78 protein-coding genes are annotated in these 51728 nt (G+C 47.1%); 5 read left to right on the forward strand and 73 right to left on the reverse strand.

What is annotated here, in order from left to right:
- Window positions 1–221: hypothetical protein (locus ACKI4H_RS09795; RefSeq protein WP_407305363.1), on the reverse strand; the 221-nt coding region annotated here is incomplete at its 3' end.
- Window positions 222–325: 104 nt separating this feature from the next.
- Here ACKI4H_RS09795 and ACKI4H_RS09800 point away from each other — a divergent pair.
- A complete protein-coding gene (locus tag ACKI4H_RS09800; RefSeq protein WP_407305364.1) occupies window positions 326–1219 on the forward strand; it encodes a hypothetical protein in 894 nt (297 codons plus the stop codon).
- Here ACKI4H_RS09800 and ACKI4H_RS09805 read toward each other — a convergent pair.
- Complete coding sequence (locus ACKI4H_RS09805; protein WP_407305365.1) at window positions 1197–1772, reverse strand: hypothetical protein; 576 nt, start codon at window positions 1770–1772, stop codon at window positions 1197–1199. The genes ACKI4H_RS09800 and ACKI4H_RS09805 overlap by 23 nt on opposite strands.
- A 46-nt stretch (window positions 1773–1818) precedes the next feature.
- On the opposite strand from ACKI4H_RS09805, the gene ACKI4H_RS09810 reads away from it, so the two are divergent.
- Window positions 1819–2277, forward strand: a complete 459-nt coding sequence (locus tag ACKI4H_RS09810) for a hypothetical protein (protein ID WP_407305366.1) — start codon at window positions 1819–1821, stop codon at window positions 2275–2277.
- Here the strand turns inward: ACKI4H_RS09810 and ACKI4H_RS09815 are convergent.
- Genes ACKI4H_RS09815 through ACKI4H_RS09850 form a run of 8 tightly spaced genes read right to left on the reverse strand, consistent with a single transcriptional unit; the run spans window position 2274 to window position 5800 of the window.
- Entirely contained in the window at window positions 2274–2489 is a 216-nt protein-coding gene (locus ACKI4H_RS09815) for a hypothetical protein (protein ID WP_407305367.1), read from the reverse strand. The two genes, ACKI4H_RS09810 and ACKI4H_RS09815, sit on opposite strands and share 4 nt — an antisense overlap.
- On the reverse strand, window positions 2486–3244 hold the full coding sequence (locus tag ACKI4H_RS09820; protein WP_407305368.1) for a hypothetical protein: 759 nt from the start codon (window positions 3242–3244) through the stop codon (window positions 2486–2488). The genes ACKI4H_RS09815 and ACKI4H_RS09820 overlap by 4 nt, the downstream gene beginning before the upstream one ends.
- Entirely contained in the window at window positions 3192–3692 is a 501-nt protein-coding gene (locus ACKI4H_RS09825) for a hypothetical protein (protein ID WP_407305369.1), read from the reverse strand. Before ACKI4H_RS09825 ends, ACKI4H_RS09820 begins: the two co-directional genes overlap by 53 nt.
- Complete coding sequence (locus ACKI4H_RS09830; RefSeq protein WP_407305370.1) at window positions 3689–3868, reverse strand: hypothetical protein; 180 nt, start codon at window positions 3866–3868, stop codon at window positions 3689–3691. Before ACKI4H_RS09830 ends, ACKI4H_RS09825 begins: the two co-directional genes overlap by 4 nt.
- Entirely contained in the window at window positions 3865–4092 is a 228-nt protein-coding gene (locus ACKI4H_RS09835; RefSeq protein ID WP_407305371.1) for a hypothetical protein, read from the reverse strand. Before ACKI4H_RS09835 ends, ACKI4H_RS09830 begins: the two co-directional genes overlap by 4 nt.
- Complete coding sequence (locus ACKI4H_RS09840; RefSeq protein WP_407305372.1) at window positions 4092–4337, reverse strand: hypothetical protein; 246 nt, start codon at window positions 4335–4337, stop codon at window positions 4092–4094. The genes ACKI4H_RS09835 and ACKI4H_RS09840 overlap by 1 nt, the downstream gene beginning before the upstream one ends.
- Window positions 4334–4870, reverse strand: coding sequence for an NUMOD3 domain-containing DNA-binding protein (locus tag ACKI4H_RS09845; RefSeq protein ID WP_407305373.1), 537 nt, complete (start codon window positions 4868–4870; stop codon window positions 4334–4336). The genes ACKI4H_RS09840 and ACKI4H_RS09845 overlap by 4 nt, the downstream gene beginning before the upstream one ends.
- A 21-nt stretch (window positions 4871–4891) precedes the next feature.
- Window positions 4892–5800, reverse strand: coding sequence for an AAA family ATPase (locus ACKI4H_RS09850; RefSeq protein ID WP_407305374.1), 909 nt, complete (start codon window positions 5798–5800; stop codon window positions 4892–4894).
- 33 nt (window positions 5801–5833) lie between these two features.
- Here ACKI4H_RS09850 and ACKI4H_RS09855 point away from each other — a divergent pair, with 33 nt between their 5' ends.
- Complete coding sequence (locus ACKI4H_RS09855; protein ID WP_407305375.1) at window positions 5834–6358, forward strand: LEM-3-like GIY-YIG domain-containing protein; 525 nt, start codon at window positions 5834–5836, stop codon at window positions 6356–6358.
- Window positions 6359–6434: 76 nt separating this feature from the next.
- Here ACKI4H_RS09855 and ACKI4H_RS09860 read toward each other — a convergent pair whose 3' ends face one another.
- From ACKI4H_RS09860 to ACKI4H_RS10160, 61 genes are all read right to left on the reverse strand, one after another.
- Window positions 6435–6671, reverse strand: a complete 237-nt coding sequence (locus ACKI4H_RS09860) for a hypothetical protein (protein ID WP_407305376.1) — start codon at window positions 6669–6671, stop codon at window positions 6435–6437.
- 10 nt (window positions 6672–6681) lie between these two features.
- The gene (locus tag ACKI4H_RS09865) at window positions 6682–7887 is read right to left on the reverse strand and encodes a hypothetical protein (RefSeq protein WP_407305377.1); all 1206 of its coding nucleotides are present in this window, start codon (window positions 7885–7887) and stop codon (window positions 6682–6684) included.
- A gap of 100 nt (window positions 7888–7987) precedes the next feature.
- A complete protein-coding gene (locus tag ACKI4H_RS09870; protein ID WP_407305378.1) occupies window positions 7988–8503 on the reverse strand; it encodes a hypothetical protein in 516 nt (171 codons plus the stop codon).
- Window positions 8500–8832: a hypothetical protein gene (locus ACKI4H_RS09875; protein WP_407305379.1), complete on the reverse strand. Its 333-nt coding sequence runs from the start codon at window positions 8830–8832 to the stop codon at window positions 8500–8502. Before ACKI4H_RS09875 ends, ACKI4H_RS09870 begins: the two co-directional genes overlap by 4 nt.
- A gap of 30 nt (window positions 8833–8862) precedes the next feature.
- Window positions 8863–9102 carry a hypothetical protein gene (locus tag ACKI4H_RS09880; RefSeq protein WP_407305380.1) on the reverse strand — a complete coding sequence of 80 codons (240 nt, stop codon included), beginning with the start codon at window positions 9100–9102 and terminating at the stop codon, window positions 8863–8865.
- A gap of 220 nt (window positions 9103–9322) precedes the next feature.
- Entirely contained in the window at window positions 9323–9874 is a 552-nt protein-coding gene (locus ACKI4H_RS09885) for a hypothetical protein (RefSeq protein WP_407305381.1), read from the reverse strand.
- Entirely contained in the window at window positions 9861–10166 is a 306-nt protein-coding gene (locus ACKI4H_RS09890) for a hypothetical protein (RefSeq protein ID WP_407305382.1), read from the reverse strand. The genes ACKI4H_RS09885 and ACKI4H_RS09890 overlap by 14 nt, the downstream gene beginning before the upstream one ends.
- 138 nt (window positions 10167–10304) lie before the next feature.
- The gene (locus ACKI4H_RS09895) at window positions 10305–10841 is read right to left on the reverse strand and encodes a deoxycytidylate deaminase (protein ID WP_407305383.1); all 537 of its coding nucleotides are present in this window, start codon (window positions 10839–10841) and stop codon (window positions 10305–10307) included.
- 36 nt (window positions 10842–10877) lie between these two features.
- Window positions 10878–11228: a GNAT family N-acetyltransferase gene (locus ACKI4H_RS09900; protein WP_407305384.1), complete on the reverse strand. Its 351-nt coding sequence runs from the start codon at window positions 11226–11228 to the stop codon at window positions 10878–10880.
- A complete protein-coding gene (locus tag ACKI4H_RS09905) occupies window positions 11203–11487 on the reverse strand; it encodes a hypothetical protein (protein ID WP_407305385.1) in 285 nt (94 codons plus the stop codon). The genes ACKI4H_RS09900 and ACKI4H_RS09905 overlap by 26 nt, the downstream gene beginning before the upstream one ends.
- Window positions 11484–11810, reverse strand: coding sequence for a hypothetical protein (locus ACKI4H_RS09910; protein ID WP_407305386.1), 327 nt, complete (start codon window positions 11808–11810; stop codon window positions 11484–11486). The genes ACKI4H_RS09905 and ACKI4H_RS09910 overlap by 4 nt, the downstream gene beginning before the upstream one ends.
- Window positions 11811–11936: 126 nt before the next feature.
- The gene (locus ACKI4H_RS09915) at window positions 11937–12275 is read right to left on the reverse strand and encodes a hypothetical protein (RefSeq protein ID WP_407305387.1); all 339 of its coding nucleotides are present in this window, start codon (window positions 12273–12275) and stop codon (window positions 11937–11939) included.
- Window positions 12276–12342: 67 nt separating this feature from the next.
- A complete protein-coding gene (locus tag ACKI4H_RS09920; protein ID WP_407305388.1) occupies window positions 12343–12633 on the reverse strand; it encodes a hypothetical protein in 291 nt (96 codons plus the stop codon).
- 9 nt (window positions 12634–12642) lie between these two features.
- Window positions 12643–13260: a hypothetical protein gene (locus ACKI4H_RS09925; RefSeq protein ID WP_407305389.1), complete on the reverse strand. Its 618-nt coding sequence runs from the start codon at window positions 13258–13260 to the stop codon at window positions 12643–12645.
- Window positions 13261–13352: 92 nt separating this feature from the next.
- On the reverse strand, window positions 13353–13571 hold the full coding sequence (locus ACKI4H_RS09930) for a hypothetical protein (RefSeq protein WP_407305390.1): 219 nt from the start codon (window positions 13569–13571) through the stop codon (window positions 13353–13355).
- Between the two features lie 61 nt (window positions 13572–13632).
- Window positions 13633–13959 (reverse strand): hypothetical protein, encoded by a 327-nt coding sequence (locus tag ACKI4H_RS09935; protein WP_407305391.1) that lies wholly within the window; start codon window positions 13957–13959, stop codon window positions 13633–13635.
- A gap of 39 nt (window positions 13960–13998) precedes the next feature.
- On the reverse strand, window positions 13999–14760 hold the full coding sequence (locus ACKI4H_RS09940; RefSeq protein ID WP_407305392.1) for a hypothetical protein: 762 nt from the start codon (window positions 14758–14760) through the stop codon (window positions 13999–14001).
- A gap of 182 nt (window positions 14761–14942) precedes the next feature.
- Window positions 14943–15218, reverse strand: a complete 276-nt coding sequence (locus ACKI4H_RS09945; protein WP_407305393.1) for a hypothetical protein — start codon at window positions 15216–15218, stop codon at window positions 14943–14945.
- Window positions 15215–15844 (reverse strand): hypothetical protein, encoded by a 630-nt coding sequence (locus ACKI4H_RS09950; protein WP_407305394.1) that lies wholly within the window; start codon window positions 15842–15844, stop codon window positions 15215–15217. Before ACKI4H_RS09950 ends, ACKI4H_RS09945 begins: the two co-directional genes overlap by 4 nt.
- A gap of 48 nt (window positions 15845–15892) precedes the next feature.
- Window positions 15893–16636 (reverse strand): hypothetical protein, encoded by a 744-nt coding sequence (locus tag ACKI4H_RS09955; protein ID WP_407305395.1) that lies wholly within the window; start codon window positions 16634–16636, stop codon window positions 15893–15895.
- 222 nt (window positions 16637–16858) lie between these two features.
- Window positions 16859–17077, reverse strand: a complete 219-nt coding sequence (locus tag ACKI4H_RS09960; RefSeq protein WP_407305396.1) for a glutaredoxin domain-containing protein — start codon at window positions 17075–17077, stop codon at window positions 16859–16861.
- Window positions 17078–17085: 8 nt separating this feature from the next.
- A complete protein-coding gene (locus ACKI4H_RS09965; RefSeq protein ID WP_407305397.1) occupies window positions 17086–18672 on the reverse strand; it encodes a hypothetical protein in 1587 nt (528 codons plus the stop codon).
- Window positions 18653–19774 (reverse strand): ribonucleotide-diphosphate reductase subunit beta, encoded by a 1122-nt coding sequence (locus ACKI4H_RS09970; protein WP_407305398.1) that lies wholly within the window; start codon window positions 19772–19774, stop codon window positions 18653–18655. Before ACKI4H_RS09970 ends, ACKI4H_RS09965 begins: the two co-directional genes overlap by 20 nt.
- Window positions 19762–20682: an NUMOD1 domain-containing DNA-binding protein gene (locus ACKI4H_RS09975; RefSeq protein WP_407305399.1), complete on the reverse strand. Its 921-nt coding sequence runs from the start codon at window positions 20680–20682 to the stop codon at window positions 19762–19764. The genes ACKI4H_RS09970 and ACKI4H_RS09975 overlap by 13 nt, the downstream gene beginning before the upstream one ends.
- Window positions 20651–23023: a ribonucleoside-diphosphate reductase subunit alpha gene (locus ACKI4H_RS09980; RefSeq protein ID WP_407305400.1), complete on the reverse strand. Its 2373-nt coding sequence runs from the start codon at window positions 23021–23023 to the stop codon at window positions 20651–20653. The genes ACKI4H_RS09975 and ACKI4H_RS09980 overlap by 32 nt, the downstream gene beginning before the upstream one ends.
- Window positions 23024–23131: 108 nt before the next feature.
- The gene (locus ACKI4H_RS09985; RefSeq protein ID WP_407305401.1) at window positions 23132–23725 is read right to left on the reverse strand and encodes a glycoside hydrolase family 108 protein; all 594 of its coding nucleotides are present in this window, start codon (window positions 23723–23725) and stop codon (window positions 23132–23134) included.
- A 52-nt stretch (window positions 23726–23777) separates the two neighbouring features.
- Window positions 23778–24254, reverse strand: a complete 477-nt coding sequence (locus tag ACKI4H_RS09990) for a hypothetical protein (protein ID WP_407305402.1) — start codon at window positions 24252–24254, stop codon at window positions 23778–23780.
- Between the two features lie 88 nt (window positions 24255–24342).
- The gene (locus tag ACKI4H_RS09995) at window positions 24343–25755 is read right to left on the reverse strand and encodes a DEAD/DEAH box helicase family protein (RefSeq protein WP_407305403.1); all 1413 of its coding nucleotides are present in this window, start codon (window positions 25753–25755) and stop codon (window positions 24343–24345) included.
- A 193-nt stretch (window positions 25756–25948) separates the two neighbouring features.
- On the reverse strand, window positions 25949–26248 hold the full coding sequence (locus ACKI4H_RS10000; protein WP_407305404.1) for a hypothetical protein: 300 nt from the start codon (window positions 26246–26248) through the stop codon (window positions 25949–25951).
- Window positions 26249–26280: 32 nt separating this feature from the next.
- A complete protein-coding gene (locus tag ACKI4H_RS10005) occupies window positions 26281–26742 on the reverse strand; it encodes a hypothetical protein (protein ID WP_407305406.1) in 462 nt (153 codons plus the stop codon).
- On the reverse strand, window positions 26739–26930 hold the full coding sequence (locus tag ACKI4H_RS10010; protein WP_407305408.1) for a hypothetical protein: 192 nt from the start codon (window positions 26928–26930) through the stop codon (window positions 26739–26741). The genes ACKI4H_RS10005 and ACKI4H_RS10010 overlap by 4 nt, the downstream gene beginning before the upstream one ends.
- Before the next feature lie 371 nt (window positions 26931–27301).
- Entirely contained in the window at window positions 27302–27535 is a 234-nt protein-coding gene (locus tag ACKI4H_RS10015) for a hypothetical protein (RefSeq protein WP_407305409.1), read from the reverse strand.
- Window positions 27536–28645: a hypothetical protein gene (locus ACKI4H_RS10020; protein WP_407305411.1), complete on the reverse strand. Its 1110-nt coding sequence runs from the start codon at window positions 28643–28645 to the stop codon at window positions 27536–27538.
- 225 nt (window positions 28646–28870) lie between these two features.
- Window positions 28871–29776, reverse strand: coding sequence for a hypothetical protein (locus ACKI4H_RS10025; protein WP_407305413.1), 906 nt, complete (start codon window positions 29774–29776; stop codon window positions 28871–28873).
- A gap of 189 nt (window positions 29777–29965) precedes the next feature.
- The gene (locus ACKI4H_RS10030; protein WP_407305415.1) at window positions 29966–30625 is read right to left on the reverse strand and encodes a glycosyltransferase family 2 protein; all 660 of its coding nucleotides are present in this window, start codon (window positions 30623–30625) and stop codon (window positions 29966–29968) included.
- On the reverse strand, window positions 30622–31377 hold the full coding sequence (locus ACKI4H_RS10035; protein WP_407305416.1) for a hypothetical protein: 756 nt from the start codon (window positions 31375–31377) through the stop codon (window positions 30622–30624). Before ACKI4H_RS10035 ends, ACKI4H_RS10030 begins: the two co-directional genes overlap by 4 nt.
- Window positions 31378–31557: 180 nt before the next feature.
- Window positions 31558–31800 carry a hypothetical protein gene (locus tag ACKI4H_RS10040; RefSeq protein WP_407305417.1) on the reverse strand — a complete coding sequence of 81 codons (243 nt, stop codon included), beginning with the start codon at window positions 31798–31800 and terminating at the stop codon, window positions 31558–31560.
- 101 nt (window positions 31801–31901) lie between these two features.
- The gene (locus ACKI4H_RS10045; RefSeq protein ID WP_407305418.1) at window positions 31902–32198 is read right to left on the reverse strand and encodes a hypothetical protein; all 297 of its coding nucleotides are present in this window, start codon (window positions 32196–32198) and stop codon (window positions 31902–31904) included.
- 117 nt (window positions 32199–32315) lie between these two features.
- Window positions 32316–32708: a hypothetical protein gene (locus ACKI4H_RS10050; RefSeq protein ID WP_407305419.1), complete on the reverse strand. Its 393-nt coding sequence runs from the start codon at window positions 32706–32708 to the stop codon at window positions 32316–32318.
- Window positions 32705–32950, reverse strand: a complete 246-nt coding sequence (locus ACKI4H_RS10055; RefSeq protein ID WP_407305421.1) for a hypothetical protein — start codon at window positions 32948–32950, stop codon at window positions 32705–32707. The genes ACKI4H_RS10050 and ACKI4H_RS10055 overlap by 4 nt, the downstream gene beginning before the upstream one ends.
- A gap of 86 nt (window positions 32951–33036) precedes the next feature.
- Window positions 33037–33345 carry a hypothetical protein gene (locus ACKI4H_RS10060; protein WP_407305422.1) on the reverse strand — a complete coding sequence of 103 codons (309 nt, stop codon included), beginning with the start codon at window positions 33343–33345 and terminating at the stop codon, window positions 33037–33039.
- On the reverse strand, window positions 33342–33602 hold the full coding sequence (locus ACKI4H_RS10065) for a hypothetical protein (RefSeq protein ID WP_407305423.1): 261 nt from the start codon (window positions 33600–33602) through the stop codon (window positions 33342–33344). Before ACKI4H_RS10065 ends, ACKI4H_RS10060 begins: the two co-directional genes overlap by 4 nt.
- Before the next feature lies 1 nt (window position 33603).
- Complete coding sequence (locus ACKI4H_RS10070; RefSeq protein WP_407305424.1) at window positions 33604–33894, reverse strand: hypothetical protein; 291 nt, start codon at window positions 33892–33894, stop codon at window positions 33604–33606.
- A 47-nt stretch (window positions 33895–33941) separates the two neighbouring features.
- A complete protein-coding gene (locus tag ACKI4H_RS10075) occupies window positions 33942–34136 on the reverse strand; it encodes a hypothetical protein (protein WP_407305425.1) in 195 nt (64 codons plus the stop codon).
- Between the two features lie 122 nt (window positions 34137–34258).
- Window positions 34259–34510 (reverse strand): hypothetical protein, encoded by a 252-nt coding sequence (locus ACKI4H_RS10080; RefSeq protein ID WP_407305426.1) that lies wholly within the window; start codon window positions 34508–34510, stop codon window positions 34259–34261.
- A 76-nt stretch (window positions 34511–34586) separates the two neighbouring features.
- Window positions 34587–36119: a terminase large subunit domain-containing protein gene (locus ACKI4H_RS10085; protein ID WP_407305428.1), complete on the reverse strand. Its 1533-nt coding sequence runs from the start codon at window positions 36117–36119 to the stop codon at window positions 34587–34589.
- Window positions 36116–36880, reverse strand: a complete 765-nt coding sequence (locus ACKI4H_RS10090; protein WP_407305429.1) for a hypothetical protein — start codon at window positions 36878–36880, stop codon at window positions 36116–36118. Before ACKI4H_RS10090 ends, ACKI4H_RS10085 begins: the two co-directional genes overlap by 4 nt.
- On the reverse strand, window positions 36877–37665 hold the full coding sequence (locus tag ACKI4H_RS10095; RefSeq protein WP_407305430.1) for a terminase large subunit domain-containing protein: 789 nt from the start codon (window positions 37663–37665) through the stop codon (window positions 36877–36879). The genes ACKI4H_RS10090 and ACKI4H_RS10095 overlap by 4 nt, the downstream gene beginning before the upstream one ends.
- Complete coding sequence (locus ACKI4H_RS10100) at window positions 37658–38284, reverse strand: hypothetical protein (RefSeq protein WP_407305431.1); 627 nt, start codon at window positions 38282–38284, stop codon at window positions 37658–37660. Before ACKI4H_RS10100 ends, ACKI4H_RS10095 begins: the two co-directional genes overlap by 8 nt.
- A 1-nt stretch (window position 38285) precedes the next feature.
- The gene (locus ACKI4H_RS10105) at window positions 38286–38828 is read right to left on the reverse strand and encodes a hypothetical protein (protein ID WP_407305432.1); all 543 of its coding nucleotides are present in this window, start codon (window positions 38826–38828) and stop codon (window positions 38286–38288) included.
- A 24-nt stretch (window positions 38829–38852) separates the two neighbouring features.
- Window positions 38853–39587 carry a zeta toxin family protein gene (locus ACKI4H_RS10110; protein WP_407305434.1) on the reverse strand — a complete coding sequence of 245 codons (735 nt, stop codon included), beginning with the start codon at window positions 39585–39587 and terminating at the stop codon, window positions 38853–38855.
- Window positions 39584–40420: a hypothetical protein gene (locus ACKI4H_RS10115; protein ID WP_407305436.1), complete on the reverse strand. Its 837-nt coding sequence runs from the start codon at window positions 40418–40420 to the stop codon at window positions 39584–39586. Before ACKI4H_RS10115 ends, ACKI4H_RS10110 begins: the two co-directional genes overlap by 4 nt.
- Complete coding sequence (locus ACKI4H_RS10120; RefSeq protein WP_407305438.1) at window positions 40417–41283, reverse strand: hypothetical protein; 867 nt, start codon at window positions 41281–41283, stop codon at window positions 40417–40419. The genes ACKI4H_RS10115 and ACKI4H_RS10120 overlap by 4 nt, the downstream gene beginning before the upstream one ends.
- Entirely contained in the window at window positions 41280–41747 is a 468-nt protein-coding gene (locus ACKI4H_RS10125) for a hypothetical protein (protein ID WP_407305439.1), read from the reverse strand. The genes ACKI4H_RS10120 and ACKI4H_RS10125 overlap by 4 nt, the downstream gene beginning before the upstream one ends.
- A 350-nt stretch (window positions 41748–42097) precedes the next feature.
- On the reverse strand, window positions 42098–42853 hold the full coding sequence (locus tag ACKI4H_RS10130) for a hypothetical protein (protein ID WP_407305440.1): 756 nt from the start codon (window positions 42851–42853) through the stop codon (window positions 42098–42100).
- Window positions 42853–43629: a hypothetical protein gene (locus ACKI4H_RS10135; protein ID WP_407305441.1), complete on the reverse strand. Its 777-nt coding sequence runs from the start codon at window positions 43627–43629 to the stop codon at window positions 42853–42855. The genes ACKI4H_RS10130 and ACKI4H_RS10135 overlap by 1 nt, the downstream gene beginning before the upstream one ends.
- 66 nt (window positions 43630–43695) lie before the next feature.
- On the reverse strand, window positions 43696–44160 hold the full coding sequence (locus ACKI4H_RS10140) for a hypothetical protein (RefSeq protein WP_407305443.1): 465 nt from the start codon (window positions 44158–44160) through the stop codon (window positions 43696–43698).
- Between the two features lies 1 nt (window position 44161).
- Complete coding sequence (locus ACKI4H_RS10145) at window positions 44162–44962, reverse strand: hypothetical protein (protein WP_407305444.1); 801 nt, start codon at window positions 44960–44962, stop codon at window positions 44162–44164.
- A gap of 10 nt (window positions 44963–44972) precedes the next feature.
- The gene (locus tag ACKI4H_RS10150; RefSeq protein ID WP_407305446.1) at window positions 44973–45326 is read right to left on the reverse strand and encodes a TnsA endonuclease N-terminal domain-containing protein; all 354 of its coding nucleotides are present in this window, start codon (window positions 45324–45326) and stop codon (window positions 44973–44975) included.
- 98 nt (window positions 45327–45424) lie between these two features.
- Entirely contained in the window at window positions 45425–46735 is a 1311-nt protein-coding gene (locus tag ACKI4H_RS10155; RefSeq protein ID WP_407305447.1) for a hypothetical protein, read from the reverse strand.
- Window positions 46728–47648 carry a hypothetical protein gene (locus ACKI4H_RS10160; RefSeq protein WP_407305449.1) on the reverse strand — a complete coding sequence of 307 codons (921 nt, stop codon included), beginning with the start codon at window positions 47646–47648 and terminating at the stop codon, window positions 46728–46730. The genes ACKI4H_RS10155 and ACKI4H_RS10160 overlap by 8 nt, the downstream gene beginning before the upstream one ends.
- Before the next feature lie 104 nt (window positions 47649–47752).
- Between ACKI4H_RS10160 and ACKI4H_RS10165 the strand changes: the two genes are divergently transcribed.
- Both ACKI4H_RS10165 and ACKI4H_RS10170 read left to right on the forward strand, forming a co-directional pair.
- Entirely contained in the window at window positions 47753–47992 is a 240-nt protein-coding gene (locus tag ACKI4H_RS10165) for a hypothetical protein (RefSeq protein ID WP_407305450.1), read from the forward strand.
- A 42-nt stretch (window positions 47993–48034) separates the two neighbouring features.
- The gene (locus ACKI4H_RS10170) at window positions 48035–48595 is read left to right on the forward strand and encodes a prolyl hydroxylase family protein (protein WP_407305451.1); all 561 of its coding nucleotides are present in this window, start codon (window positions 48035–48037) and stop codon (window positions 48593–48595) included.
- Window positions 48596–48922: 327 nt separating this feature from the next.
- On the opposite strand, the gene ACKI4H_RS10175 is transcribed toward ACKI4H_RS10170, so the two are convergent.
- The gene (locus ACKI4H_RS10175) at window positions 48923–49894 is read right to left on the reverse strand and encodes a hypothetical protein (RefSeq protein WP_407305452.1); all 972 of its coding nucleotides are present in this window, start codon (window positions 49892–49894) and stop codon (window positions 48923–48925) included.
- 70 nt (window positions 49895–49964) lie between these two features.
- Complete coding sequence (locus tag ACKI4H_RS10180) at window positions 49965–51614, reverse strand: ATP-binding protein (RefSeq protein ID WP_407305454.1); 1650 nt, start codon at window positions 51612–51614, stop codon at window positions 49965–49967.
- Window positions 51615–51728 lie beyond the last annotated feature (114 nt).

Here is a 51728-nt window from a genome sequence, read left to right on the forward strand (position 1 = left end):
ATTGATTCTTTCTTATTCAGGATCGGCTGGCCATCAGCGTAGAAGCGTTCCTTGTAGATCGGCGGCTTCTTGCCGATCAGCATGTCACTAAGCGCTGGAACGTAAACGACCTTTTCATCGGTGTCCGACGTTGGCGTGGAAGTTCCGTACAGCTTCGAGCCGTACGTGATCGTGAGAAAGTTATAGCGACCATAGCGGTCAAAATCTGCGTGTGCCGTCATTTTAAGCTCCTTGTCTGAGCTTAATTATACAACGTGTCTACCTACCTGTGTCAGTGTAACCCTGATTGGAGCCACGTATATAATCACATGCTATGGGAGAACAAATGAATCGTCATGAAATACTAGAGAACATGAAAACCAACATTCACTTCTCAAAGAAGCTGAAGTCGCAGTATCCTGAGGTGTACACTCAAGTAGAGCAGTATCCAGGGAAACAGCCAAAAGAGAAGATTTGGAACTACTGTCACGACAGACGAGAGGTGCCTAAATGTACATGCGGCAAACAGGTGAATTTCTCAAACGCGTTCAGCAAAGGCTACAATGAATTTTGCTGCTGCAAGTGTGCTCAACTGAGCGAGAAGACACGCGCTAACTACACTGCAACAATGGTAGAAACTTATGGCGTGACGAGCAACTTTGCAATACCTGAGGTCATTGAAAACAAGAAGAAGACATGGATGAAAACTTTAGGAGTAGACAACCCAGCCAAGAGCACAGTTGTCCAGCAAAAGATTACTAAAACAATGGATGAACGTTTCGGCCCTGATGCAAGAAAGAACTCATTCAGCCGAAATATGTACAGTGTGTATGGGGTGAGTAACTGGACTCAGGTGCCCGAGATATACAACACCTTCGCGATTAAGAACTCAAACAAGAAATACACGTGTCAATCTGGAAAGACCATTCATGTACAAGGCTATGAACCATGGGCCTTAAACATTCTGTTTGAAACTTATGATGAAGCGGATGTACAGTGTCACCTTGCTGTGCCAAGCATTCGCTACAATTACGAAGGTGTTGACCGGTTCCATTATCCTGACATCTTTATTCCGAGCAGGAACTTGATCATCGAGGTAAAGTCAGGGTACACGTTTAAGGCGATGAAGGAAATGTGTATTGCGAAGGGTAATGCAGCGATTGTGCAGGGATATGATTATGAGATTTGGTCGTTCGACAGGGACAAGAACCTCACAGTCATAACCTTCCCTGTTCAATAAGATGGAGCTGTAGCCAAACCACGTACGAATACGCGATGGCATGGCTGCGTTTAAAGGTGTACTGTCCCGACTCGTCCTTTGCGAAGAGGATGCGCCGAGCGGCCTCCTGATCCTTCTTGTAAAGACCGATGAAGGCCTTCTTACCTGGTCGAATCAACGCCATGATGTCAGCGAGCTCCATAATAGACTTTGGCTTAAGATCAGTAAGTAGATCACCATGCTTACCAAGCTGGAAAATCTTGGATTGAGCTGATGGAAGTTGGAGCAGGCTCCAGTCTGGCTCTTTCAGCAGCAACTCGTCAATCTCGGCACGAGTCTTGAAGTGTTGGTACACTGAAAGGTGAAGGAAGTCAACCTTCAAGTAACCCAAGTCCTCGGCCTCGTCGTATGGAATCGCAGCCAGCCCAGTGATAGGGTCTACACCAATCTTCTGAGGATAGACCCCACACGGGTGTGGGGTCAGCTTGCCGTCCTTAAGGATCGTTGCTCGAGGCCATGTTGGGAAAATAGAATTCGGCTTGAAGTCCGGTGCTGTATCGATATCGACGTCCATTCTTTTTCTTTAATAAATAATACACCTTACGACTTATTATACAACAATGAAATTACTAGAACTCTTCGAAGCGCGATCACCCACCAGGTTCACTGTATTAGACGTCGTACGCGACATTCTTGGAAAAGACAAAGTTGCCACAAGCACTGATGACATGAAGCCAGGAGTTTACTTAGTCAAGCAAGCAGATGAACCAGGTTTTACACCACCTAAGAAAGGACAGGTAGAGGACTGGATGGCTGAGCTTGGGCTTACTGCGACAGATATCCCTGGAACTATTTACTTGGTCAATCTTAACAGCCGCGATGCAGCTGATGTTGCTCAAGCTGCTCACGAGGCGTACCATGCTTGGATGACAGTAAAGTCTCCAGGGAAAATCTATCAAAATGAAAAGTTCACCAACCAATTAGCGACGAAGTGGTTAAAGAAGAACTTATCCGGAGTTGAGCTGCATGCTGCTCTTGAAATGATCCTTAAGAGCAAGATCAGTTACGGTCACAACTAATCCTCTTTGGTATTCTCAGCTTTGATCAATAGCACGATCTGAGGAACAGCCTCGCGCCACCGATGTAATACACCCGCATCTGTGGTTTCGCAAATGAGGACGTCGAACCACCCCCGCTTCACAGCATGGAGGTTTAACACAGCCGTATTTAGAATCTTTGAATAGAATCGTTTTGAGTCTGCATCCATTGAATCAAAGAGCTTTCTCGTCATAGGTTCAGCTCTTTCGTTGCTTGTGAGAACTCCATGAAAAGTTTGGTGTTCTCCTTGCTTTGTTGAATTCTCATGATCATGGCGCCAACTTGCACTCCACGTTCTAATAAATCAGCGTCAAGCTCGTTACAGTTAGACATGAACCGGCGAAACGCGCCTGATGAGACAAGGAACCATGGAGAAAGCTTTCGCTTCTGTACAAGGTCTAAAATCTTAGTGACACCAATTTCCGCGAATACCTGCTGCGGTTCGACTTCGAACTCCTTCGAGTACTCATAAACGAGGTCCATTGAATCAAGGAACTGCTTAGTTGGGCTCACGACTTTGTCATATCCCTGAAGATACATTGCGTAAACATTGTCGCGGCACCATAGGCTGGGCTGTATGTTACCATTTTCCACCATGGCCCTTACGAACCCAGTTGGGTTAGGCATGTTGACACGTTTTACATGATTTGCGAACTTAACGAACGCCAGGTAATACGATGAGGACGCAAATGTTTCAATCGGCGGCACCGACCTTTTGTTGAGTCGCATCCAATCAGTGTAGTAGATGTAAGCTGCTTGCCCGATTGGGCCACGCAGCTCCTCAATGCGAAGACGTTCTTTACAAACGTGCTTCATGAAGACCCTCTCATGTACGAAGTCGTGAGCGCAGAATTCACACGTCCACTTTACCTTCTTGGTTACAGGTGCTTCCTCTTCAGCGTGGTTTCTTCTTGACGCCGACAGGCTTCTGAGTGTTTCCCGATCCATCGCCTACCTCTTTCTTCAGCTTAGCCAGGTCCTCTTTCTCCCAGCCCAAATTTTCCGCCATTTCAAGAATGTCCTCACCATCGATGGTAGCAGCATAACCACCAGCTTCACGGGTAGACACCTCATAGTACTGCTTGATTACTTCCAATCGAAGCTTTACAGCGGCCTTGGCACCAGGGGCTTTCATCCACTTGTATCGCTTGGTCTTGCCGGTTGCTGCTGCAGCTAGCAGCGAGAAGAGCAACGACTTCTCTTGACCCAATGAGAAGACGTAAGGGTTGACGAACGTATTTATTCGGACGAGCTGGGCCTGATCGCTCGTACCGGTCATCCATCGTGCAATGACGAAGGGTGAAGCCGCCTTTTGATCCTCAGCAGACAGCTTCGAATACCACTGAAGGTCACGCCCAGAAAGCTTACTCAGGCCCTCAAACAAATCAAAGCTCATACCATCTCCGATAGCGCGTCTCGCGCTCGCTGCAGGTGATCATACGCCTCATCACAATTCTCTTTCAGACCGACGAGTTCGTCAATGAACTCGTCAAGCTTGTCACGGTCCTTTGCGATCTGGGCCATGTGCTTGTCGATCCCTTTGAGAATGCTTTCAATTTTGCGTGTGTTCATACGAGTTGCACCTTATACGTTTTGTCTGTAGCTTCGACTATTTTAACCTTTACTTTGTACCCGGCGAACATAAGGTAGTTCCCATAAACAGGTCCAGCATTTGCTGATAGGATACCTTCTGCGTCTGCCATGCCCCGCAGCTGAGCACGAAGGTCAGAAGGTAGATCATCTGTCAAGATGGTTCCATCAGGAAAATTTGGAAAGATACCGAATCCTTCAAGCATTAGACTCTCCCAGTGTCTAAGATCAGGAAGCCAGGAACGTTGTCATAATCTATTTCATCGTCTGCCGTCCTTGGCGCGATGATAGAGACAAGCTCTTCCCCATCATTGCAGTTGCCAAAGTAGGGATTCCCTACAGCGAGCTTGTCAGCGGTGAGTAGGTAGTCGTCCTTCGCACGAAGCGCGATATGGGTTTCCAAGCTGACATCATTCTCGATGCACCAGCTGATAAGTTCCTGTACGGTCATGTTGATGATTCCTTTAATAATGTATTCAAATCTTCAATTGTGAAACTTGTAAATTTTCGTAGATTTTCTTCTGCAGTTAATACTTGTAGGTTACAAATATGTGCGCATACTTCTGGCGTTAATCCACGTTTAAAACATTCTGACACTGGAACTTTATGATCTAAATGAAAACCATTTTTAGGCTTTTTATTTCCTGCTAATTTCCAATTTATAGCTGTCAATCTATCTACTTTATATCGATATGAAGAACCACCTTCACGATCTAAATCATGATTATAATTTGCATTCTTCTTTCCTGTTGTTGCTTTTGAGATACTTAATCGATGTTCATCAGATAAAGTCACCCCAGTTTTAGCAACTGAGATAGCATTACAGTGTGATATTGAAAAGCTTTTTCCAAAATTACAGTGATTCTCACCATGAGGAATTCTTGGATCCTCAAGATGTGTCTTACCTTTAAAAGCATGAGTTCGCCCTTTACTTTTAGATCCAATTAGGGGAAGATCTTCCTGTGATTTTGAACTTTCCTTCATTCCCACACCCGTAGCAACACATCATATTAAAGCCGCGATTTCAATGAACATTGCAGCAACATTTAATTCTGGATCAGAACAGAAACTGTGTCGATACATGTATTCTGCAATAGTGATAACTGCTTCGTCTTGGCGCTTCAGTTTCTTCATGCGGTGAAGGTTGTCGTACACAAATTTGTAAATATCGATCAGCTCTTCCTTCGTGGCGGTCTCGCACACGAGAGCTCGGGCGCCGTTGATGTCGCTTGCTTCGATGAGGGGGAGCAGCTGCAGCTTCCAGTCCTGAGCGGACTCAGCTCCCTTGATGATCAGCTTGCCAGTCTTGCTCGACTGCTCCATCAGCTGAATGATCTTGCGGAAGTCGGGGTAGCCAACAGCGACTACCTTTTCGAGGTCATCCAGGTCAAAGTCGATCTTCTCAGCTTCGAGGATTTCTGCTGCACGGACGAGCACGAGGTCCTTCGCTGGTGCCTTAAGCACAAATTCTTGGAAGCGTGAACGGAGCGGAGGGATGATGAGGTGCATGTAGTTGCAGGTCGCGATGAACCTACAGTTGCGCTCAGTCGTCTCAATGAGGTCACGAAGCAGACGCTGTGCATCTGGGCCGATGCCATCGAGCTCCTCAAGACGAACGAGCTTGAACTTGCCGACCGACATCGTCATGGCAAAGTTCTTGACCTTGTCGCGCATTGCTTCGATCTTCTCATCCGAGCAGTTGATCTTCAAGACATCACTGCGGTCAAGTTGAAGATCACGGGACAAGGCCAACGACAGCGAGCTTTTGCCGGTACCCGGCCCACCTTGAAGAAGGAGGTTTGGGATTTCTTGCTCTTCGACGTACTTGTCGAAGGTCTTGCGTTCATGAGCATTGCTCAGAATTACTTCAGCAACGGTTTTCGGACGAAATTTCTCACACCATACCTGGTTCATAATAAATACTTTTCTATAGTTAGGAGATACAAAATGAAGTATTACGTGTATGCATATAACGATTATACACTGCCAGAACAACATGGCGGCTACCAATTTTCTGGTCGGCCATTTTATGTAGGATACGGATCACTTTCAAGGTTCTTATTCCATTTAAATGAAGCTCGTAAAGTCTTAGCAGGAAAGCCGCCTACTCGGCTTTATAATCCTCACAAGACACGCAAAATTTGCAAAATGCTTGAGTCTGGAATTGAACCAAGAATTGACATTTTGAAAACAGGTCTTACGAAAGATCAGGCAAAATTAGAAGAGAAGCGACTAATTGCTATCATTCCTAATTTAACGAATATTGCAAATGGTGGTGAAGGCGGAGACACCTTAAGTAAGCACCCACGAGCCGGCAACTGGGGAGATACATTCAAAATCATAAAGGCGAAAACAATCCATTATTCGGCCGCTTTGGCGCAGATAATCCCAAATCAAAGCTCTATACCTTTGTTCATGAATCTGGAGAAACTTATAAAGTTATTGGCGGTCAAGCATTTAACAACTTCATAAAAGAAAAGAAAATTGGAAGAAATAAGATCTTTGATATCTTAAAAGGCCGAATTTCTTCCTACAAAGGCTGGACGGTTTACGCCTCGGCAACAAGCTCAAGTTCTGAATGATGAGTCCCGTTACCTGTCTGAGCAGAGAGCTTGTGGTTGAGACAACGAAGGTTCACGTAGTCCTTCAGCTCATGGCCATCCTCGATCATGTAGCTGTCGACGATGAAGACGAGGCCTCTCATCGCCCCAAAGACCTCAGTGTCGTAGTGCTCAATCGCAGCCTCTTTATAACGAACGTGATCGCCAATGTTGAAGTATTGCATGATGTGTGCCTTATTTTGGAATGGTATCAGGAGGACGGAAACCACGATTGTGACGACCATCAACGATTGTATGGGGATCAGGCGTTACAAGCCCTAGAGATGAGCGACTGATCTCCTCACGCGGCGGCGGATCTATTTCTGGCACCTCATCTGCTGATTCCGGAACCGTGAGAGGGATAAAATTGGACTTGATCAGGTGATCAGTGGTGTTAGGCGACTCCACCAGCACCGGCTTTAGAATCCCTGAATCCATTTGAGTTCGGTTGCCGGCGATAGGTTCATCTTTAACTTCGGGTTCATCTTTAACTTGCCACGTCTCAGTCTCTAGTTCCAGGTTAGTCGACGACGTGTACGTCTCATACTTCGTCTCAGGTGGGTCAGGAAAGATCGCCACAGGGGCGGCAAGAGGTGTCTCAGGCTGCGGGTGTGAAGGTTGCTCATGAGTTGGAAACTCATGCCCCATTCGCATTGAAGACACGTTCCTATTAGTAATGTCCGCCCTTGATTGTTCTTCTACAGCTGGCCTTTCTTCTTTGCCCTTGGCCTTACGACGGGATACAAGGAAGTTACCTGCGATGATCAAGAAGATTGCAAGTGGGTCAAATACGATGATGATTATCCCAATCACCCAGGAAATCGCCTGTTCAACCGGGATCTTGAATGCCTTCGCAATGGCCACGATCGGCCCAGCCTTGGCCTCAGTCCCAATTTGGGCAACCTGCAGAGCGGGTAACTCTTGATCGATCTGAGCGATTTTCCGGTCAAGGGCCTGTTGCTCAGTTTTCGATGCATTCACCATGCGCAGCCGTTGATTGACAGTCGTCTTCTCAGGAAGGTTAGCGATCTGATCATCAATCTGCTTCTTACGCTCCTGATACCTAAGCTGTTGCTCCTTGAGGATCGCGACCTTCGTCTCTCCCTCTTTGGTACCCATGATTGCCTTTTGAAACTCTCCACTCAAATATGAAGAAGCTCCAGCAGATGTAATAACCATTGTTATACAAGCTGCTATGAGCGCATACGTCTTCATTAATTTAGGAAGAGTTTTCCAATTATTGTAAACAAATGAAACAGTTACAATTTTTCCTAGATCAAGTGCTATTGCTAGAGCTATAATTGTGAAATTAATACCAAAAAGCGTAGTTAAACCTATTACACTAATGTATGTTCCTATTGACTCAATCAAAATAGCAGTTATAAAGATTATAATTATCATGGTATTTTATTTCCCATTCTATGCAAGCTAAAGCTATTATTGATTTCTTACAATCACTTGTCAAGAACAATAATTCATATTAGGGCAAGGCCAGCATTAGTTAGTCGCTCAAGGCGAATCTAAAAAGAACGTCAGAATTTTCGTCGACCATCTGCTGGGTGAGAGGCACCTCAACAAATGTTATTTCAAAAGTTTTTGGATCGATGTACTCCACACTAACCAAGTCACCTACCTTGTACTTCTCCAACCATGAGCGAGCTGGAACCTCCAATGTGTAGGGGTGAATGTAGGCTGGCCCCGTAAGGTGGAAGTCAAATTTGCTGTAGGCAGAAGTCCTGAAGTTCTCAATGTCACTTAAGCTTATATTCAATGTTCCTACATTGATGGCGGTCCTTCGTCCTGTTTTCGTCGGCACAGCATTTAGAGGAACATTCTTGATTCGTACCAGGTTCTCTGGGATCACGACGTCTTTGTCAACTACAAGTTTTCCATTGCAGACAAGGGCGACGGGGGCTGTCATTTGATCACCAACTTTAAGCCATGGGTTGAGCTGTTGAATCTGACCAAGTAACAGATCCATGATGGCCTTGTCAGTAAACCTAATTAAGCCCCTCATTCGAACACCATGCCCTGAGTTGATTCTTCGTCGTCGGTTACCATGAGGACCTTCGAGTCATCAGTCTTCCACATTTTCTGGCCATCGACCTCAGTGCCGTATGTCCACATCAGCGCTTCGACAAGAACGTACTGTCCAATCGACACCGAGGATTTCGGGCCCACTGCCATCACCCTCCCCCAGCGAGGTAACTTCTGGGAACTGTCGACAGTTGGGATGATGATACCGCTGGCGAGGGTGCGGTCAGTGAACTTACCTTTTGATCCACCAGTCTCGTCCAGAAATTGAAACATGATATGGTCTTTGAGCGGAAATACGGTTGTGGTCATGATATGTCCTATGAGTATGTGATATGAGAATTACTTCTTGCTCGTTTGCTTCGCTCTGCCAGAGGTCTCCGCGGCTTCATGCGACATTGCAAGGAATTCATCTGCTTCTGGTTCTTCCACTTTGGCCGATCTTACACCGTCCTTGGCGTCGATGGCTCGTTTACGTTGCTCTACAGCTTTTGGAACTGGCGCTGCTGCGAGTTGTTGTTTGATGGCAAGCATCTCAAAGTCAATAAGTTCACCTCGAGCGCTTCTAATCTGTTGTCCCATTGTATTTTCTCCATATTGGTGCTAAGGCGCACATCATATTTATAGACGCCCGCGCCATGAACCGGATCAGCAGTGATTCATTTTCGCAAGCGACCGCAAAGACCGCCGATCAGACCACCGATGAGCGCATAGAAAATGAGCTTTGGTTTCTCCCAAATCCAAATGGTTAGGAGAGCAATCGACAGAACAGCAATGAGAAAGAGGCCAAGTTTTTGCATGATCAGTTGTGGTAAAATTCCTGAGGGTCTACGTTCATAATAACACAATCAACGACGTGAAGCCCGACTAAAAACAGGAGATACGAAGCACATGACGAACCACGCCCAACACCCCACACGATGTTGTTCCTTCGCAGCTCGTCAATGATGTAGATGACGGTGCGCATGAACTCTACCATTCCACGTTGCTCAACCTCTGCAAGCTCATCACCAATTCGATCGATCGCCTTTTGTTGATCGTCGATGGTGTAGCTATGAGGGCAGTTGCGTTCAAATTTCTGTGAGAAGTAATCGAAGAGGTCGATCTTCTGGTATTCTTCAGGGAGCTGCCAGCCCATGTTGAGTTGAACCGGTTCAGGACCAATCACCCGTATTTGATCCTCTTCAGACACCTGCACATTAAACTGCTCGCTCTCAGGTGACGACGTGGTTAATAGAATCTTGGAGGGAGGGACGCCCAAAAGTAAAAACCGGGCCAACTGGTCCGGTTCGATTTCGGAAACTCCATCGAACCGAAGTTTCCTGTCATTCAGCTCTGACTTAAGCATTTTCATGCATTCGTTGGGTGAGAATCTTGCCGATCGCCAGGTTTGCAGCGCCGGCCTTGCGAGTTACGTTGAGGGCGTGTGCCGCGAACTTCGAGAGCACGGTCGTAGGCACGTCGGTGTACGGGAACTCAGGATAAAACTGGACAGCGCCCCATGCACCATTCTCGAGGAAGTTCTTCAGCGACTCGCAGTGCACCAGATTCTGCGGATCGAAGAAGGTGCGAGCGGTGCCATGCAGGCGGAGGGTGGCGGAACGGGACATAAAGTCGAGGTTACCGCTGTCGAGGAATTCTGGCATTTGGTGCTCCATTTGGTTTGTGTAGGTCTATTATACACCAACCTATTAGATTTGTACACGATTGATTACACATCTTCATTCTTCCACTTGGGGCAGTCATTCAACTCGTGTCGATCGCTGCCGCACATGGGCACTTCTTTATGGGACGGCTGCGTAACAGAGGGGGTTACGACAGGCGTCAGATACTGGATTGCAGATGCAGGGATTCTTCTGTGGTGCCTTGATCAGGTGGTAGCACTGTATGCCACGCTTCTCTAATAAATTCAGCCCCTCGGCCAGGCGGTACTTATGACGATATACAACTCGTGCAACTTTGCTTTGAATGATAATCTTGGCGCAGTGTGGACACGGGGAATGCGTGACATACATCGTCGCGCCCTTCGTACCAGTTCCACCGTTGGCTGCGACCTTCATAAGCATGTTAGCCTCGCAGTGCAGGACCTCGTTCTTCGTGATGATGTTGCCTTCATCATCGTAACACTCACACACCTCGTCATCCCCCTCATACCCTGAGGGCATTCCGTTGTAACCATCTGAAATGATCTGGTTATCGAGCACGAGGAGACCTCCCACTTGGAGGCGATTTGCTTTTGATCGTTGAGCCCAGATTTCTGCCATCTGCATATAGGCTTCATCAAGGCTAATACGATTTGGGTTGATTGTCAGTTTGTCCATGGTTTATTGTAACACCATGTTGAGGGCAGGTGTGGCTTATTCGAGGTCCCAACGTTTCATCTCTAGGGCTTCCCAGAACTTTACGCTCGCCGCGTTTCCTTTCCCAGCATCTAGACTTTTGGCACAGTGCCCTAGCTGTTTTCGAAGGTCAGTGATGAGGGCACGACCGATTCCACGACGTCGATGGGACTTCCTCACAAAGACTTGAACGTAGTAGTACTCCGTGACGATGGCAACGCCGACCGGCTTTTCTTCATCAACGAAAAGCGAGGCAGCGCGGATAAAGGACGGAGCCTTCATCTCGCCTCGCATGCACCAACCACCCACGAAAAGCTGGTTGGTGATGGCAATCTTGCAGACCTCAGCGATCGACAGATTTTTGATCATGTGTCAACCTCACGCAGTAGTAGCTGCAGCCGAACAGCTTCGTGAACTGCTCTGCCTCAGCCTCGGCGCGGTGCTTGTCTTCTGCATGCCAGAGGAACCCTCGTGTTTCGCCTTCCTTGACGACCGAATATGCCAGGACCTCGTCGTCACCTATTGCTGGCACGAGAGCTTTTGGCTTCAACTCCTGAAAGTTGATTGCATTGGGGATGAACCCCAGTACGACTCGCTCACCGCGAGTAATGAAATAACCGTGGCTCATGGCAGCATCGCTTTCAAACGTTGGATCAACTTGGAGTCCCTTGCGAGCTGGTCCTTGGCCTCGCGGCTCAGGTGGTAGATGAGGTACTCATCGCGCGTAAGGCGAAGTTCCCACAGAGGCGTCTCGAGGATGCGTGGCTTGTCCTCGAGCGTTTGCGCCCGCTCGTTGGTGAAGCGGTAGACGGTTTCCTTCGGGTCCTGCGATTCGAACTGGTAGACGCGCGTGGCAACCGCCGGCCAGCCACCGCACTGCTGATTGATCAGCTGAATGAGCTGATTCTTGGTGAGGTCGCGCGGTCCTTGGATGTTTTCAATCGTTCTCATTTACGGCCTCCGTTGCAGCTGCATGGTTTTCTTCCTTGTTTGCAGTCGCCACCGCAGCCTCCGTCAAGGAGGGCAAGGATTCTTCGGATGATGTTACGCATGTTGTCTCCCCCATTTTTTTGGGTTTTAATTGGGCATTCCACGGTATTCTGGTTCTTGAACTCCTGTCACTGTCTTGGGCTTCAAGATGCCTTCCTTGATCGCCCATTCAATGTTTGACCAGATGGACGTCTCGTACTTGCACTCCACCACCCAGTTACCCAGTGAACAGAGAATGTGATGCGGCGCTTCCTGAGTCCGTTCGATGAGGGCCAATTCATCGCCGACGTTATAACTATGCGACGGTGTATCAAACGCCTTGACAACCACGAGAACGGCACCAGGTTCGGGCGGCGGGGTGCGGAGCTTGAGCGCGACGGCGTGTTTATTCTTGCCATCATCATACGTGATATGAAAAAACATCATGCATTCCTTTTGAATTGCTGCAGTTATTATTTCGGCTCCTTCTTGGGCCAGTACGACATGATGTTTCCTAGAAAAATTTGTCGATGTTGATGTTCTTGCTGGCGTACCAGGCAATCCAGGCTACGATGACAAACAGGATGAAGTTGATGAGACGGTTCACGATACCTGCCATCTCATTTCCAGATGGAGGACGACCGACTTTCTTCGCCCAGCGGTCGTAGATGCGAACGGCGAACCATTCCGAGCAATCGAGCTGAGCCCGTACTGCATTGATGTAGTCCTTTGTGTCCGCGTTCGGCCACTGGTTCAGCAGCCTCTGACATACCCTCGCGCCTTCTTCCCATTTTGGATCGGCCATGACGTTCTCCTAAAAAGAGTAGTTTGCATTTGCAATCCGGCACTTCACCTGCCAAGCTTTATTCGCATTTGGTTTCAAACAAGGTTTGAGCAACGCCTTGGGGTCCTTGAGGACGAGACCTTCGTCCTCCTTGCCGAGGTTGTCAAACAGGCCAGTGAAGCCGCTAGTGAAAGTCTTAGCAAGGCTAATGCGCTCGTCAATGCGGTACTGGTCTACCTCTGCTACCATGTTTTTGCTGAACTCCTTCATCATCGCAATAATTCGATCTTTAAATGAGACGCCTACCAGCGACGTGCCATGTGCGACAAGCTGATCAAAAATGAAAAGCTGATTCTTTGGACCGCCTGTTACCTTCGAGTGGAGCAGCTCAGCACAGTAGACGTTCCATTCTTCCGAACCCTGGAAGAACTTGATATGGTCCTTTTGCGGGGTCCACAGCTTGTGGTCTTCGTTATGGCGGGTCTTGAAGATCACTTCATCGCCTCGAGCGAAGATGACGGTGCACGTGCCGTTCTTTTTCTTCTGTGCAACATAACCGTTCTTTTGATAGAAGCCCAACATCGGCTTCGCGATCTTAGTTTCCGGGCGAGGAGGGTATAAGTACTGATACTCGGTGTAGTTTTCCATGATCAGTCCTTGTCGATCGCTGCCTGGTTGATGATTGCCTGTGTTCTTCACGAGCGTTCACGATGAGCTTCTCAGGGCCGTACGGCCCTTGTTTAGTTACATGCCTCAAAGTCAGCTTTGGCCGCTTCGTACTGACTGCTATCGACACCGTAGTCAGCGGCCGCGTTGATCATGTAGCACTCGAACAGGCATTTCTTGCAGTAGCCCGTGTCAATGTCAGCTTCACCGTGGCCAGTGTCGCGGGTCAACTTACCGCAGATTGCGCAGCTGTAGGTGCCTTTCGAGTTGATACGATTGTAATTGGTCGCCATGTTCATTTCCCCAGGTTTGTTTTGATAGAGTTATTATACCATGAACCTGAAAAAATGTACACTACTTTTCTTCTCTTTCTTCGGCTGAAGTTTCACATTCAAAGTCGGGATCGGGGTTCGGGTTCTCAACGATGCTCTTTCCGTACTTTCCGTACTGCGTGGTTGTTGTTGCATTTGGGCAGTGGGTTACCATCATCTGGAAGGCCTTCCCATGAACGCGGTACACCTTACAGCCCATCATTTCAGCAGGAAAATTAACTTCTATTTCTTCTGCATCTGGAATTCCGGCGGCATTTTTGTGGGCTTTACTGTCATCGTGTTCATCGCAGCTCGAGAGGAGCATTGACGCCAACGTCATGCCAACGATGAGTACAATTCGGTGATTCATTTTTCATCTCCACAGGGCATCCAAGATGCCCTTTTGTTGTTATGCAGCTGCCTTTATCGAGCTCGCGAGGATTCCTATCAGGTGCTTTACCTTCGAGGTGCCGCCGGTAGTGCGGTGATAACGATCAGGGAAGCGAGCTCGTAAGCTGTTGTCGGTACTATGATCCATGAAGTCGGTCATACCGATGATTTTGTCGCAACCACTGACATGCGACAGCGAGGAGTTGGCCTTACTGCTTTCAACGATGACAAAGTCCATCTCTGGAAAGGCCTTCTTAATCTCTTGCCCTTGAATCGAAAGTGGACCAATGACGCCAAACTTCAGCTTTTTTGGTTGAGTCTTGGAGGTGACCTTGTGGGCTAAAACATTTGGCATTGTCGCTGCCAGCATATCTTGAATCCGCTTCGTCACCTCGGTCGCAATGAGGTCAATCAGTGGGGCGAAGGCTGCCTCATACTGATTGAGCTCGGGAATCGCGAGCTTGGCAACCTCTTTGACGGCCTGAGCCTCAAGTTCTGCTACTTCCGCTTCGGCCTTCTTGCGAAGGATTTCAGCATCCACCTCGGCACGAATCACCGCCATTGCTTTTACTAAACCTGGGCGAACGACTGACATGGATTGGACAGCCGATCTGGATCGTCTGCGATCTTCAGGCAGCACCCGTTGCGCCGCGAAGAAATCCTCGGTCTGCAGGCCGGCCATGGATGTTGAACGAAGATATTCATCGACAGGACGAATGCGATACAACTCACGTGCGACTTGCACCCATTCCGAGTCTTTCCACAAAATGCGTTTCTTCATGTTTATTCCAAAATAGTTTCGGTAGAGTCATTATAACATGACACCCGTCAATGGTACATCATTATTTTTAGTCGGAAATTTTCATCTGACTCTAAGAAACCATGAAACGACCGCTGCCCATGGCGTCCCCATGGGCAGCTCTACGGTAATTCCTTACAATAAACCTATCAAGATATACACACTTATTTCGCCACTTCGAACAGGAAGTGGCGGACGTCTTTTTCCTTTGCCTCACCGATGTAGATGAGGCCTTCCAGTTTCGTCTTCTCTCCCATCTTGAGGACCACAAACTCACGAGAGGACTTGACGTCTGCGTGCCCCAGGAGGGTCACCTCGATGGCACACTTGCAGAAACCGAGGTCCTTCAGTCGGCAGCCTAGAATGATGGCATAGAGCGGCACGTCGATAGATTGGATGCCCTTCTTGCAAGGGACATAGATGGTGGTGATCTTTTTCATTTGATGCCTCTTTTCTTTAGAGCCTTGCTCATCTTATGAATCATTGTCACGGCGTCTTTGCCGAACTTTGCATCGAATGCCGACTTTGCTTGGTTAGCTGCAAAACTAACCGCACACACATTTCCTGTTTCATACGGACGATTGTTGTCTATGCGCTCGATCGTAAGGTCTGTGTCACGCTGCCCGTTTGGGCCATTTGTGTGGGTCAACAGAATGCCTGTGTACTGACACTTTTTCGCGCGCAATAGGTTCTTCACCTGTAAGAACGTGAGGTTGAAGGCGATCCCTCGTGCCTTACAAGAGGTAAGCTTGTTTGTGTAATACTGCACTACGAAGCGATCGAACTCCAGGCGATCACGGAGGGTCTTCCCTGCGTCACGGCGGTCTGGCTTGGGCGGAACTAGAATCGCAGGGGCTGGTGCAGGTTTTACTGGTGCAACTGTGAACGTTGCGGGTTTCAGTGGAGGCGACTTGGTGGTGATATGCTTCGCATTTGCAAACGCGTGCGCGAGTTGGCTGACCGCGAGTTGGCTGACCGCGATTGCGCCACATGCGGCGCCCTCTGGAATCTCTACATGCTGCTCAACGATCTTTACTTCTTCAGTTGGTATTTTGTTCTCGCTCATATCCCTGTCCCAAAAAAGATGGGAGCCTGTCAGGCTCCCATCTGTTGTTTACTCGGCGCTGGTGGCCTTCTTGGCGCGCGACTTCTTGGCAGGTTTGGTTTCGAGAATTTCGACTGCTTCTGCAGTGAGTTCGTCAGCTTTCTCTTCGGTAACTTCCGGTGCAAGGTAGCTGCCGACGTTTTTCATCAGCATTTCCATCGGGTAGTCAGCATTGAGCTTCGGCTTGAGCGCCATGGTCGTCACCATCTGCAGTGCAGTTGCGCGATCTTCACCGGGCGCCATCTTGAAGGCTGCATCGCACAGTGCATCATCGACGACTTGCTTGGTGACGCCGGCCTGGTGAACGATGAAGTCTTCCGGCACGATTTTTTCCAGTGCTTTCGAGACCTTTCCCATCAACTTTTCATCGGCCGCGTAGATGGGGTTGATGCCGAACATTTCGGTGGTGACAACCTGTTCGAATGGCTTCAAACCAAGTCGTTTAAGCGCTTCGACTTCGTCCAGGTTAAGCGCGGAGTTCGTACCGCGCTTACGCATTTCAACGGAACAGGTTGCCATACCTTCGACAGCCTTGAAGCTTTCCGGTCGGATGTTTGTTTCCATCTTCAGGAACTCAGCGAAGCCAGCTTCCTTGACTTTGCCCTCGATCGTCTTTGCTGCTGCTTCCAGGCTCTGCATTGCAGCCTTGATTTCAGCCAGCTGCTGGATACCCGCCAGTGCGATTTCCTGCTTGACTTTCTTGGTTGCTGGTGCTTTTGCCGGGACTGCTTTTGCTTTATCAAAGATCGACATTTTGATTTCCTTTATGTTTGTTGATGTATCTATTATACACTTAACCTGAAAACATGTACACAACATTGTGCCAAATTTTAGAAATAATTGTAGGATAAAATTGTTTTATAGCAATTTCCCAGTAGCATTTGCTTCTCGTAAATGTTGCACACATAAAAATGCCACCTCGAGGGTGGCATTCCTTATTTGCTAACTAATGCTGTATCCGCGCGCTGCGTTTACTTATGCTAACATCTGCTTCAGTTCAGTGTAACCGCCGATCACTTGCCCATCCTTAAGGATTTGAGGGACTGTACGAGCAGAAGGAATCATGGCGACAAGATCCTCACGAGAATAGTCCTTACCAAGCTGCAGCGCCTGGAATGGAAGTCCCTTTGCAGCAAGGAGCTGCTTTGCCTTGTCACAGTTCGGGCAGTTTTCTTTTGTATAGAGGGTGTACATAGTTTTCCTTAAAATGAAAGTGAGTATTTAAGAGACCCGCAATCCCAAATGCGGTCCCAACCTAGCTTTTGCATAGCAGACCATTCTGTTAATTCTGGGTGCTCTTTTATTTTATGTCGTTGAAACTTCGTTCGATGGTGAAATTCTGTTTGATTGAAGTACCAGTAACCCGGCGAAGTTTTACATTCAAGTTTAAACCCAAGTGTCTCATATAAATTACCTTGAGACCAGCGACGATCTGCAAAGGATATAAGCTTCCCATGACCTACCATTTTCTGAAAAGCTTTTATAAGCTTTGATGCTCCACCACGCACCGCCGCTGTAGATGCAAATCTAATAAGTTCCCAATTTTCTTTGTTATCAAAGCGCGATTTTCCAAATGTCGCAACTGAAATAATATCTCCATTCATATCAACCAAGCCGAGCTTTATTGATGATTTAGCATAGCTTTGTAAGTGATATTTTTTCAAAAATTCATTAGCAGATGTAGCGCTTAATTCTTTAACGCACAATTTTCTTGCATGTTGCTTAGGCAGCAGACCAAGCTTTGCCTTTAACATCATTTCTACTGCACACCATTTTTCAATGATGTCTCTATCTGTCAAATGAATAAGCTGATAATTTACTGCAGCGGCTTCTTCAGTTTTTGTCAGGTGATACTTTTTGTCTTTTCCTGCTAACTCGCCATGCCAATAAAGACCGTTAATTTCAATCGCTAAATTCTTTGACGGAATTACTATATCGAGTTCTTTTGGTGAAATAATCTTTCTATCATTTACATCATATTGAATACGCAAACTATTCAGAAGGTCGATTATTTTCTTTTGCGGTTTACTTGCATGACATTTTGGACAAATAGGATCAAATAAATTTCGCCCTGTCCAAACCCATTTTTCAATAGTGTTTCCACAGTTATGGGTTATAGATAAGGGTGATCCCTGACATCCATCCCAATTAGCAACACTGGTGTTTATCGACCATTCGGGTAATCTAATTGACAATTCATGTAAAATAGACAATCTTTTAGAATCTGTTATTTTTTTCCCAATAAGTAAACTTCCATTTCCTGTACCACCATATTTTGCAATCATAGTAGATTTTATTTTTTGTTGCGTGCCAGCGTGTTTTAATGGCGTATTTGTTCCAAATCGTGTGTAAAACGCGGCAGCTCGCTTTTCTTGAACTTCTTTTGCTAAACTTGGATTGTTGACACCATATCTTTCAACACAAGTCTTCTCTGCTTTTTCTCTTATTGAACTTGCACCAATAGAAGTTCCATTTATCTGCTTAGTGACTTCAGAATTTTTATGTCTACTTCCATCTTTGCTGTTCATACAGACTTTTCCGCAGTACTTTGCCCAGCCGCCACGAGCTACATATAACTTTGTTTCTTTTTCACATATTTCACACTTACCTCGACCATAGAGATTGTTCTCTGCATTAAAAATGATCTCTGGAATGGTACCATCTTTTAATCCAGTTTGAATTCGAAGTAAATCAAGATGCGGTGCAAATAACTTTGTTAATGGAGAAAAAGGACCAGCCCTTTTTGCGAGCAGGTCCTTAACAAGATCCTTAGATGTTTGGAAGTTCATCGTAGTTAATTGTTGACGTCATAGATCCAATTATATAGGAAACGCTTTCATTTTCTTGCAGTGCAGTTTGTTTCTTATTGGTGTTGAAGTGCTTGTTGTACCATGGCAATGGAGTCGATTTTACACGCGTAGGAATCTTGATGCCAATGTCCGCCAACTTCAAAGGCGCGGTGTGGTCCACAAAGTCCACCATGATTTTCTCGTTCAGGCCGATCATTGGGCCTTCCTTGAAGAGGTACTTTGCCCAGTTCTTCTCTTCATCAATGACGGAGATCAAGGCATCGAGCGCTTCCTGACGAAGTTCGTTCGCGACCTCACGGAAGCGTAGGTCAACCTTCACTAGTTGGTTGATGATGTACGCGGTCCATTTGGTGTGCAGCGTCTCGTCCTGGAGAATCAGCGAGATGATGTTGCCCGAACCGATGAAGATCTTGTTCTCGACCATGCCGAGCGAGGTCGCGAACGACACCATGAACCGGATGGCTTCAAGCCCGTATGAGGCAATCAACGCCATGTACACGGCCTTGATGTGATCGTGTTCAGATACGTACAGCCACTTCTTCATCTCTGGATCAGTGCAGGTGGCGTACAGTGCCTTCTTGCTATTCAGCAGGTGAAGGTGATTGTAGTACTTGCCAATATCACTGAGCATGTTCATAATCTCAGGAACATCGTGAATGGCATTGAACTGCTCAACAGGAACGTTGTAGATGTTCTTGATGATGTGCGAGTACGACTCGCTGTGAATCTGCTCGATTGCAGACCACCACAGCACGAGACCCTCGGCTTCTGGCACTGAGCAGACAGGCGTGAAGATTTGGACAGGTGAGCGGCCTTGCTCAGAGTCCAATGCCGTCTGACGGAGCAGGTTCGAGGTGTAGATGTGGCGAGTCGACTTCGATGCTTCCTTGAAGTCGATCTGGTCCTTCATCAAGGTCACTTCGTTAGGTGACCAGAACGCGCCCTTCTGCGTGGAGAGAAACTGCGCCACCTTTGGAAAGGCGTACTCCTCATATCGCTGGATGGTCACTGGACCAGCAGGGTCCAGGAACATCTGACGACTGGAGTAATCTGTAATTTTCGTATAGTCTAGATGTGACATTGTGCTTTCTTCCATGTTAACCATTCATTATCCATAAATGGGTTCCATCCTTCTTTGAATTCTTTTATCATTCTATACACTGTAATATTTCTAAAATCATTTTCAGTGCAGAATTTTAAAATGCTGGAAGTTGGTGAATTCCAAAATGCAAAAATAGCATCTGCATTCTTCCAGCATTTTTGAGTTTCAGAATTCTTTATCCATTTGCTATTCCAAAAAATTGGCTTAGCTCTATTTTCTATTTTCTTCCCCTTCTTCAAACTGGGTTTTCCATTTGTAAATTGACAAGTTATTTCTAAATTATCGTATAACATATATGACCAGAAAAAGCCGCCAGCTGAACGTTTCCCAGGAGTTCTAATACATGAATAAATCGTTTGTGGATGTATCTTAAATGCATTAGCAGCGTCTTTTACACTCTTAAAGCTACCTAAATGTTCTCCTGAAGCAGGGGAATAATAATGTGCCTCTTTCTTTGGTTGATTAGTTTGCCATTTACTAATCTTAGTTCTAGCTTCATCAGTGTGATGTTTACCTAACATCGGGTGCACATTATTTTTATGCCACTCAGTCATCTGTGCGCTGTTAGCTATTGCAACCCGGCGTTTAATCCAACCGTACATTTTGTTCTTACGAGGGGCTGTTGGGCTATCCATTAATAAATTTGCCGCTCCTTTAGCAATTCCATGATGTTGAGGATAAATCTTCATTAGCATTTGATGAGCAACATAATGTTCTTCAGCCGTTAGACGAACCATGTTCTCTGGTTCGTCTTCTCCTCCCATACATCTTGGAACAATATGGTGGTTTTCAGTATAACCGCTGATAGAACGATTTTTACCTCGTTCTATCAACAAATCATAATGCTTTTTCCATTTACAAGACGCAGGCTTCACAATACGAGTCATCTTCTTCCTCAATAGTAATTTGATTATTACTATTTATTGGATAAACCTCGTCACTCTTATCAGATACATTGATCATATCTTTAAACGCTTGAGCATCTATAAGGTGGTAATATGAGGATTTTCCGCCCCACTTGTGGAACAGCATCAGGTTCTTCGCAACCAACGTCACTGGAATCTTTCCTTCTGGGAAGAACTTCGGTGAGTAGAACGTGTCCGACGAGATGCCTTGGTCGGTATACACCTGCATGACGGCCACGGTCTTGAGGTACTCGATGCAGTCAGGCTGGTCCCACAGACGCTGATAGTAGTTCTTCAGCTTCTTATACTCAGGCACAACTTGAGCAAAGTCACCTGCCTTTGAACCCTTGATCATGATCAGGTCCTTGATCATCGAGATACCGTTCGTCGAATTGATAACGACGGACGATGACTCAACTGGCGGCAGCGCGAGGTTTGTGGCGTTGCGAACACCGTACTTCTTCATGCGTACGCGCAGAGCTTCCCACTGAAGGTCCGCCGAAGGCGTGAAGTCGGTCAGCTCATCCACACCTTTTGCACGTCGCTCGTGTGTAAACACACCGCGACCAGGCCAGGTGTTGTCGCTCTCTAGGCACTTGCCTTTCTCTTCAGCCAAGTCAACCGTGCCCTCAGTTGCATAGAAGGACATGTGCTCCATCCAACGCTTCACTTCTGCCAACGCCTCAGGCTCACCGTACTTCAGCTTGCGCTTTGCGTGCCAGTACGCAAGGTTGGTGACACCAATTCCAAGTGGCTCGAACTCCTTGTTGTGCAGCTCGGACTGGATTGTCAGGAAGTCCTGATACTGCAGCAGGTTGTGGAGCATGCGCTGCAGAATTCGGATCGGGCGACGCATCTCATCTGGGTGACGTGCTGAACCCCAGTTGATCGAACCCAACGTGCAGAGGGCGATGCGGCCGCTTGCATCATCAACCGTCTGGAATGGACGAGTGTGCTGCATGATCTCTTGGCAGAGGTTCGACTGATAGACCGGGTGGATCAACGAGTCGAACGGACCCTGATTGTTGACATTGTCGACGTTCAGAATATAGATGCGACCAGTGTCACCGCGTTCCTTCAGCAGCATGTCCTTGAACACGGTTTCTGCAGGAAGGGTCTTGACGCGTAGGCCCATCGCCACGGCAGCGGACTCATACTTCTCGTACAGACGTTCGAACTCCTCGCTATCACGATAGAAGGCCTCGAACATGTCAGGAACTTGGTTCGGGTCGAAGAACGTGATGTTGCCCTGGGTCTTGAATCGACGCCAGAAGAATGCGCTCAGCCCAACCGAGTAGTCGAGGTGACGTACGCGGTTCTCTTCCGTTCCCTGGTTGTTCTTCAGCACGATCAAGTCCTCGAACTGATAGTGCCAGATCGGGTACGTGATCGTCGCAGCTGCATTTCGAATACCACCAGCAGAGCACGAACGAAGGTCAGCGAACCACTTCTTCAGGAACGGGATGTAGCCAGTGTGTTTGATCTCGCCGTTGCGGATTGGAGCGCCAAGCGGACGAAGACGCCCAACTTCGAGCCCAATACCGGCTTTCTTCGAAGCATAGTCGGCGAGAACCTGGCCTGCAGCGAAGATCGACTTGAGGGTGTCGTCAGAACGGATAAGGACGCACGACGAGAACTGCTTCGTCTTTGTACCGAGACCGGCCAGAACTGGGGTGGCGAGGGTGAATAGCCCGTCTGATGCAGCAGCATAGAACTCCTTCACGTACTTTAGGCGATCCTTCTTCTCTGCATGGAAGGCGGTCGCTGCAGCGACCATATAGCGGATTTGAGGGGTCTCGACGATCTCACCAGTGACACGGTTCTGCACAAGGTACTTCTCGTACAGCTGCTCAACAGCGGCGTAAGGCAGTTCTTCGTCCTTCTCATGGTCGATAGCGCGGTCGAGCATGTCCCATTCCTGCTCAGTGTACCAAGTGAGCAGGTCAGGAGTGTACAACTTCTTCTTGACATTAGCCGTGACTATGTCATACAGACGTGGAACAGTGTACTGCCCATACACCTCTTTACGTAACATCGTGATACGCTGCTTTCCAGCCGCGTATTGATAGTTGACATTCCCCACATCTGGGCGTTCGATCTCATCGATCAAGTCCACCATCGAACGAAGGGCAATCTCATCCAGCTTTGATGTCGCCATTCCATCATGGAACTGTGTGCGCGCGTTCATCTCAATCATCGATGGTGAGACATCAGCGACACCTTCACACACCTTGGCAATTTGTGCCTGCCATTTTGCTAAATCCCAGGAGACTTTCGTGCCGTCGCGCTTTACTACTACGCTAATTTCATTATTTTTTTCCATAAATTTTCAGTTGGTTGTATATGAGACTGAGACAACCATGTAACTATTATATCACACGGTTATCTTGGACCGGAAATGACAACAGGCTGATGACAGCCTGTATAGAGGTTAAGCGAAAGTGTTTGTTTGCTTAATGACGAAGGCGCGAACTTCTGAAATGCGACGAAGCCAGCCGACAAGATACTTTGCCTGAGATGGATTTGATCGAACTATCGAGCGATAGAACTCTTCACGTTGATCGCAGACGGTGTTTAAAAGGCCCATGATCGGAGTGTTCTTAATTTTTGCAATAGTAATAGGGCCTATAATTCCGTCAGCAGTCACACCAACCGCCTGTTGAAGAAAGATATTTGCACGGGTAACCCCGTGATTAATGCACCCATCTAAGTGGAGAACTGCTAAGCGTGGTGGAAGCTGGTCACATTTGCCCGCAAGCCAGTAGCGCAAATAATATACCGCCTTTGCTTGATCCCACGTTAGTTTAGTGATATTGAGGTCTGGGTTTCCATTTTTTGCGACACCGAATTTTGTTTCACCGCCACGATCATCAGGATCATTTACATAGCCGACAGCTTTTCGATTTGCTGATGTGTTGATTAGCCCCTGCTGTACTGCAGGGTGATTGACATTCCAAAACCCACCTACTTCATAAAGCATGCAGTGATCGATTGCTTGTTCAAATGATTTTGTATAGGAAGCCATAGAATTCTCCTTGTGTATTGTGACAAGGACTATTTATGGCTCTCCTACTCCACTATCCTAAGATATCACCTACTGTCCGGCCTTGCAAGTATCGTCCCATATCAAAGGGCCCGCACACAATTCCATAAAAAATCGACTTCCCATTTGACATTTCTGGACCTGTAGGATGCACCATTGCCGATCCTTTAGGAATCATAGGATGAATACAGGATGACTTTTCGAAGTAGTCGATAACAGCCAACTTTGTTGTGACAAGCTTAGAGTCGTCCGGCGAGAAGAGCAGAATATCGTGCTCAAAGGTTGCGCAAGCAGTTAGAGGAATTGAATCAATCGTGTATGTCTCGCGGTCTACTGCTACTAGACACCAGGAAGCTGGCATGTCAATCTCAAGATTCTGCACACGAATCCTGATAGTTGGTCCGCTTGTTTCCTCAAGGTATTCAAGGGGTTCAAGCTTGAAGTCCATCATGTGGCCAGACAACGTCCAGAAGTGGCTAACACCCATTGGCGACGTGATTGAATCTATCATGTATGACCTACTAATTTCTGTTAAAATCTGAATAATAACCTCCGAATATGTTGTTAAGTTGGGCGCTTTCGCAGTCCAGCTCTGGTTTTCATAGTTTGAACTTCACGATTTTGTTAACTGGATATTCTGCAGATTTATAGAATTTAACTCGCTCACGATAATGTTTCTTCGACCACTTCAATTTCGAGTGCACGTCCACTAAGTGCACTCGATCTTTATCATGGCCTAGACGCAATCCACGACCAATACTTTGGATGCATCTCACAAAAGATTTACCTGCATCAATCATCACTTGAGCAAAAATCCTATCGATTGAGATACCAGTTGAGGCGATGCCGAAGGTCGCGATCACGATGAGGTCGTCCCTCTTCTCGAACATCGAGTACCATTCAGCTCGTACATCGGTATCGTCAGCTCCATGGAGGAAGACTGAGTCCTTGATCAGTTTCTGCAGCTGCTGTCCTTGCTTGACTGAGTTAACCAGCACGAGGGTATTTCCATATCGCTCTGCTTTCGCGATAATCAAGTCAGCGATGAAGTCAAGGCGGTCAGGCGACTTGTTGAGGAATGCCTTCTCGCTTGCGTAGTCTGGGAAGTCCTCCTCGACGTCATCCTCAATCTCAACTGGCTCAATCTCCAACTTTGCCAGGTAGCCCATCTCCATCAGCTCAGCAGCTGTAATCGAAAATAGCTCCTCACCGATCGATCCCTTCAGGGTCATCTGATCGATCGCAGGTTTTGGCATCGTGCCGGTAAAACCGAAGCGATACGCGATGTTCTTACCGTGGGCGTTGATGAGGTCACCAACAACCTTTGCCTTTGCGCCATGCGCTTCGTCGACCACCACGCACTTGAACTCGTTCATCAATGATGGGTTGTTTTGAAGAGCCTGCCAGGTCGCAACTACCACCATGTGGTAAATGTCCTTTGTCGACCCGGAGTAGATACCGACATCGAGGTTACCAAGACGGAAGGTCGCGACTGTCTGCTTAACGAGGTCGTCGGATGGAACGATTACGATCGTGCGCAGCTCATTCAGCGCCATCACGTCAGCAAGGGCGGCCACCATCCAGGTTTTACCAGAACCTGTCGCTGCAATGATGAAGCCAGATGTGGCGTCAAGGCACGCATTCACCGCCTCGACTTGATATGGACGCAACTCAACCTTCAGCTCCATCCCTTCCTTGTTCAGGAAGTAATCCTTGTCAATTCGTGTCTTCACGAGTTCGACAGGGGTGCGAAGGTCTTTCAAATCAATCTCATAGCCCCAACTTTCAAGGTATGGAAGGACATCAGGTAGAAGTCGTGAGTAGATCTTACCAGCTTTGTCAAGAAATCTTACTTTACCGTCCCATCTCCCCAATTTGAATAAAGGCATGAAAACAGCGCCCTCTACCATGAGGGCGAACTTGTTGTCTAGAAATTCATGGTCTTGTGGTTCAAGACCAGTAAGTTGGCAAAAAACTTCATCTCGAACAGTAATGATGCACTTTTTCTTCATTTGATCTTGTCTTCAACTAAACGCATTGCATGGTCAATGCAGGCCTGGTCTCCTGCAGCCTCCATCTCTGGTGTAAGATTCATTCTAACACGCGCTACAACGAATGGCTGAAATGTTGAAGGATCAACGAGAATTCGGCCATCGGCTATTTCTAGGTCTGCCTCCGAGCTTTCAGTCAGCCAATCATCCCAGCTCATGAGTACGTGAAGTGCCGCTCAAGTTGATGCTTCTTCACATGTGCCAGCGCATTGAACTGGCCCGGCGCGGCAGTCATCGCAGTCATTAACATGAAAATTTTGATTGATTCACTTGGGCTGATGTCGGCCTCTGGTGCAAGTGTCATGCGCACTTCTTTCTGGTTCTCATCGGTCGTGACAATAATCATTATTGGCAGATCGGGCGATGCTGATGACACGGATGGAGCAGCCGTAGGCTGGGTCAAGTAAGAGTACGTGTACGTGTATCCATAACTACCGAGCGTGGTGCCGGTCATTGGGATTCCTGTGCCTGAGTATGTGTTTGGCATTATAGTTCGACGTCCTGTAGTTCTGCAACACGGAGTTTTGTAACATGACCCAACATCCATCCCATTTGTTTAAATGCCTCGACGATTTCGTCTAGCTGAGAATAGATAAGGGTCGCTTCAATAATCAGCTGATTGAGTTCAACGATTTCCTTCTCACCACCAATGAAGGTCGTGATGTCTCGTGCTGAAAGTGCGCGCTGACCCTGGGCATAGTTCTTGGTGTAGCGCGCTTCCAATTTGGACTTGTAGTTCTCCAACCACTTCATCACTTGCTTCATCTCATTCGCACGATGTGCATAGAACATCTGATGATTAGGAAGGTTACGGGCAATCAGCTCAAGCCTCATGCCTTCCAAGTCAAACAGCGGTTCAGCATTCTTGACATGGTTCTCGTAATTCTCGAATATCTTTGGCAGCTGATCAGCTAACTTATCTTCTTCGAGGGTAAAGAGAAAGCTCACTCATCGTCCTCATTGAAATCAATGTCTTGAACCTCTTCGTCGTCCAACATTTCAATGTCTTGAACATCGCCAGCTTTGATTAGGTCCTCGAGCTTTGCTGCCTCGATGATTGACTTTGCCGTGGCCTCAGCCGCCTCCTGATCTTTTGCATTGACGGTGAAGTCAATCATGATTGAATATATTGCCATTTTGATTTCCTATGTTGAAATAATAAATTCGTCGTTCTTGTAGTCAAAGTCGATCGTTCTACCAGCCATAAGTGTGACGGTTTGAATGTCGGCCACAATAAGTGGCACACATGTTATTGTACTATCAAATTGAGCTACATCGGAGTTTGGAATCAGGTCGACATGCGGCTGCGTGTCAGCACACGTCTGAATGCGAAATGCTTTGCCTTCGTCTAAGAGGTGGAGAATCTTAGATCTGGCACAAAGTGTAACTAACATCAAATCTCCGGATCAATATCAAAAATTCATGATCCGACAAATACCGGACTTTGGACCAGAATGATAGGGTGGGTGTGTAAAAGGAGAGCGGGGCACGTGCCCCGCGGTGATGATCAGTCCTTTTCGGACGCAAATTTGACTTCAGTCTTCTTGTCCATCAGGGAGTTTTCCTCAATGGCCGAGCGCAGTGCTTTCATGAGCTTGCCCTGCGAGGTGAAGACCTCGGTCTTGTAGCTGGTTGACATGGCTGACAGATTGTCGTCAGGCAAGCCGAACTTGTCCATTTTGTTTGGCACCGTGAGGATGAATCCTCCGTGTACGAGTTGGAGTGTGATTGCAGTTTCCATTTAGTCCTCCTGGGGTTGCATGGTACGGGTTGGTTTTACCTCTTCATCATCATCTGGAATTACGTCCAGTGCATCGAGGTCAATTTCAGGCTCATCGCGGGCCAACAGAGGCTGGCAGAGTGGGTGATTGAGGAGCTTCTGAGCGATCTCGTCGTTGAATTCACTTTCCTTGAAAGTGATGCGTTCGCCATTCACTTCAGCAACATACTTCAGCTTCTCACCAGGCTGGGTGCCTTTCGCGATCACGCCGTCTGCCTCAAGCAGCTCAAGAAGGCCAGAGGTGGAGGCCATGCCCTTGTTGTACGGGACTTCCAGCTCGACCTTGGTGCCGAGGCGAGCGAAGCGGGACTTGTAGGTCTCGAAACGCATACGAACACCTGTGACAGCTCCGTCTTCCTTCAGCTTCAGCTTTGTGATAATGCCGATGATCGAGGAGGAGAACTTGGTCGAGTTCGTGATGGCCCATGCACCATCGCCCATCATAATATCCTGAGGATACACGTGGTCGGTGATAAGCATCTTGATCGGCAGCCGCGCGATCTTACCAACAGCCAGACGCAGCATCGCCTTACGACGTTTTGCTAGCTGACCTTGGTCGCCTTTGATGACGCCCTTGTCGTAGTTCTCCATCTCAGTCGTCGACGAGAGCATCGCCAGCGAGTCGATGATGATGAGCGTACGAGGCGCATCTGGATTGTCCTTGCCGTATTCCTTCTGGTATGAAGAGAAGAACTCGGACAGGATGCCGTTCACGTCTTCGATTGTGGAGACCTGCAGGTACGTGAGCTTGTCCTCTGCAATGTCAACACCGATCTTACGAAGGTAGTCAACGTCAATTGCGTTCTCGGTATCGATTACGAGAACGTGGTACCCCTCAAGCTGCGCCTGAAGCGCAATATTGGAGGTGATGAACGATTTGCCGGAACCCGAAGGACCTGCAAAGAGCGTAATTCGTGAGAGTGGAACGCCCTTACGATAATCGCCCGAAAGGGCGCGGTTCAAAGCGTAATTACCTGTGCTAAGCCAGTCGTCTACGGATTTGATACCGACTCCAACCGTGTCAAGCTTAGCAACAGTTTTCTTAAACTTGTCAAGAAACTTCAATGTCATTTTATTCCTTATTCGCCCTTGAACAGCCGAACAGCCGAACAGCTTTCAGTCCAGAACTTATTGCATCTTGATGGGCCCTGTTTGCATCTTCAAATGATTTGAAGCTGATAACAGTACCGGCAAGATACTCGCTACTGAATAGAATTGAATATTTGCAGCCGTGACCGTCGTTCAGGTCAATGTGAGTTGTTGATCCTTAGAAATGGGGCCGTAGCCCCATCAAGATTACTCGCCGTTCGCTGCGGCTGCGGCAGCAGCGCGTTGACGGAGCTGCTCAACCACCGACAGCTTCTTCTCACCCGTTGCAGGCGGAGCGGCTGGGGTGTCTTCTGGTTCTGCACCGTTGCCCTCATCTTTAGCAGGTTTTGGTGCTGGCTTAGCCGATGGGGCTTCAGGCTTCGAAGGAGCTTCCTCCTTGTCGCCACCGGAGAAGGAACCACCGGTTTGGTCAGCCAGAAGCATCGCTTCCAGAACGTCACGCGAGACCTTCGCGGTACGGTACTCCTTCAGATCGTACAGGTTCATCATTTCGATGATGTCATCTGCAACGTCCGACTGCTTTGGAGAAAAGCTGGAAGTACCGTAGTCGGCGTATTCACCGGACTTGGACTTCTTGATACGGAAGTTGTAACCACCCTTCAGTTCGAATGGTGCTTCTTCCAGGTCGCCCGAGGAGAACGAGGCCTGAATTTGCTTGAAGATTTTTGGACCGAACTCGATCAGCTTTACCAACTGTTCTTGATCGTGTTCGATTGGGGTGTCGACCACCAGCACTTCGCCGATGTAGGATTTCTTGCGGTAATACTTCTTGCCCAGTGCTTCGTTGTGCTCTGGCGATTTCTCGTCGTAGTACTTCTGGGACAGGGTGCAGATTGGGCAGTCCTCGTTGTACATCTTGAGGCACGGCACCTTTTCGCGCTTGCCATTGATGGTCAGCTCGTGAGCGAGGTTTTCGACGAGGAAACCCATTGGGTTCTCTTCGTCTGCGTCAGGGAGGAAACGAACAGTGGAGACACTGTCGACTGGCGCCTTCCAGAAGTTGAAGAACAGCTTCCATGTTTGGTTGCCGCCTTCACCGGAAGTTTTCGATGCGAATGCCGATGCCAGATCTGCGAGGGATTTCTTAGCCATAATGTAAACCTTTCAAAGTTATCAAATGATGTAAAGTGCAGTCCTCTTTTGGCTGCCGGGTATTTATAGAAACCCCCAAGCTTTACAACCTCCGCGGATACGTTTGTTTGCATATCCGAGAGAATCATTGTAACATCCGGGCGTCCTGTTTCTGACCTAAGTGAAGGTTGTAACAGGGATCGGGCAGGTTTACTTCAGGCGGAGGAGGATGTGAGTCTTCAGGATGGTGAAGAACATCTTGACACGAGAAAGGAATCCACGGGCTATGCCATGTTTTTTCTCTTTGATGGTTTGTTGGATGTCAAACGTGCTGTACTCGTAACCACCATTGCCCCCTGCATAGTAATTGAGGGCTGTCTCGATCATGAAGCCGTCCTTGAACTTCTTTGGCACAGCTTCCCAAAGCTCACGCGTCAGAGCACGTTCTCCACCTAGAAGAGCTATGATCTTCAGCACGAAGGGTAACGTGTAGATTGCTCTGTTCCTCATCGCGATCATCATAGAAGTCTTCTCCTGCAGAACGGGGTTGAGGATTTCGTCTATGTGCTCGTGGCGAAGACCTTGAATATCAGCATCTGCAAAGAAGATGATGTCGGCGTCCGATTCTTGAACGCCTCTATCCATCGCTTGCCCCTTGCCCTCATTCTTTAACTGTGTGAGGATCGTGATATTGTGAAGAGGATCAGTTGGCCTTGAGCGAAGTGCTTCAAGGAACGTGCCATCGGTGGAACCATCGTCTACGATGACGATCTCGTCAAACTTCAGATACGATGAAAGGACCTCGATCACATGGCGGATACGAGGCCCCTCGTTGTACGCGGCGACGATTGCGACAATTTTACATTTCATTTCCTACTTTGTGTCGCCTTTTCTAATGACTTGGAAACCGCCAAGGTCGGGTTCAGACCATACGCGACCGTCTGCGCCTGGTGATCGATGCACTTCCAGTGTTTATATACTGGGTTCCACGAAATATGGAAGCGCTTCGCTGGCAGCTTGACTCCTTCAAACTCAGCAATCCACTTCTCGACGTCTGCGATCTTCTCTTCGTGGTTGTCCGAGATACGACCAGCGCAGTCCGAACGCAACAGGTCGTAAAAGCAGATCACGTCGTCGCCCAGTACCTCGTGCAAACGCCGCCTCAAGGCCATGCGCTTCTTCGCAGTCTGGATGTTGTACGGTAGGTGATACTGGATCATGACACGAATCGCCTCGATCTCGTCGTCACCGATTCCTGCATCTGCCAAGGCCATGCGAATGGTTTCATGCGTCTCGATGAAGTACTTGAACTCGCGAGCTGACGCAGCTTCATGACCACCGTACCTGCGAGTGACAACACCTGGTTCCACTTCCACCGTCTCCTCGGCTTCAGGCTTGCCGAAGTCGTGGAAGGTCAGGCCGACCATCGTCATCAACTGCTGACGCGGCGTGCGGTGCTTGAAGAACTGGGTCACGTACACCTCGATGGTCATCTCGGTGTGGACAGCGACGTTCGCCTCGCGGTGCCAGCCAGTGTTCTCGACCGTCTTCAGCATCGCCTTCCAGTGTGGAGTTCTTTCCACCTGCAGCTTGAAGGCTTCAAAGATATCTATCGTGTTCATCACCATCCTCTTATTTCCTTTCGTTGCTTTCGACTCCCCACCATTGCGCGGACAGACAGCTTCTCCATCAGAGCATGGTTGAGGAAAGAAATTCCGTTCAAGGCCTAAGCGCCTTTTGAGAGTTGCGCGGTTGGCAAAGCCAGAACATCAAATCGCTTTCGATATGATGATGCTATCCAATTAGATCGACAGTGCCTGAACTGCCAGGACCTTCTGGACTTTTGCCAGGACGGTGGCGAACTTGGTACGACGAAGGTCCGACTTTTTGCCGACCTTCAGTTTTGCTGCCTGGGCGACAAGTTTGTCGAAATCCTTGACGTTGCCGCCGAGAACTGCTGCATTCCAAACCGGGCCGAAGGTGAAGGATTTGCGAGCAGCTTGTTGGGCCAGGTATTTCGGAGCAGCTTTGACTTGGTTTTCCATTTTGAACTCCTTCGGTTGTTTGGTTGATGTAGTTATTATACCACCAACCAAACTAGATGTACACATCTATTTGAAGAAATCCGTCAATGGATGGGCCAGTATTACACGCCCTGCGCAATCACAGGTTTACCGGCACTGCTCGATACGCGATACTTCTGACGACGGTCGCCGAGGATCTCGCGCATTTCTTTGAAAGTCAGACCGTTGACCTCGTGGATGCGGATCAGCATCGAGGCGCCGATGGGCAGCCGGTGATGGCGAATCTTGCAGATCCGTGGCGGCGTGACTTCAAGAAGGGCGCATAAGGCAGCGTCGTTCTTCAGAAAATTCACGTCTAGTAAATGGTTTAACAACCGATTCGGATCGTAGCCTTCTTTGAGTTCTTCGAGACGTTTCATAGCATTTCTCCTGGTGAAATTACTTCGTACGGATGGTGGAACCTAAGATCATTTTGAACTCCTTATTATTTTGGTTAATGTAGCTATTATACATCAACCAAAATTTCCTGTACACAATTATTTGCGGGCGACCTCATAAAACATTCGAGCGACACCGCGAACGTCGTGCTGATTGATTTTGCCTTCGTCCAGGAACTTCTCGTAAAGCTCGTCGAAGCTTGAGGTCTTCTTCTCGTGGTAGGGGTCGAGACGTTCCCAGCAAAGCGGGGCGCCGTCGATATAGACGATGCCCTGATCGATGTGCGAGATGACGGCAATCGTTCCAACGGGGAACTGGTGGTTCCCGTCCACGACCTTCACCTTCTGGCCAACGCGGAAAGGAATCGGCAAGCCGCTGTACATCTTGGGACGGATCAACCACGTCTCGCGGTGGCGGATCATGCCGTCATCCAGCAGCTCGTACGCTGGGTCGATACGCTCGTAAGCGAAGTCAGGAAACTTGCGGCTCATACGATCCCCAGTTCGGCACGGAGGGTGTCACTGATCCACTCGTACGGGTCGCCCGAGGTGGCGATGTCGTAGGGAATCTGGGCGTTGTTGCAGTAGTACGTGAACATCAGCTCGTAGTCCTCGTCGGAGAAGTTGCCGGCACCCTCTACCAGGACCTCGAGGATTCGTGCTGCGCGTTTCTCGTTGATGTTGAACTTCTCTGCGAGTTGCTTGACCTGCGCTGCTTGATCTTGATGTGCCATTTTGAAAACTCCTTGTGGTTATGTAGACTATTATACTACAACCTGAGTTTTAAGTACACTAGATTATTCCTTTTTGTAGCACGTCCTTATACGGAGGGTCCCAGAAAAAGAATCAACACCGCAGCTGCCTCATTTGAGAGGTTGATCCGGTACTGTCGCTTGGTTCCGAAGCCATCTTCAAATTGAAGGATTGCATAGTTTTCACGGATCCACTTCATCACGTCTTTCACCACCTGGGCGGCCTCAGATGAGATGCGGAATCGTTCAAATAATCGTTCGATGAAGTGCGCTTCGACGAACATCTTCAATCGAGTCCTTTCATTCGAGCACCACAGCTTGTTGCGCTCGTGGAAGAGTGCCCGAAAGGTATTCAACGTCTTCATGTCTGGTTTCATACCTTCGACTCCTCGATGAACTTCTTCAGTTTATCTTGAGACATGTGACGCAGGTAAATCTCCATCAGTTCAGCCGTCCATACTTCGTCGGCCATCACCTTTAAAACACCTGAGCCCATGTTTATATTCGAGGCAATTGTCATGCCGAAAAGAACGTTCTTTGTTTCTTGCTCGTTACTGGTAATCTCATGCCAGCAGTGGACGCGAACTCCCTCTAAGCTCGCGCGAAGCACCAAAAGATACGAATGTTCATTCATTTCATTTCTTTCCTTTGCTACTGTCAAATGCTGCCTTGTTGATTGTAACAATACTCCTCATCATCGCGAGGTGTTGTTGCAGACCTTCATCAGCCGCAATTTCAGCTTCTTCAGCCGCGTTGAGCAGTCGAAGTTGCATGTTCTCGTCGTAGATTGAGAGGTTACCGCACACCACACACATGCTCAGTGAACCCGTCTGCGGCTTATCGTCAGTCCCCTGGGAGTCAATGGCTTCCTCCAGGATTTGGGTTTCAAAGCAGTGCGGGCAGATGCAGTGATCTTCATGGTTCATTTCGGCCTCACGTGTAGGTTAGATGAAGGTCGCGTGATCTGATCAGGTCATAGCTGGGTTTCATACACTTTTCTTCTTTTTGCTTGACTAATCCAACCAGTGCAGCCTACATAGTTACAGTTACAGGAAATAAAATCTAACGCATTACTTACATCTTCTTCTGTACATCCGTGTTTTAACGCAAGCTCTTGAACGTGCTCTTCGAAAGTTTGCGGTTCCCGTTTTGGAATATTGCCGAACATTCTGCCCCTTAAGATTGGTTGCCGTGCACGCGTGTATTTTGTTCAAAGGTAACTTTTTTCATCTGGACTCCGTTGTTTGGTAATGTAGCTATTATATTCAAACACAGGTTACATGTACACTGTTATTTTCGTGATGCTCCTGCACGATGGGCTTTTGACCACTGATAGTCATGGCCGTCAGGGGTCTTACCGTCCTGAACAGAGTCAACACCAGGCTTGCCGACATGATCATCGAACTGCGAGGAAATTGTAACGTGCGTGTAGCCGTTGTTGCGAAGATTTTGACATTCTACAAGGGCCTCGGTCAGTTGAGTATCCTTGAAGTGTAGACATTCCGGGATTGGTCCGGAAAGATAGAAAATTACGATGCTCATGGTGAGGTCCTTTACGTGTAGGTCCCATTATAATATGGTAACTACACGTAAGGCTGCTCAACCTAAATAAATTTTATTACATCAAGAATGGAACGGGTTCGTCACCAAATTGGTCATTGTCATCAGGAGCAACGTATTCGTTCACCTGCTTGAACGCTTGGTCATTGTACTCTGCAAGGCGCTTCAGAAGACGAACCATGATGATTGTCGCCATTACAGCATCATCTGTCGCTCCGGATTTTGCTTCATACGTGCCACCCTTGGCCACGAAGTTCTTGAGTTCCTCAAGAAGAATCGCCGAGTTGATCTTTAGGCCGCCATTTACCTTCTCGACGAGCGACTTTAGCTGCAGGCACGCAAGAACCTTCTTCTTACCTGATGTGAAGACACCAAGCTTTGTCGTTTGTGGTTCATCGCAGTAAAGTTCAGCGTGCTCTGGTTGTTTCTCGTCGTTCGTATACAGGGCAGCTAGGGCTTCTCCAATACCGTTACGTTCGAATGTCCAGATGACCTCAGCTCGTCCACGGCCGACAGGCGCAGACAGCTTTTCAAGCACCCACTTAACCTTAGCGTAAAGGAGCGGAATGTTGATATCATTGCTCCGCCACTCAGCCACCTGCTCAAGAGATGGAAACTCAAACACCTGAATAACTGAGAAGTCCTTGCCAGTTCCAGTTGCAGGGTCAACACCTACGAGATATGTCTTTCCCTGACCGCCTATGTCTTCATCTGCCTTCCAAAACTTGAACCCCATGTCCTCGTGATGTGGTTGCGCTGATTTAAGCTGCACGAGCTTTAGACTATTGATGAGCAAAGCATCTGAAGAAACAAAGATGCAATCCAATTCTGCAGCAGCTTTTACTGGCCCAAGTTTACCGACCATTTCATCATAATAGGCTTGACCTCTATCGGGGTGCTCGTGCCAATAAGCAGTTACTGGAAAAAAACCATTTGTTCCAGCATTAGCACCACGCCATAAGGAAGCGAAAAGATCTGTATCTCCATTAGGAGTGGATGTTACGATAAACTGACCACCAGTTGATAGTGAAGGTGCTAGTGAAGCCCACATTTCTTCTTGAATTCGTGGGCTAGCAAATGCCAATTCATCTAGCATGACAGCAGCGGGTGAGCTTCCTCGGCCAGTACGTTCTGATGTAGCCTCTGATTTAATTTTTGAACCATTATCAAATTCAAGCATTGTGCGTGAATTAAATTTGGCTCCAGCTTTTAGCCAATGCGGAAGTTCATCGTATGCAGTTTTTATTCTGTCCATAATCTGAACAGCATGATCCATGTTTTTTGAAGCAATAATTAATTCTTTATTATCTCGAAAATTAGCAACCCAAAGAAAGTACATTGCCACTATAGTCGTTTTACCCATTTGCCGGCTGCATAACATGACCACATCTTTATGGTTTAAAAGAGCGTCAACCATGCGTTCTTGATATTGGTAAAGTTCTAGAGGAACTAAACCTTTCTTCGGGTGTTTTACTTTTATAAATTTACTAAAAAAATAAATTGGATCTTTCATACACTTTAAAAGATCTTGAATATTCTCTGGTGTATATTCACTCGATTCATTTGGCCGTTTTGATTTTGGATTTCTCATTTTCGCGGGCCTCTTTTTACCTTAGCTGATAATTTTCCTAAGAGCCAGTTTGCTGGCTCTGTTCCGGGTGCAAAGCATTTATTTTCATCTGTCAACGGATCATACCACCATTTTTTGCCTGCAGCACCAGCTTTACCTTTCAATTTTGCATTTCCTTTTATATAACCTAACGGTGCAGCTGATGTTGTTATAGTATGGCCAGTTAATGGATCATAAAAATCATTTAAGCCTAAATTATAGCTAGGACGCCCAATAGCCTTATCAGAAATTTTTTGGCGTGTTGATATTGAACGCTTCATTCCCCTATGTTTATCTGCCGTCTTTTTAATTTTATCAGGATTTTTATTAACCTTGTTCACATGGTCTTCCATTTTCTTTTTACCACTAAGAGTCTTAGAAATATTCCCACAATGCACTTCTGTTCTGATAAGATTGCAGCCGCATCCACCGCTTGTTTTGTTTAATAAAGAACCAGTCCCTAAATCCATTCGACCGTATTTTGTTATGAGTTCTTCTTCAACAAACAATGCAAGCTCCTCATCTACTTCATCAATGACTTTAATAACTGATATATTCGATGTTCCTATACTTTGAATATGTTTAATCAATATTTCTTCAGTTTTATTGCTTTTTAAATGCGATAAATGTCTATTTCCACACCCCTTCCCTGCATAAAACGGTTTATGTGTCAGTAGATCAACGTATATGTATGCAAAATATCTCGGCCTATCATCAAGCCGTCTGTCTTTCTTCATTTTCATGAAACAAACTCACACATGTAGTCTTGTTGCCAAGTGTGTACTGACATTTGGCTCTTGATCATTTGCTTCCACGATATTGGTTTTGAAAGGTCATCGATGGTTCGCTTGAACGCGGTAAATCGATTTGCCTGCGTGTTGGCATCAAACCAAACCTTTGCAAAAGTGTTATTTGGTCCATTCGGTGTAGAGGCTATGAGTATCCGGCCTCGGTTATATGCAGCTGTTTGAAAAACTTCATGTTGCAGTTTATCCGGTGCATGTGCGAAACAGTCAAGGTACAGACGAGTAAAACTAGTTCCTCTTAAAGCGTTTGCAGACATGGTGCTAACTGAAATACTAGATGCGTTTAAGAACTCAATACGTACCTTGTTTTTTACTGTGATTAAAGACTTTAAGAATGGGGGGAGAGTATCCACGAAAAAATTAAGTAGATCCCACATAGCACTTGTATTATTGCAGTTGATTCCTTGCGCAATAATTCGCTGTTGCGGGTGAAACAACGCTTCCCAAAGCAATAACGCAATTGATTTTGAAGTCATTCCAGTCTGGCGAGGCATCATCGCTATTGTGTTTTGGGCACTGTGTACAGCGTTAATAAAATCAATTTGATGCTTTTCCATTGGGAATACAACTGGACCTAATACAGGGTGGTTAACTTTAATATAGCGACTAATGAAGTAGACAGGGTCAAGTGAACACAACTTAATCTCGTTTACTTCAAATGCCGAGTATCTGCCGCTATGATTTAAGTTTTCACGCCCACGCTTTGATATAATTTTAGTCATGTTTTATGAGAGATGAGTATCTAGATTCTATTTCGGCCGGTGAATAGGATTTATCCGTTACCGGGATGATTATTGCCTTATCACAAAGAAGCGTAATTTCTGCTCCTGAGGTAATTGCTTTTTTAAGATTATCGCTGTGCCAAGTAAATTGATTAAGTACATCAAAAGCAATTTCTTGCTGTTTTGCACTAGGTTGGAGATTGATGGCTTGTCTGATTTTCTGCGCTACAACTAATGTGTCGCGAACTGGCTTCCCATTTAATTCTGCCCAAATATACTTAAATTCTCCAACTGGCAAAACGTAATGTGGGTGCCCATAGCTTCTAGCCGCATCAACATCGCCAACAGAAAACAAACCTTCCGATCTAACATTTACCCCGTATTTTTTCATGAAGAAAGCATTCATTATTTCGTGAGTTTCTTTATTTGAATCACGAGGCTTTCTGTCTTTACGCACGGTGACTTCCCTTTGGCCATGGAGCTTAGCTGAAAGCTCCATCCCATACCCTCTATAAAGTGGCAGTCCACCAGATTCTTTAAGAAAAGGCTCACACTTTGTATAAAGATCTGCTTTAGATCCAACTTTTATAAAGTCTTTAAATGTTTGAAAGATCGTCATGTTAAAGAATTTGTTCCTCAGTCAACTTCGCCAGTTCAGCTTTAAATTCATAGGCAAATGCTTCATTCCACCGTTTGATCTTTGGAGCTTTTGGTTTGTCAAATGTCCATACGGGAATGCGTGCTGTTGTTGCTCGAGGATTACTTAGAAGCGAATTAACATTTGCCGCCGCCTGTTGCGCGGCCTTCTTTACTCTACTTGATCCGTCATTACTGATGCCAAGTTCCTTCATTCTCTTCATGACATTATTTGCGACAATAAGTTGCTTCACCGAGTTGTACAGCTCTATGAACCAACGGCCAGGACCATTTCCAACATGATTGAAAGGCCCGCGATCCCATCCTGCATCGTTACGAGTCGTAGGTGAATCGACGGGTTGAGCGTCTACAACACCACCGCCAACTTCACCAGGGTCAGTCGATCCTCCACCGCTATCACCACCATCTTCCTCTTTAAGCAGAAGGAGAGGAAGCAGGGTGTCGTAAACCTCAAGACATTTGCCTTCGAGCAGAGTGGAGCGTTGGATGATTTCTTGTAGTTTCATAATTTCCTCAGTGATTTTTATTTATTAAGCACGGAACCATCCGTCGACCTTCTTTTTCAAATCTTCGCGTGGCATCACAGTGGGCACAAGGTAACTTTGTTTTTCTTCACGTAGGTGTTCAAGAAATCGAATACCTACAGGGTTATCTAATGGCTCACTATAGAAGCCCGCAACATCGCGATAAATTTTCAAGATTGCTTTGTCGTCTAGCTCGCCTGGGTTGTTCCAAACCTCACGGAAAAAGCTGAACTTCCCCTTAAAGTATTCCTTGTTTTGGACTGAAAGCTCATGGACCTTCTCGATGAAGTCAACATCGACGTGGCGGTCAATTGCTTCTCCTCGAGCCTTTGCGCGTTCAATTGCGACACCAAGGTCGGTGTCAACGAATACCATCCCAACATCGTAACCAAGGGATTCTAGAATACCGGCGCGGCCTAAAATATTCGATGCATCATTAGAGGTTCCATCAACAAAAAGGGGCAGCATGCTGTCGAGATAATTCGTAAGCAAACCACGAGTCATTGATTTTGTTTTATTGCGGAAGATTAATTTCCAATTTTCGCTATTTGCAGGAACACCTAGTTTTTTCGACAGGAACTCTGTCGAAATATCGGAGTTAACTACCTTTGGCGAAATTGGGCCCTTAAGCTCCGAAATGGTATAGGACTTACCAGCGCCGGGGATACCTACAACGAAGAGGGCTTTCAGGATGCCCTTGTCATTTATACTTTCTGACATGTATTCTTTGAATGTGATCATTTCTGTTTCGCCTTTACTTCTTCTACAAACTGTTGGTGATATGCCTTCGGAATCGAAAGGTACTTGCCTGAGAACCAAACCTCGCGTCCCTCACGCCCATTCAATTCAATATTGGATGAAGACACTAGCTTGAAACCCATTGGCCCAGGCCTGAAACACTCCGGCACGTAGTTTACAATAATACGGAACATCTCACGGTCCATTGATGGTGCGTTGTCGTACGCCTCAGCAAGCTCATCGTCGCCATTTGCTGTCTCGTCAAACTCTCCGTTCTTGGTGAACTTCTCTTTGATCTCGTTGATGAGTTTGACGAAGTCCTTCAATGCGGGCCTGATTTCTGGTTGAAAAATTTCAACATATCCGGAGCGAATTTGTGAAACAAATGGGTTCATAGAAAGATACCTGCGCTTTTCACGTTCCTTCTCTGGAACACCAACGAGGATGTTCATGAGGTTGAGGTCAAACCCATTCACGACTGCAATCTTTGTGTCATCAAATGGGTAGATCATGAGGTTCGTGTCACCTAGCGCTGAATCCTGGGTGGTAGAGCAGAAGATAGAACGTGAGCGTGGTGGGTAATCCTCCCACCCCGGTTGACTGAAGATATAATCCTGAATAAGTTTTGTACCGCCCAGCGAGCTGCTCAGACGATCACGAACACTGCGGGTCCTCATAGGCATTGGCATATCTTCTTGCTCGCGTGAAAAGCGGTGAAGGGGTTTCTCAACGTTCTGCCATTGCTTACAGTTCTTTAGATACGCATCAACAGCTTCTGCCATGTTGTGAGTGATGTCACTGCCATCTTCTTGAAGAAATTGTTTGAATGTGATCATCGCGCTGTGAATATTGGTTGTTTTGGTGGAAGTTCAGTCCCAGTTTGAAGTGCCTTCACTTCTTCCTTGAATCTCTTCCAATCTGGGTAAGGAATAGACAGGTATTTACCGGTGAACCATGCTTCACGTGTCTTGCCAGGAAGGTTAATCGTTGCAGGGGTAACGAGCTCGCAACCGATGAACTCGGGCGTCCAAACTTCAGGCACCTTCTCGACGAGGAACTGCAGGGTCTTCCTGAAAGTGTTCGACGACATTTCGTAGACCTCGACGGCCTTCTCGTTTCCATTTGCAGTAGGATCGAACTTACCATCCTTGAGCCAATTTTCCTTGAGGTTCTGAAGCGATGTCTTCAAGTCCACATCGGCGCGAAGCTTGTTGATGGTCATAGCCCAGTACGATTGGATCATGCTCTCAGCGTGCATCACAGGTAAATCATTGACTTGTTTAATCTGCACAAGGTTGATGAAGTTGAAGTCGTTCGCTTGAGTCGTCATGGCAATCTTCGTGCCATCAAATGGGTAGATGAGGACAAGGTTCTCGCCGTACTCATCTATATCACCTACTACGAACTCCTTCTTGGTTGAGCAGAAGATTGACTGCGTCCGATCAGGATATCCTTCCCAGCCTGGCTGTGCGAAGATCATTTTCTGAATCTCACGTGAGCCGCCTTGGGATTCCGATGCACGGACGCGAGTAGAACGGGTCCTCATCGCGTGGACGCCATTCTGGGCTCTCGTTAACCGATAGAGTGGAACGTCAACATCGTTCCACTGTGTGCAGTGCTTTAGGAAGACTTCAGCGGCCTGCTTCGGCATCTTGTGGTAAACGTCTTCCTCTTGCAAAAACTGTTTGAAGCTAATCATAATCCAAATTCCTCTTTCACAATATCCATTTCATCCTCATCTGCTATGACTACGCACTTTCCTGAGAACCAAACCTCCGAAGATTCTGGAATGTTGTCAGGTGTAGTAAGCTTGCAGCCTAGGTTTTTATAGCTGTATGCATCTGGTAACAGGTCGATAAAAGTGTCAACAATTTCTCGATCACCTGTGTTCAGTCTGTCGAAGCCATGGAGAAGCCCCTCTTTGTGCAAAGCGTTCATCACGACCTGGGTACGAGCCATTCTTAACATGCTCTTTGCATCGTCAAGAGATTCAATGCTGCCAGGACTTTTGCCAAGCTCATCACAGATGTCATCCCAAAACGAATTGAAGTCAACGATCTTGAACGATTTCAGAAATTCACCACCGAAGTTGAGGTCAAGGTCCCAGAAATCGTCCTCAGTTGCATCTGCAATCGGTGTGTTGTCAAATGGGAAACACGTCATCAAGGTACCGTTGGTGGTGGTAGTGGTAGTTTGCGAGTACTTATGAGCCTTCAATCGACGGGTGGAGCAGATGAACGATCTGCTTCGCTTTGGGAAGGCTTTGTTCTTTGCGTTCGTGTCGAGGAACGTCGTGTAGAAATTTGATGTGTTCTGTGATTTGCGCTGACCAGCGCCTGGGTCGTATACTCCACTCTTGAGGTCAGATCGCGATCCTCGATAGATGAAATTACCAGCCTGAGCAGAACGCATCGCTCCCATGCAGTGGCTTCGGAGGGTGGTGATCAGTTGATCACCAGTCTGATGCTCGCGCTCATAGGAGTTGATACGTGCCTCGAGAAATTGTTTAAATCTCATCGGAGGTCCCTCAGCTCGCTAAGGTGATCACGATAGACGCTCGCTTTAATTGCGATGCACTTTCCACTCATCCACAGTTCATGCTCACCATCGATGTTATAAACATTCTCTGCGTCAGTAAGTTCAAGCTTCAAGTTTTCTGGGCCATAGGCCTTCTCAAAAATAGCACGAAGCTTCTCTGGAGGACCGAACCACTGTGTGAAGCTCCGACCGTGGTTGCCTGCTTCAGTCATCTTTTCTGTCATGGTACGTTCGAACTCTTTCCATGACGCTGAGCTGATTTTATTGTCTCTCCAGAAGTGATTCCAGCCATTGATTCTTCTATCCTCATCAGAGTTCCCGACCTCGAATGGCTCTGTATTCCACAGGTCATGCTCGCTGCAGACGCCAATTGGCGTGCCGTCATATGGGAAGATCGCGTACAGCCGCCCGAAAGAACTAGCGTATTCTTCGTTCTTGTTGGTCGCGAAGATGATTGACCTCGACCGCAATGGATATCCATAGTAAGGGAGGAACGTGTCCATCAACATCGTGTAGTGGTTCGTCGTGTTTGCTGACTTACGCCCTGTGGCTTCTTCTGCACCACCATGAATGAAGTACGCGTCCTCGGCAGATCGTTTAGTTCCACGCCAAAGCGGTGCATCTACATGTTTCAATGCGCTTTTGCAGTTGGCTTTGAGAAGCTCAAAGGCCTCCTCCATACTGATGTCTCGCTTGTGATCGCCCTCGGCGAGGAATTGCTTAAAGCGCATCAAAGGCCCCATTTCTTAGAAGTTTTTTTCCATGTCCCATATTGAATTGCAACGCACTTACCACCAAGCCAGCACTCGCGGTCTTTGTCTTCATACTGATCCATCATTGCGGTGGTCGTTAGATCAAAATTAAGGGAACCTGGGCTGTACGCGGCCTCAAGGTACATATCAATGTTCTCAGGGCGCTTGAAAATTTGTTCTATCTCAGAGCCAGGATGTATGTCCATGTGCTTGATGATGTCCTCTTTGAAGTTCTCATAAGTGTCGTCACTCAGCGCCGACCGCTCGAATACGCTGTTCCAATCCTCAATTGATCGAGCGCGAGGAGCATCGCCAATTACAAATCTCTTTGTTTCCCAGATGTCACGCTCATGGCATATACCTATAGGGACACCGTCATATGGAAACAGCGCATATACCGCACCATATCCTTCAGCGTAATCTAGGTTTTTGTTGTTTCCACAAATGATGGACTTTGATCGCTTTGGGTAACCCTGCTTTGGCAGAAATTTATCTAGGATAATTGTATAATAATTGGACGTGTTCTTAGAGGCACGCTCACCCAGATCAGCTTGAATGAGGTATGCGTCCTCCCGTCCCCTGAAACCCCGCCACATTGGGTTCTCAACGTTCTTTAGCGCGTCTTTGCAGTTTGCGCGAATCAACTCGATAGCTTTCTCAATGCTAATGTCCTCGCGGTGACGTGCCTCATTCAATAACTCTTTTAACTTCATTTGATTTCCTTCGAAAATATTACTAACTGTAGCAACACTCATGTCTACGTTCAGAGTTAATTTATATCCTTAGAGAAAATCATTCATTTTCATCTGTACAATGATATGTCATTTCACTTCCTTAACTTCCGCATCCACAGAAATCATTCTCATTATTTCTTCTCTTGATGCTACAACAACTGATGAAGAATTTTTATTTGCATAGGGGACGAAGGCCGCCTGTCGCTTACGTTCGCCCTTGACCTTTGCACGGGTTGCAGCTGCATTTAATGCAATTGAGAGATATGTTGCAGCGACCTCAGCGTTTCTCGCTGCATAACGCGGCTCGATAATCTGAGTGTACTCAGTCTGCTGCTGGAAAGTCTCGAGGGCGGCGTCGTACACAGCATCGATCTTTGCATCGATCGCGATGTCCTCGTCATCTTTTTCCTCTTTCTCAGGTGGTGCTTGCATTTCAGCAAGCTCACCTTCAGTCACGTGCTCATACTCAGAAATTTCGTGATCATCCTGAGCTGTGTTGAACAGCTCATCGAGCGGATTGGTAATCATTGGGTTTTCGCTTTTCGGTTTCATGTTAGTCCTCCTCGTCCCATCCATACATCTCAGCCTCAGTCATGTTGCGGCTCATCATTGTGTCGAAGAGGGGCATGTGAATCGCAACACACTTTCCACCAATCCAGACCTCGTGCCTCTTACCATCGTTGTAGCTGGCTTCCTTGGTGGTAGTCAGCTTGAATGCTTTCATGTACGCATCCTTGAAGGTCTTGTCGGCAAGGCCGGGCAAGAAGGCCTTCATCCATGTTTCATCAGAGTGCTTCCAGCCCATGTCCTCAAGTGACTCTGCCTTTAACTCAAGAATTTCAATCATCTTGTCATATGTATCGGAATCGCGGACACCCATGTACTTGAACTCACGATTCCAGCGCTGAATCGTTTTTGTCCAGCCACCAAGTTTAATCTCAGTATCCCACATGTCATAGTTAGGGCAGACACCGATCTTCACACCATCAAAAGGGATGATCGCATACATCTCACCATAGCCGCTAGCGTGCTTTCGATTCTTCCAGTTAGCACAGATGATTGAAGCCGATCGCTTTGGAAAGCCAAGAGGGGTCAAGACCTTGTCAAGAATCACCGTGTAGTAATTCGTCGTGTTGGCTGACTTACGCGACCCCGCCGCCCCGTGAATCAACTGAACAGTGGCAGTAGAGCTTGCGCCGCGCGTCCCCCGAACAATTGGATTATTGAGGTCTGGAATGGCATCCTTGCAGAAGCGGGCGATCATCTTCCAAGCCTTGACCTCTTCAATAGGGAAACGGTACGGCTGTTTATCAAGTGGTCGCTTTCTTTCAATAATCAGTTGGTGTAATTTCATGTAGTTTCTTTCAAGTACGCTTGTTTGTTTTAAAGAGCGTTTTTTCTGTCACAATCCTAAATTCTGCTCCCTGCGCTTCAGCGAAGATGCTCGCTGCCTTCCATTTAGCTTGGTTGACAGTATAGGCGAGCTTATCACGCTCTGACATGCGTGGTGTGATCACTGATTCCTTGTACGGTTTAATCTCAACAATCTCTTTCTTGATGTTCCCCGCGGCGTCACGATAGAGGATGATGAAGTCAGGATAATAACGTGAGATCTTCGGACGCCCCGATGGGTCCGTCTTGATAGGATTCACGTATGGAATTGCAAGTTCCTCTGATCCCCAACGAAGTACTGCATTGTTCGTGTCAAGCCATTGCATAAATCTAATTTCCCAACTACTCCTGAAGAGAATGTTGTGCACATTCCCTACGTACTTCTGTGGGTTCTTTGGAATGAAACGGCCTCTCATGGTTGGCATTATACGTAATCTCCATAGTCGTCATAGTCTTGGCTTGACGAGACAATCGAATCTATCCGTGATGGACCACCAGTTGCAGAATCATCTACTGTCATCTGCGCGACCGGCGGTCGTGATGGTGGAAGAATCATGTTCTTCACGTTTGCATTCATAGCAGCGCCAGCCTGATCAACTGCCACTGTGCGTGCTGCTGCACCAACCATTCCACCAGGAATGGAGGTTGCCTGACCTCCGCCTGCCGTCAACTGAACTGAACGATCAGGTATAACCCCGTTTGGTGACTGAGTATTTAAGTTTGCAAACAAACTAGCACGGCCGGGGCTTGTGCTAGTTTGACCTGCTGGTGAGGTATCTACTGGGTTGTTTGTAATGCCCGGGACCGTGATATTATAATGCGGTGAATCAGCAGCTTGAAGTGACCCAACATCTACAATTTCCATCCAATCGTAGTCAAACTGCATAGTGACATTATTCACATCTGATGATTCATGTGAAAGGTCATCAAGGTCAAATGAAACAAGACGAGCATTTATAAAATCAAAAATAACTTCTTTTGCCGCCTGAGCAAGTGGGGCTCCAGAGTCAACATACATCTGCTTCACACGAATAGTTTGAATGATATTACCAACGCTGGAGTTGATTGTTCCGCGAATTGCAGTGTCTTTATTATTTGGTTCAGTGACGTCAGTAAACGCCATTCCATTACCCATAGCAGCAGAATTTGCGTCAGGCGCCCCAATTCTCTGTTCATATGAACCAAGTTCACGCAGCATCTGCCTACGAGTAATTGGGGAGTGAATCATCATGAGGGTACGGAAGAAGTTCAGCACATGATTTCCGGTATCATCAATGAATGTAATTGTTAGCTCGCGGTGCCGAATCTTCTTTAGAACCTTTGTCCTAAAGTTGTACATGTTGATGTCATCTTCGTACTCAAAGTCGATTTTAGGCCGATCAACGGACTTTACCATGAAGGTGAAGTCCTGCGCTGCAGCACCTCGAAACACAGCTGGAAATTGAGCTTGAGCTTCAGGCGTAAAAACAAACTCCACCTTGAAGAGAAACTTCATCTTTGGCCGAAAGCTCGTGCCACCAGCGAGAGCAGCTGCATATGTAGATGAGTAAAAGTTCCCCGCCTCTCGTGCTGTTCCAGCCTTTGAAGAGACCGCAACATCGACGAGCTCTTCACCTGGAGAGAGGGACTGAAGAGTTCCGCGCCTGAAGTTTTCAACCTCGGCCCCAAACTTGTCAGACGCTTTCTTTTCAAGTGCAACTTTGTTGGTGTCGAGGATTTTTGAGATGTCAGCCATCTGCATTTCCTTTTATAATCAGTTCTAGAACTTTCTTCGCGTTTGTTTCAGCTGTGTGGCGACTGTCAAGGTTGATAGCGAGGTACTTGCCATTGAACCAGAGTTCATCTGCTGACTTCAGCTTCTTTGGAATATCTGCAAGATCAGTGAATGTCTTGATCTTAAAGGCCTTTGGGCTTGCGTCGGCGAAGATTTCTACAACGCTGTTTTTCTTGAGTTTGCGCAACGCCTTCTCAATCCATGCCAACGATACGAGCACGTTCTTTGAAATTGCACGATTCGGACCAAAGTCATCCTTTGACTTTTCAAAATCGTCCTTCATGGCGAGCACTGAGTCAATAAATTTCCCAGCCCTTGGGTCCTCAGGTGGTAAGGAAGCTGCTTCTCCTTTTTCAATGCCTGCTGCCTTCAATGCTTTTAGCATCTTAGTCTGAAGATCAGTGAATTTTCCAACCTCATCATCCACGTGCAAACGTGACGTGCCGGAAAGAATTACTGAGACATCAATTTCAACAATAGAAAAGAAACGTTTGTAATCGTCACCAGTTGATTGATTAAAATCGGTCGCGGTCCATGCGTAGAAAGAGACGTCATCACCAGGAATCACCAGCATAATGTTACCGAACGTTGATGCATGACTAGCATCTCTCGTTGCGAAGTACGAAAGCGAGCGGTCTGGAATTTCCCATTTTGATGAGACCCTGGTCATCGCGCGACTTCCTTTAGCTTTGCGCTGGATTGTGCGAGCTGTCTGAATTGAACCAGTAAAGTCGCCTATTTGGAGATTTTGGCGCGCCGTTCTTGTGCCTCTGTACAGAAAGATGCCCTTTGACAGCATGGTCTCAGCGTTCTTCCGAAAATCGGATAGATCGCCCGTTGATTCTTCCAACAGGTGTTCTTTGAATGTCTTCATATGAGCTCGAGGTAGTTCAACTATTTATGGAGTTCCATGACAAAACGGTGTACATTTTTCTAATTTTATTGTATAATGACTCTATCAAAGCAACGGAGCAAAACATGAAAACCCAAACCCTGAATGAATTTACGTACAACAATCTGGCCACGACGATGGTTGTGCGCGTTACGGAATACTTCGAGCGCGCAGATGGCGCACCAGATGTTTTCCGAGTGCGGGTCATCTATAACGACGATGATAAGTTGTTCACCCCGGCCACCCGCTCTGAAGCCATGAGGCTGGGTGACGAGGCTGTTGCTCGATTTGTTCAAGAGCTTAACCAAATCTATTGGACGGATTAACCACACTGATGTGCCGTTGAGCGGCGACTTAAGGAGGACAAGATGTTCTACAAACACCTGAGCGGAGTTTTAACTCCGGAGATGTGCGTTCAGCTGCGCGGGCGCGGCGACAATCAAGGCTTCGAGGAAGCACTGGTGAATCGCGGTGACGGCACAGAAGAGATGATCAAGCGAGTCCGCAACAACGATCGCGTGATCTTTGATGATGACGTTCTTGCCTTGAGCTTGGAGATTCTCCTTCGAGCACACCTCGACGACGACTTCCCAAGTGAATTCAAGGGTGCAAAATTCCACTCGACAGGCACGAAGTTTCGCATCTACAAATACGTGCCTGGCCAGTACTTCAAGCCTCACAGGGACGGGTCAGTTGACCTGGGCACCAGCGCGAGCGAGATCACGGTCCTGTTCTACTTGAATGATACGGACGGCGGTGAGACGATCTTGATGCCTTATGGGAAGGGGCAGGAATGGGCGTTCATTCCAATCGTGCCGAAGGCAGGTGATGTGCTGATGTTCGAGCACAACTTCTGGCATGAAGGAAAGCCAGTGAACAGTGGGGAGAAGTACGTGCTGCGTACTGACTTATTTTACGCATACGCGTAATCGCGCTGCGACGGAAATTGAAAAGGATATGGCTTGAGAATTAGCGGCATAAATCATAGCGCTCCTCGATGCATAAATAGTTTCATCAGTCCAATCATGATTGTAGAAAATATGAATAAACTATTTGATGTCACCTACATGAACAACCAAGGGGCCATCGTCAATACCACCATAGATGCTTCTGACCGTCTTGAAGCATATAGAAACGTCGGGTGCCTGGACGACTGTCAAAAGTGCAGACGCATACCAATCATCACTTCAATCAATGAGCATGGCCCATGCTCAAAAACTGCCTGATGTAAATTGGGACTCCTAGGAGTCCCAATTTCAAGCCTTCTTGTAAGCACCACGATGACGAATGCCTTCTACGGGTACCTTCTCTGGTTGATCGAGGTATCTGTAGTTTGTCCATTGTGGAGATATCAAACGATACTTGAGAGTTGATCCCGCGATCCCTAGCGCTTCAACTGCCGCACAGCCGCTTTGATACTTTACTCCGTCTATCATAATTGGTCGATACCGCTTCTTGAACTTCTCACTTGCCTTTTGACCTGTTGTTCTAGCAGCAATATGTTCAGGTTTCCACTTATAGCCCGTCATTCGTTCTGACTGCGCCTTCGCCACCTCTACCTTGACGGTCTTCCCCTTGTGAGCAGCACCGATCTTTGCGTGCCATTCTGCAGTGTGGATTACTTTCTTTCCTGCTTCAGAAAGTCTTTGACGGGTTTCTTCTGTAACTCCATAAACACGATCGGTGCTGGAAGCACCGCCTGGGCACCCGTTCATGCACAAAGGATCATTCAAAATTTCTTCAGTGATGATTTCTTTTTCACGCTCAAATGCATGATCACGTGATTTACACATCTCAAGAATTTCTCTTTTATGTTTTTCACGTCCATGCTTCCTGATTGATCTAGCAATATAAGTTCCACTTCCAAGATATTTGTCATGAAGATTGTTTGTGCTGTGAACCCCAATGTAATACTTTCCATCGTCGCGCACGGTCATATAAACGAAATGAAACTCGTATTCACCAGGTTTCTTGGGATTGATTAACTGTGAAGCATTGAGGACAGCATAAGCAGCTTTAGCTTCTTTGCGTGTTAAATAATACTGAAGAATCTCTAAGATATGATTTTCTATTCCTTGCTCACGTTTGGAAATTGATAAAGCATTTCCAGTTCCAGTGAACTGTCCAAACTCATCATATGAATGGACACCATAGAAAACTTTGTTGGTGTTGGCACATGTAACTTTGTACGTGATGTGATTGCTTCTATTTTCTGCTCTAGTTACCATAATGGGACTCCCATACTGAAAGTCCCATTATAACATCGATATTACACCTGCAAAAGTGTGAACCTGAAAATTAGGCGTAGATTACCAATTCTCTCCAGTTAGGCGCGCCGCTTCTTAAGATGTCTAAACCCTTGGTAAACTCACGCATCGTCACCTGATCTAGCTCGCCCTCCTCATTTAACTCAAGCAAACGCTGGATCAATTCTTCTTTTAGCTCAACAGCGACGTCAGTGCCACCAAGATTTGGGAGAATTGCGCGCATACGCTGAAGAATCTGAGCAGGCGTCATGTCCATACCAATCTTTGCCGAACGCGACATAATAGCCGAGTCGAACTCTTCTTTCTTCAGATTCGAGATGAAGATGACGCGCCCTTTGAAGTTAAAGGTTGAAGGGTACTTGACCTTTTCAGGCTTACCTTTCTTTTTCTTCTTACGTGGAGCTTGATCCTCGTCATCCTCATCCTCGTCATTATCTAGCTCATCATCCTCTTCAGGCTCTTCATGGTTCAGCAGGGCGTCGATCTTTTGGTTGTATCGTTCACGACGCTCATCGTTCCAACGTGCGACGTTCTCGGTCGCAGCAGAAGACCAGGTGATTTCACGTACTGGCGAGGTATCAAGTGCGGCCTTGAGAATGTTAGTTGCTTCCTCGTTACGCCACATCGAGTCCAAGTCATCGAAGATAACCAGGCCGCCATCACGGAACTGGAACAAAGTTTCAAAGATAGAGATTGGGGTTGCTTTACCAGAGAGCTTGACGTAGTCCTTGCCAGGGATTAGACCATTTTCTTTAACGGTCTGCATAATGGTAAAGGTTTTACCGGTGCCTGGACCACCATAGATCAGCAGTGAACGCAACTTGTTCTTACATGCCATGTCAACGAGCTGAGCCATGTGGCCGTACATCGTTGCAGGATCCTTAATCTCTTCCTCAGTAGGACCGGCCTTAAGCGCGGTGTTAATGCGAGCGTACATCTTCTGAGCAGTCTTGCTGTCAGCGGCTGAGATGAAGCGCTTGGTGTCAGGGTCCTGTGCAGTGATCTTAATGTAGAGAATTGGTTCACCCTTCTTCTCACCACCAAGCTTGACGACATTATCGTCATTGGCCATCTCTTCGCCCTTTGACTGGTCGTTAGACGAGTCGCGGTCGTTCGGGATGATGGACCAGTGCAACTTGTCCTTCTGCTGAGACTTAACGTAGCCTGGAATCAAGACGTCATTCTTTGCGGCGATCTTCTGGATGTCACTCCAAGTCAGGTTCGAAACCTGGTCATCACCATACATCTCGACACCCATCTCATGGAAGTCCTGAGGTGTAGCACGGCGCGCCATTTCGTCAAGCTGAATCTCTTGGGATTCCTTGACTGCAACCTTGCCAGCTTCTGGGTTCTTGATGATCTGAGCTAGTTTCTTCATGGAGCCTATGATGCTCTCAGCTCCAAAGTCACTGATGTCGATGAAGAAGGATGGTCCTTTGTTCAGAGCATAACGATCCCAGACATCGATACCGAGAATGCGGTTGCCTTTGGTGCGAACACGGAAGGCTCGTGTGCCAAAGAAGAAAACGGCACCATGTTGGTCAGCACCATCTGATCCACCGTAGCGGTATATTTTAGATCCAAGAAGGCGGGGCATCCGTCGTTGGAATGCGTTGATTACGCGCTCCATGCTGTCGCCATCAAATTGCGCTTCAATCAAGTAATCTTTAAATGTTTGCATTATGAGTCAATCATGACATAGGGTTAATAATATCATCTTATTTATGTAACCAGCGAAAGGTAACTGGATTTTCTGATTCAAATCTAACAATATAGATGATATGATACGGTCATA

The organism is Acinetobacter sp., from assembly GCF_045628685.1.
Taxonomy (GTDB): Bacteria; Pseudomonadota; Gammaproteobacteria; order Pseudomonadales; family Moraxellaceae; genus Acinetobacter.

Excerpts from the sequence above, each read along its gene's own strand:
- ACKI4H_RS09805 (WP_407305365.1), bottom strand. The coding sequence starts at position 1,772 with ATGGACGTCGATATCGATACAGCACCGGACTTCAAGCCGAATTCTATT.
- ACKI4H_RS09850 (WP_407305374.1), bottom strand. The coding sequence starts at position 5,800 with ATGAACCAGGTATGGTGTGAGAAATTTCGTCCGAAAACCGTTGCTGAA.
- ACKI4H_RS10090 (WP_407305429.1), bottom strand. The coding sequence starts at position 36,880 with ATGAAAATGAAGAAAGACAGACGGCTTGATGATAGGCCGAGATATTTT.
- ACKI4H_RS10050 (WP_407305419.1), bottom strand. The coding sequence starts at position 32,708 with ATGAGCCGCAAGTTTCCTGACTTCGCTTACGAGCGTATCGACCCAGCG.
- ACKI4H_RS10165 (WP_407305450.1), top strand. The coding sequence starts at position 47,753 with ATGAAAACCCAAACCCTGAATGAATTTACGTACAACAATCTGGCCACG.
- ACKI4H_RS09910 (WP_407305386.1), bottom strand. The coding sequence starts at position 11,810 with ATGAGAACGATTGAAAACATCCAAGGACCGCGCGACCTCACCAAGAAT.
- ACKI4H_RS10010 (WP_407305408.1), bottom strand. The coding sequence starts at position 26,930 with ATGGCAATATATTCAATCATGATTGACTTCACCGTCAATGCAAAAGAT.
- ACKI4H_RS09845 (WP_407305373.1), bottom strand. The coding sequence starts at position 4,870 with ATGAAGGAAAGTTCAAAATCACAGGAAGATCTTCCCCTAATTGGATCT.
- ACKI4H_RS10015 (WP_407305409.1), bottom strand. The coding sequence starts at position 27,535 with ATGGAAACTGCAATCACACTCCAACTCGTACACGGAGGATTCATCCTC.
- ACKI4H_RS09930 (WP_407305390.1), bottom strand. The coding sequence starts at position 13,571 with ATGGCGACCAATTACAATCGTATCAACTCGAAAGGCACCTACAGCTGC.
- ACKI4H_RS10175 (WP_407305452.1), bottom strand. The coding sequence starts at position 49,894 with ATGGTAACTAGAGCAGAAAATAGAAGCAATCACATCACGTACAAAGTT.
- ACKI4H_RS09895 (WP_407305383.1), bottom strand. The coding sequence starts at position 10,841 with ATGGACAAACTGACAATCAACCCAAATCGTATTAGCCTTGATGAAGCC.
- ACKI4H_RS10160 (WP_407305449.1), bottom strand. The coding sequence starts at position 47,648 with ATGAAGACATTCAAAGAACACCTGTTGGAAGAATCAACGGGCGATCTA.
- ACKI4H_RS10105 (WP_407305432.1), bottom strand. The coding sequence starts at position 38,828 with ATGAAACTACAAGAAATCATCCAACGCTCCACTCTGCTCGAAGGCAAA.
- ACKI4H_RS09995 (WP_407305403.1), bottom strand. The coding sequence starts at position 25,755 with ATGAAGAAAAAGTGCATCATTACTGTTCGAGATGAAGTTTTTTGCCAA.
- ACKI4H_RS09950 (WP_407305394.1), bottom strand. The coding sequence starts at position 15,844 with ATGAGCGAGAACAAAATACCAACTGAAGAAGTAAAGATCGTTGAGCAG.
- ACKI4H_RS09855 (WP_407305375.1), top strand. The coding sequence starts at position 5,834 with ATGAAGTATTACGTGTATGCATATAACGATTATACACTGCCAGAACAA.
- ACKI4H_RS09945 (WP_407305393.1), bottom strand. The coding sequence starts at position 15,218 with ATGAAAAAGATCACCACCATCTATGTCCCTTGCAAGAAGGGCATCCAA.
- ACKI4H_RS10070 (WP_407305424.1), bottom strand. The coding sequence starts at position 33,894 with ATGAACCATGAAGATCACTGCATCTGCCCGCACTGCTTTGAAACCCAA.
- ACKI4H_RS09825 (WP_407305369.1), bottom strand. The coding sequence starts at position 3,692 with ATGAGCTTTGATTTGTTTGAGGGCCTGAGTAAGCTTTCTGGGCGTGAC.
- ACKI4H_RS09890 (WP_407305382.1), bottom strand. The coding sequence starts at position 10,166 with ATGCCAGAATTCCTCGACAGCGGTAACCTCGACTTTATGTCCCGTTCC.
- ACKI4H_RS09955 (WP_407305395.1), bottom strand. The coding sequence starts at position 16,636 with ATGTCGATCTTTGATAAAGCAAAAGCAGTCCCGGCAAAAGCACCAGCA.
- ACKI4H_RS09980 (WP_407305400.1), bottom strand. The coding sequence starts at position 23,023 with ATGGAAAAAAATAATGAAATTAGCGTAGTAGTAAAGCGCGACGGCACG.
- ACKI4H_RS10075 (WP_407305425.1), bottom strand. The coding sequence starts at position 34,136 with ATGTTCGGCAATATTCCAAAACGGGAACCGCAAACTTTCGAAGAGCAC.
- ACKI4H_RS10040 (WP_407305417.1), bottom strand. The coding sequence starts at position 31,800 with ATGGAAAACCAAGTCAAAGCTGCTCCGAAATACCTGGCCCAACAAGCT.
- ACKI4H_RS10120 (WP_407305438.1), bottom strand. The coding sequence starts at position 41,283 with ATGATTAGCTTCAAACAGTTTTTGCAAGAGGAAGACGTTTACCACAAG.
- ACKI4H_RS09960 (WP_407305396.1), bottom strand. The coding sequence starts at position 17,077 with ATGTACACCCTCTATACAAAAGAAAACTGCCCGAACTGTGACAAGGCA.
- ACKI4H_RS09965 (WP_407305397.1), bottom strand. The coding sequence starts at position 18,672 with ATGAACTTCCAAACATCTAAGGATCTTGTTAAGGACCTGCTCGCAAAA.
- ACKI4H_RS10095 (WP_407305430.1), bottom strand. The coding sequence starts at position 37,665 with ATGACTAAAATTATATCAAAGCGTGGGCGTGAAAACTTAAATCATAGC.
- ACKI4H_RS09990 (WP_407305402.1), bottom strand. The coding sequence starts at position 24,254 with ATGATAGATTCAATCACGTCGCCAATGGGTGTTAGCCACTTCTGGACG.
- ACKI4H_RS10030 (WP_407305415.1), bottom strand. The coding sequence starts at position 30,625 with ATGAAATGTAAAATTGTCGCAATCGTCGCCGCGTACAACGAGGGGCCT.
- ACKI4H_RS10085 (WP_407305428.1), bottom strand. The coding sequence starts at position 36,119 with ATGAGAAATCCAAAATCAAAACGGCCAAATGAATCGAGTGAATATACA.
- ACKI4H_RS10150 (WP_407305446.1), bottom strand. The coding sequence starts at position 45,326 with ATGCAATGGCTTGACACGAACAATGCAGTACTTCGTTGGGGATCAGAG.
- ACKI4H_RS09940 (WP_407305392.1), bottom strand. The coding sequence starts at position 14,760 with ATGAAGAAACGCATTTTGTGGAAAGACTCGGAATGGGTGCAAGTCGCA.
- ACKI4H_RS09970 (WP_407305398.1), bottom strand. The coding sequence starts at position 19,774 with ATGTCACATCTAGACTATACGAAAATTACAGATTACTCCAGTCGTCAG.
- ACKI4H_RS09865 (WP_407305377.1), bottom strand. The coding sequence starts at position 7,887 with ATGATAATTATAATCTTTATAACTGCTATTTTGATTGAGTCAATAGGA.
- ACKI4H_RS10140 (WP_407305443.1), bottom strand. The coding sequence starts at position 44,160 with ATGAAACCGAAAAGCGAAAACCCAATGATTACCAATCCGCTCGATGAG.
- ACKI4H_RS09880 (WP_407305380.1), bottom strand. The coding sequence starts at position 9,102 with ATGGGACAACAGATTAGAAGCGCTCGAGGTGAACTTATTGACTTTGAG.
- ACKI4H_RS09820 (WP_407305368.1), bottom strand. The coding sequence starts at position 3,244 with ATGGATCGGGAAACACTCAGAAGCCTGTCGGCGTCAAGAAGAAACCAC.
- ACKI4H_RS10135 (WP_407305441.1), bottom strand. The coding sequence starts at position 43,629 with ATGAGTGTTGCTACAGTTAGTAATATTTTCGAAGGAAATCAAATGAAG.
- ACKI4H_RS10145 (WP_407305444.1), bottom strand. The coding sequence starts at position 44,962 with ATGAAATTACACCAACTGATTATTGAAAGAAAGCGACCACTTGATAAA.
- ACKI4H_RS10155 (WP_407305447.1), bottom strand. The coding sequence starts at position 46,735 with ATGGCTGACATCTCAAAAATCCTCGACACCAACAAAGTTGCACTTGAA.
- ACKI4H_RS10060 (WP_407305422.1), bottom strand. The coding sequence starts at position 33,345 with ATGAAACCAGACATGAAGACGTTGAATACCTTTCGGGCACTCTTCCAC.
- ACKI4H_RS10000 (WP_407305404.1), bottom strand. The coding sequence starts at position 26,248 with ATGACCGGCACCACGCTCGGTAGTTATGGATACACGTACACGTACTCT.
- ACKI4H_RS09870 (WP_407305378.1), bottom strand. The coding sequence starts at position 8,503 with ATGAGGGGCTTAATTAGGTTTACTGACAAGGCCATCATGGATCTGTTA.
- ACKI4H_RS09900 (WP_407305384.1), bottom strand. The coding sequence starts at position 11,228 with ATGATCAAAAATCTGTCGATCGCTGAGGTCTGCAAGATTGCCATCACC.
- ACKI4H_RS09925 (WP_407305389.1), bottom strand. The coding sequence starts at position 13,260 with ATGGAAAACTACACCGAGTATCAGTACTTATACCCTCCTCGCCCGGAA.
- ACKI4H_RS09830 (WP_407305370.1), bottom strand. The coding sequence starts at position 3,868 with ATGAACACACGCAAAATTGAAAGCATTCTCAAAGGGATCGACAAGCAC.
- ACKI4H_RS10100 (WP_407305431.1), bottom strand. The coding sequence starts at position 38,284 with ATGACGATCTTTCAAACATTTAAAGACTTTATAAAAGTTGGATCTAAA.
- ACKI4H_RS09860 (WP_407305376.1), bottom strand. The coding sequence starts at position 6,671 with ATGCAATACTTCAACATTGGCGATCACGTTCGTTATAAAGAGGCTGCG.
- ACKI4H_RS10170 (WP_407305451.1), top strand. The coding sequence starts at position 48,035 with ATGTTCTACAAACACCTGAGCGGAGTTTTAACTCCGGAGATGTGCGTT.
- ACKI4H_RS10110 (WP_407305434.1), bottom strand. The coding sequence starts at position 39,587 with ATGATCACATTCAAAGAATACATGTCAGAAAGTATAAATGACAAGGGC.
- ACKI4H_RS10020 (WP_407305411.1), bottom strand. The coding sequence starts at position 28,645 with ATGACATTGAAGTTTCTTGACAAGTTTAAGAAAACTGTTGCTAAGCTT.
- ACKI4H_RS09810 (WP_407305366.1), top strand. The coding sequence starts at position 1,819 with ATGAAATTACTAGAACTCTTCGAAGCGCGATCACCCACCAGGTTCACT.
- ACKI4H_RS10130 (WP_407305440.1), bottom strand. The coding sequence starts at position 42,853 with ATGCGCTTTAAGCAATTCCTCGCCGAGGGCGATCACAAGCGAGACATC.
- ACKI4H_RS09905 (WP_407305385.1), bottom strand. The coding sequence starts at position 11,487 with ATGAGCCACGGTTATTTCATTACTCGCGGTGAGCGAGTCGTACTGGGG.
- ACKI4H_RS10035 (WP_407305416.1), bottom strand. The coding sequence starts at position 31,377 with ATGAACACGATAGATATCTTTGAAGCCTTCAAGCTGCAGGTGGAAAGA.
- ACKI4H_RS10025 (WP_407305413.1), bottom strand. The coding sequence starts at position 29,776 with ATGGCTAAGAAATCCCTCGCAGATCTGGCATCGGCATTCGCATCGAAA.
- ACKI4H_RS10125 (WP_407305439.1), bottom strand. The coding sequence starts at position 41,747 with ATGACGTGTTTCCCATTTGACAACACACCGATTGCAGATGCAACTGAG.
- ACKI4H_RS10065 (WP_407305423.1), bottom strand. The coding sequence starts at position 33,602 with ATGAATGAACATTCGTATCTTTTGGTGCTTCGCGCGAGCTTAGAGGGA.
- ACKI4H_RS09885 (WP_407305381.1), bottom strand. The coding sequence starts at position 9,874 with ATGAAAATGCTTAAGTCAGAGCTGAATGACAGGAAACTTCGGTTCGAT.
- ACKI4H_RS09875 (WP_407305379.1), bottom strand. The coding sequence starts at position 8,832 with ATGACCACAACCGTATTTCCGCTCAAAGACCATATCATGTTTCAATTT.
- ACKI4H_RS10115 (WP_407305436.1), bottom strand. The coding sequence starts at position 40,420 with ATGATCACATTCAAACAATTTCTTCAAGAAGATGGCAGTGACATCACT.
- ACKI4H_RS10080 (WP_407305426.1), bottom strand. The coding sequence starts at position 34,510 with ATGAGCATCGTAATTTTCTATCTTTCCGGACCAATCCCGGAATGTCTA.
- ACKI4H_RS09975 (WP_407305399.1), bottom strand. The coding sequence starts at position 20,682 with ATGACTCGTATTGTGAAGCCTGCGTCTTGTAAATGGAAAAAGCATTAT.
- ACKI4H_RS09915 (WP_407305387.1), bottom strand. The coding sequence starts at position 12,275 with ATGATGTTTTTTCATATCACGTATGATGATGGCAAGAATAAACACGCC.
- ACKI4H_RS09815 (WP_407305367.1), bottom strand. The coding sequence starts at position 2,489 with ATGACGAGAAAGCTCTTTGATTCAATGGATGCAGACTCAAAACGATTC.
- ACKI4H_RS09835 (WP_407305371.1), bottom strand. The coding sequence starts at position 4,092 with ATGCTTGAAGGATTCGGTATCTTTCCAAATTTTCCTGATGGAACCATC.
- ACKI4H_RS10055 (WP_407305421.1), bottom strand. The coding sequence starts at position 32,950 with ATGGCACATCAAGATCAAGCAGCGCAGGTCAAGCAACTCGCAGAGAAG.
- ACKI4H_RS09985 (WP_407305401.1), bottom strand. The coding sequence starts at position 23,725 with ATGGCTTCCTATACAAAATCATTTGAACAAGCAATCGATCACTGCATG.
- ACKI4H_RS10180 (WP_407305454.1), bottom strand. The coding sequence starts at position 51,614 with ATGCAAACATTTAAAGATTACTTGATTGAAGCGCAATTTGATGGCGAC.
- ACKI4H_RS09935 (WP_407305391.1), bottom strand. The coding sequence starts at position 13,959 with ATGAATCACCGAATTGTACTCATCGTTGGCATGACGTTGGCGTCAATG.
- ACKI4H_RS09840 (WP_407305372.1), bottom strand. The coding sequence starts at position 4,337 with ATGACCGTACAGGAACTTATCAGCTGGTGCATCGAGAATGATGTCAGC.
- ACKI4H_RS09800 (WP_407305364.1), top strand. The coding sequence starts at position 326 with ATGAATCGTCATGAAATACTAGAGAACATGAAAACCAACATTCACTTC.
- ACKI4H_RS10045 (WP_407305418.1), bottom strand. The coding sequence starts at position 32,198 with ATGAAACGTCTCGAAGAACTCAAAGAAGGCTACGATCCGAATCGGTTG.
- ACKI4H_RS09920 (WP_407305388.1), bottom strand. The coding sequence starts at position 12,633 with ATGGCCGATCCAAAATGGGAAGAAGGCGCGAGGGTATGTCAGAGGCTG.